Below are 57,533 nucleotides of genomic sequence, written 5' to 3'. Positions count from 1 at the left end.
CCAAAATTTCCAGAAGAAGCTCAGCATAATCACCACAATTGCTGGTGGGTAGATTGCACTTAAGACAGGTACTGAAATAGCAATCAGTTTAGTTAGGCCAAGATTCGAAATAATGAAAGAGAAACCAACTAAAATAAATACTAAAAGCTTATATGGTAATTTCGTTAACTGAGCAAAGTACTCACCACACGCACAAGTTAAGCCAATTGCTGTAACCATACATGCTAAAAAGATTAGTCCAGTTAAGAATAATGAACCCATATTTCCAAAAGCATGTTGTACATATGCATGTAAAATTACTGCGCCATTTGCTGCATTTGGTGCTACTTCATGGCTACCTAAACCTAATTTGAATAAGCTTAAATAAACTAAAGTAAGGCCAACACCTGAAATGAGACTGGCAATAATTGCATATTTGGTGACTAATTTTTTATCGGTAACGCCGCGAGAGTAAATCGCTTGAATAATAACGATACCAAATACTAGTGCACCTAACGTATCCATAGTGAGATAACCGTTTACGAAGCCCTCTGAAACCGGAGATGTGACGTAATGGTTGATCGGAGCTGGTACGTAACCCGCAGGAATCATCACTGCTGCAATACCTAAAATTGCTAAAGCAATAATTTTTAGTGGAGCAAGTACATGTCCTACAGTATCCAATAACTTGTTTGGATAAAGTGAAACTACAGTTACAAATGAAAAATAAATTGCGCTATAGATTAAAAGACTACTACTTGAGGTTCCAAAATAAGAGGAAAAACCAATTTCATAAGAAACAGTAGCTGTACGTGGGGTAGCAAATAGAGGGCCGACTGATAAATAACAAACAACAGTTAAAATCAGACTTGCTACTCGACCTAAAGGAGAGCTAATAATTTCAATGGAACCCTGCATACGAGAGAGTGCCATGATGGTAATTACAGGTAAGCCGACAGCCGTAATTAAAAAGCCTAGTGCAGCTAACCATACATGCTCACCAGCTTGTTGAGCAACGATGGGAGGAAAGATAATATTGCCAGCCCCAATAAAAAGGGCAAAGGTCATAAAACCTAAGGCAATAATATCTCCGGTACGAAGATGTTGCATAAATTAAAGTTAATAAAAAAAGAAGGAATTTTAGAGCAAAAGTAATCATGATCAAGCGCTAATTTATGGGAAAAAGCTTTTTTTCAGGTGGTTAAAACCATATATAGTGTTATAAGCGTTTGTTTGGTTAAAGTATGTACTTGAAAAGCCATAAAAAGGAGAAAAGAACTTCTTTTTAAGTTCTGACTTTTTATAAAAAATATGTAAGAATAAAAACATAAATTTTTATTGTGAATGCCGAATATTTAAGCATTTTAGGCTTTTGGTCTGACTTATATTCATCCTAAAATATTTTGAATTACCTTAGGTTTTTGTAGGGAAGGGCATGTTTCTTGTCTGCGAGGATAGAATTGAATGAGAGCTTCTACTGTTACCATTAAAACTGAACAAGATCTGGAAAAGTTAAGAGTTTCTGGGCGCTTGGCTGCACAAGTTTTAGAAATGATAGAGGCCTATATTAAACCGGGCGTATCTACTGAGTATTTAGATAACCTCTGTAATGACTATATTGTAAATAATTTAAAAGTTATTCCTGCTAATGTGGGATATCACGGTTTTACAAAAACGATATGTACTTCAGTCAATGAAGTTGTTTGCCATGGCATACCATCGCCGAATAAAATTTTAAAAGATGGCGATATTATTAATATTGATGTCGCAATTATTAAAGATGGTTATTTTGGTGATACGAGCCGCATGTATTTTGTGGGTAATGTAAATCCACAAGCAAAAAAATTAGTTGATACAACTTATGAGGCCATGGTTGCAGGTATTCACACTGTTAAGCCAGGAGCTACATTAGGTGATATTGGTTATGCTATTCAGTCGGTTGCTCATCGAGAAGGCTATAGTATTGTTCGAGAATATTGTGGACATGGGATTGGTAAGGTCTATCATGAACAACCTAATGTTTTGCATTATGGGCAGCGTGGGCAAGGTTTGGTCTTAAAGAAAGGAATGGTTTTTACCATTGAGCCAATGGTAAATGCAGGTAGACCGCAAGTGAAAGAGTTAAATGATGGGTGGACCGTCATTACTCAAGATCATTCATTATCTGCTCAATGGGAACATATGGTTGCAGTAACAGATACTGGTTTTGAACTATTAACCCCATGGCCTGAAGGTGTGGGAAGCTATCCTGCAATTTGAAAAATATAAAAAAAAGTTCGATAAATTATCGAACTTTTTTATTTTAACGCTCAGAAAGATTTTCTACTAAATAATCAATAAATACTCGAACAGCAGGTAGCAATCCTCGGCGTGATGGATATACGGCATGGAATATACCGTGAGCTGCTTTCCAATCTGGCAAGATTTGTACAAGCTGCCCCGATTTCACAAAATCTTCAGCCGCTGTGTCAGGTAACAAAGCAATACCACAATTTTGACTCGCAAGTTGGGCGAGCATATAGATATTTGTTCCCATTACTGTTGGGCTAACTTTCACTTTTTTCTGTTGATTGTCAGGTCCATGCAGGATGAATTGTTGATCGAGATGCTCTTCAGACAAACTTAAAATACGGTGTTCACTGAGTTGTTCAGGATTTTTTATATCCCCAAACTCATTTAAATAGGCCTGACTTGCGAATAGGCTTTGTTCTATAAGCGCAAACTGTCTAAGAACTAAACTTGGATCGTCATCTAGTTTTGAGCGAACTCGTAACGCGATATCAATCCCTTCATTAATCACATCTACTCGGCGGTTACTGACCATCAGTTGCAAACGAATTTCTGGATATTTTTTTAAGAAAGTAGGTAGGATTTTTGGAAGTTGATTTTGAGCAATATCAACAGGAACGCTAACCTTCACTACACCTCTAGGTTGAATACTTAAGTGATCAACCAAATCATGGGCAGCTTGAGCGGCATTCATCATGACTTGAGCATGTCTGTAAATATCCATCCCAATATCTGTAACAGCAAAATGACGAGAACTACGTTGGATTAAGCGAACCCCCAAGTTTTCCTCTAAGCTGTAAACGCGGCGACTTAATTTTGATTTTGGTATATCCGTTACACGCTCAGCAGCACTAAAGCCACCATGCTCAACAACAAGAGCAAAACAATAAAAATCATCAAGATCGGTGAGCATTAAAATATCCTATTTCTGCAACAACCATGATTTTACATTATTATTTTTGCAACGATAATTCTTAAACTAAATTTTTTGTAAGTGGGGGATAAATTCATTACTCATTGCTAGGAATGGCTTTTTGAAATTATATTGTAATTACGTTGTAATTTTAATGTATACATTTCCAGTAGCTTTAGACATTGTCTATAGAAGTGTTCATCATTTTCTTCTACACTATATTTTTCTCTACTTTTCAAATCTAATGCCTTATCAACTGATAGAACTTAACGATGCCTCTGCAAATATTGAGTGTCCATTTTGCAAACAAGCGATAATTGACTGGGCACAAGAACAGTATGTTCAGCCATGCGAACATACTTTATTTATTGCGATGGATTTGGGCTTTGAATTTGTTGCAGATCGATTTGAAGAGTGCATGAGCCAGAGCGTGGATGAGTTGCACGAAGATCCAAATATGAACATTTTTGAAGCTTTGACTACAACAGCTTATGAAAATTTGATTGTTTTAAAATCTGATTTAGGTGTGGAAGGTTTGTTTCGCTATGTTGGGGTAAGCGATCTTTAAAATTAAGAACATAAAAAAGCCAATCTATTGATTGGCTTTTTTATTATTTACGCTTCTGGTGCAGCGCTATATTGTTCAACTAATGGTTTTAATTCACCATTTTGGAACATTTCTAGCATAATATCGCTACCGCCAATAAGTTCGCCATTTACCCAAAGTTGCGGGAATGTAGGCCAATTCGCAATTGCTGGTAACATTGCACGAATATCAGGATTTTCCAGAATATTTACATATGCAAATGGACGACCAATTTGACTGAGCGCCTCTACAGCACGTGCAGAGAAACCACATTGTGGAAACTGTGGAGTGCCTTTCATGTAAAGTAAAACGGGATGCTTCGCAATTTGATCGCGGATTAACGCTTCAGTATCACGTGCTTGTTCAGTCATAAATAGATCCTCAACTAATCTAGCAGCATTATAGGGGGTGTTTATGTTGCTTTGCAAACCACCTTAATGCTTAAAGTTGCATTGAATATTCAATATTTTATTGTATAAACCGAAGTGATAGCGAAAAGCAGACGAAATTTTAGATAAATGATTGATGAGACTTTTCATCAGAGCCAGTTTTTGTTTATATAAACCCTTCTAAAAACCTCATACAGACAGAGTTCGTTATGACTGATATTACCCTAGCTCCAATACAACCTGATCAACCATCACACTTAATGGCTACTTATGGTCGCCAAGCGATCAGTTTTGTACGAGGCCGAGGGGCATATCTATATACTGAGGATGGTACGGAATATCTAGATGCTTTAACGGGTATTGCTGTATGTGGTTTAGGTCATGCTCACCCAGTTATTGCAGAAGCAATTGCTGAACAAGCTGCAACACTTGTGCACACAAGTAATCTATTTGAAATTCCTTGGCAAACTGCTGCTGCTCAGAAGCTTGCAGAGGTTTCTGGTATGGAAGAAATCTTCTTTTCAAATAGTGGTGCTGAATCAAATGAAGGTGCGATTAAGATTGCTCGTAAATTTGGTACTCAACAAGGTGTACGTTTGCCAAAGATTATTGTGGCAGAACAATCTTTTCATGGTCGTACTTTAGCAACACTTTCAGCAACTGGTAATAAGAAAGTACAAGATGGCTTTGCTCCTTTAACCAATGATTTTATTCGTGTGCCATTTGGTGATGTAGAAGCAATTCAAGAAGCGGCATTGCAGCATCCTGATATTGTTGCGATTTTGATTGAACCAATTCAAGGTGAAGGTGGTATTAATACTGCTCCTCAAGGCTTTAGCTATCTTGAAGAAGTTCGCAATATTTGTAATCAGCACAACTGGCTAATGATGTTAGATGAAATTCAAACAGGTAATGGCCGTACAGGTAAATATTTTGCATATCAGCATACCAACATTGTGCCTGATGTCTTGACGACTGCGAAAGGACTTGGAAATGGTTTTCCAGTAGGAGCAGTAATGACACAAGGTAAAGCTGTTGGTTTATTAGGACCTGGTAGTCATGGTTCTACCTATGGCGGTACTGTATTAGGTTCTCGTGTGGTTTATACAGTAATCGATACAATTCAAAAAGAGAATGCTGTAGAAAATGCGGCGGTAGTAGGACGCTATATTGTGGATCAACTTCGCACACAGTTAGCTGACAAGAATGTTCAGGTGCGTGGTTTTGGTATGATGATTGGTATTCAATTACCTAAAGACTGTGCTGAACTCGTTGCGATTGCTCGTGATCAGCACAAGCTTATTATCAACGTTACAGCAGGTTCGGTAGTTCGTCTTTTACCGCCAATTAATATGACTCAAGCACAAGCTGATGACTTATTAGAACGTTTAGTTGCTTTGATTAACAATTATCTTTAAGTTTCAGTATTAAAAATGGGCATCTATATGCCCATTTTTTATTTCGAATAATTAACCAGAGATATACTGCTTTAACTGTTCAATTAAATTTTTCTGGTCTTCCATTGCTGCTTTTACCAAGTCACCAATAGAGATAAAACCAACTAATTTTTCATTGTCTAATACAGGTAAGTGACGTAAGTGGCGATCTGTCATAAGCTGTAAACACTCTTCAACTGTGTTGTTTAGACTTACTGTAAGCACCTTAGATGTCATAATTTCAGCAACTGTAGTGCTGTATGAAGAACGTTCCATCAGTGTCACTTTTCGCGTGTAGTCACGTTCAGATAAAATTCCGACAACTTTTTCACCTTCGGCTACCACTAACGCACCAATTCCTTTATCAGCCATGATCTTAATTGCTTCAAGGACAGTGGCTTCAGGAGAAATTGTAAAAATATCTTGCTCTGATTTGTTTTTGATTACTTGTGCAACGATTGTCATTTCTTCTGTCCTGTGTTTTATCATTTTGTTTTAAATTAGCTTGATTTTATAAAAATGCAAATACTTCATAGTCATTCAAATACAAGTTTTACACTCAAGCGTTCAAAAAGCATTCTAATAGAGATTAAGAACCTAAAGAAAACTTTAGGCTCCTTGCCAGTGCGGATGTTTAAAAAAGAAATGTTGCATTTGTTGTGTGGATAATTTCAACTTGCGATGAGATGAATTAAACAAAGCTGGTGTAACGTTGAGTCGAGTTAAAGTTGGTAATAAAGACTCGTGAAAATCTTTAGGAGTAATTCTTCTAGGTTTGTAATGTGGCCAATGTTCTTTAGCGTAGCGGTGAGCTTGCAATCCATTGAGCCAGAAGGGAAAAATAAAGTCTTCTTGATCTGATTTAATTGCCCAACCCTGATGAAATAATCCCCAGAGGACTCCGCAATACATCATAGTTCTTAAAATATAAATTTTAATCATCAAGTCTTTTGAAACTGGTTGCAGATTGCTTAAACTATTCATTGTCAATTTAATGGTTCTTAACTTATCTTGCTTATTATAGAAAAATCAGATGACATTTCAGTTTAAACAGGTATCAAATCGTAAACAAATATTCCCAGCTATAAAAATGCCACTTAAAAACGTCAAAAAGATTAGGACTTTGACATTAGCGTTGGACAAAAGAAAAGAAGTGCGTAGCAAATTATATTTATAGAATGTTTTTACGGATATAAAAAAACGCCACCTGAGCCATGACTGAAGTGGCGAAGTAAGGCTTTAGATAAATTGATAAATTTGGGTCTTTACGGGTACAAAAAACGCCACCTGAGCAAAACAAAGCGATTAAAGCTTTGGTGAAGCGCAAGAAGAGATAAGGGATGAATTGGTTTATATCAAATTTTTACGGACATAAAAAAACGCCACCTAGGTGACGTCTCTTTATGCTTGCATTGTGGCTAACTTTTGCCAATATTGTGCTTTAAGTGAGTCACGTTCAACACGGAAACCTTGATAATACAATTCTGCTAAGAATAGAGCGGCTTTACCATGCCCAGCGCGAGCAACTTCTTCTAACTGTGCAACCGCATCTTGGAAATTCATTTGAGAGTGAATTGTGTTTACTGCAGTTGCATATACATGTTCTAAATCATGATGAGAGATACGTTGAATCATAGAAAACTCCTTATTGTAATTATGATTACTTTTTTCTAAAGGCTAGTGCCTTTAAATTAATTTAACTTAGAATTATTAAACTAATATTACAAATTGATGGATTTGTCAACTATTTGTCATTTCGTTTAGTTCACTATTAGGATACATGATTAAACATTATTCACAAATAATTTTGATTAAAATCAATATGAGAATAAAAGACAAGGAGAATAAAATATGACAAATACAATCGATGGCTTTGTTTTTGACACGCCTCCTAAAGAGGAACAAATCATAGAACTGGCCCATTATCACCGTAAATTATTAGATGAAGCTATTTTTCATGAGGAAATCCATTTAGGGGATTACTGTCTAGCACAGCGTAAAAGGGTGTTTGATTTTGCTGGTCATTTGGAACCGGCCCAAAAAAACTGGTTTTATCAAGTTTATGATGGGGAGCTTCGAAAAATTGCTGATGAAGATGAATTGCATCCAGCAGATGCAGAAGAAGGTTTAAGTATTTTTGCTATGTTTTTAGTCTTGGTGATTATTGCGGCGATTTTATACTTTTCCGTCATTCGTTCACTAATAAGTTAAGCATACTCATACTATCCAGTAAGGTATGATTATTAACCTTACTGGATGTTTGATCTTGTACTTATGAGTATTGAACCCTACACTACACTAATTCGAGGTAGGTCATGCTCATATTCAAACAAAATTTTCTTAAATTAAAGTCTGAGTTAAAAGTTGATCAATGTTTTAACCTGTTTGTGGTTATTGTCATTGGCTGTATTTTTGTGCTGTCATATTTAGCATTATTTCGGCCTATTAGTCCGGATCAATATCAACGAATTATACAACTTTCTCATCAGGCTACTTATCCAAGAACTCAAGACATGGCTGAGTTGCTTATAGCTCAGTCAGAAATTCATCGGGCAGATTATTTAAAGTTAATGCATGCTTACCAATTTGAGGGTGCTCATATTAAGCAATATCCAGCACTCGCTCAGGAAGATACTCAGTAAATGGGTTAATCAGGCTAAATCTTGGTTTCCAAAGCTTTTTGAGCACTATTGTGGCAGGCAAAATTTTGAATTTATGCTAAACTTTATCTTTTTAAACGCGCTGCTTTTCAAGGAATCCGCATGGAGCAACAATCGAATATGCAAAATAAATTCTTGATAGATGCTGAGATCGGTGATGACGATGTCACATTACCTAATTTACCTGCTATCGATGTTCCCATCGTTGAATCTCCTGTTAAATCGCAAGAAAATATTGAAGCAGCCAAAGTTGAATTAGCTTCTACAGAAGCTGCGGTTGAACAACCAAAAACCGGTTTTTTTGGCCGAATGAAAGAGGGTTTAACCAAAACTCGTCGTAATTTCGCTGATGGTATGGTCAATATCTTGATTGGCGGAAAAGAAATTGACGATGAGTTACTCGAAGAAGTCGAAGAGCAATTATTAGTTGCAGATATTGGTGTTGAAGCTACTAAAACGATTATTACCAATTTAACAGAGCGTACAGCTCGTGGTGATTTGATCTATTCCCACTCTCTATATAAAGCGTTGCAAGAAGAGTTGGTTGCTTTGTTGGCCCCACGTGTTAAACCTTTGCATATTGATCCTAACAAATCACCTTATGTGATTTTAATGGTTGGGGTAAATGGTGTTGGTAAAACTACAACGATTGGTAAATTAGCGAAACGTTTGCAAGGCGAAGGTAAAAAAGTGATGTTGGCTGCTGGGGATACTTTCCGTGCTGCAGCGACAGAACAATTACAGATCTGGGGTGAACGTAATGATATCTCTGTGGTAGCTCAAGGTCACGGAGCTGATAGTGCTTCTGTTATTTTTGATGCTTTTGAAAGTGCTCGTGCTAAAGGAATTGACGTATTAATCGCAGATACAGCAGGTCGTTTACATAATAAAAGCAACTTAATGGAAGAACTTAAAAAAGTTAAACGGGTTATGCAAAAAATTGATGCAACTGCGCCTCATGAAATTATGTTGGTAGTAGATGCGGGTACAGGGCAAAACGCGATTAACCAAGTGCAAGAGTTTGACCAAGCTGTGGGTTTAACTGGTATTACCATTACCAAACTGGATGGGACTGCGAAAGGTGGCGTGCTCTTTAATATTGCAAGTCGTACCCATGTGCCAATTCGTTTTATTGGTGTTGGTGAAAAAATTGATGATTTAAGACCATTCTCGGCTAAATCATTTGTTGCGGCGCTGTTTGAAACTGATAAGTAAAACGGTTGTTAGCATTCAAAAGCTTCACTAAAACGTGAAGCTTTTTTTATATGTATATCTTTTTTTATTGTTGCGAAAATAAAACGAACTGTCATATTTTTAATGCTGATTATGAAAAATGACTTTAATACACTGTATTCATTCCCAAACAACGGCCCTTGGTCAATCAATAGGTAGGAAATAACAAAATGTCTACTTTCTTAGATAAAATTAAAAATCGTCGTACTATTTATGCAATTGGTAAAAATGTTGCATTAGATCGCACTAAAATCGAAGAAACTATTCGTGAAGCGGTTAAACATAGTCCTTCAGCTTTTAACTCGCAGTCTTCACGTGTGGTGACACTATATGGTGAATCACATGCTAAATTCTGGAATTTGGTTCGTGAAGCATTACGTAAAATTGTTCCTGCTGAAGCTTTTGCTGGTACAAACACAAAAATTGATAGCTTTGTAGCTGGCGTTGGTACGGTTTTATTTTATGAAGACCAAGCCGTTGTTAAAAGCTTACAAGAGCAATTCGAATTATATGCAGATAACTTCCCAGTATGGTCTGAACATTCAAGTGCAATTGCTCAATTTGCAACTTGGACTGCGCTTTCAGAGCTTGGTTTAGGTGCATCTTTACAGCACTATAACCCGATTGTTGATGCTGAAGCTGCTGAAGCTTTTGATGTTCCTGCAACTTGGAAACTACGTGCTCAATTAGTATTTGGTTCAGTTGAAGCACCAGCAGGCGAAAAAGCATTTATTAATGATGCTGATCGTTTCAAAACTTTCAACTAATTGAAAGTTAAAAAGAGTACCTAAATAGGTACTCTTTTTTTATGTGCTTTTTGAATTAATAAAAAGGTTAAAGCAACACAAATTGATAAAATTCAAATGTATATTTAATAATAATAAATCGAAAAATTAATGGATCGCTGCACTGTCATAAAATAGTCACAATCATATTGCATATTGCTCATGATTTCATAGCTTATCAAATATAGAGAAAGAGACAGATGACTTTAAGATTAGGTGTTGCTGCAATTGGTTTGTTACTCAGTAGTTCGGTATTTTCAGCAGTTACAATTACAGCGCCAGAGGAAATTGTAATCCTTGCTGTGAATGGTCAAGAAGTCAATTCTGGGTTATTTCGTTCATCTAAAAATAATTATAAAGTTGATGCGGGTGAAACTAGCTTAAGCGTGCGCTATCAAGAATATTTTGAACATTTAAATGGTGAGCATGACATTGTTAAATCTGGTGTAGTCACAATTCAAACTCCTGCATTGCAAGATGGGAAAACTTATAAGCTTTCGATGGTAGATGTACCTAAAGATTATGAAAATGCGAAAAAATATGCTGAACAACCAACAGTTGCTTTATACAGTGCAAATAATGAATTAATTGTGAAACAAACGGGCGCAAACAATGAAGCTAAGCCATGGTTTGCAACTGGCTTGTTGGGTAAAGTAACTGACTTTACAACTAAATCATCTAAGCCACAGCCTGAAGCAGTGTATGCATCGGCTAAACCTACTTCCGCTCAAGTTGTTGTGCCAACTGCAACGTCTATGGCAGCAACAGGTGGAGCACAAACGAATGATCAACGTTTAGTTGAAACTTGGCAGAAAGCATCTAAAGCTGAGCGTCAAAAATTCATGGCATGGTTAGCTGAACAATCAAATTAATTAATTGCTATTTAAAATAAAGCCGATTTAATATCGGCTTTATTGTTAGAATTTTTATAAATAGCCTAAGTGTACTTTATGAATAATTTAAATTTCCGTTTATCTTCATTTGCGGATATTCCACAGCTTGTAGATTTAATTAATAAGTCTTATCGAGAACAGCAGGGTCGAAGTTGGACAACAGAGCTCGAGTGGGTAAAAGGACTACGTATCACAGAGCATCAATTAGAAGAACAACTACAACTTGAGAATTCAACATTATTGGTAGCGGAAACTGAATTTTCTAAAATTATTGCGTGTGTTGGGCTCACATTTGAAAATAGTCAGGTTGAGATTGGAACATTCTGTACGGAACCTCAAGTTCAAAATATGCGAGTGGGTCGGTCTGTTTTAGAATATGCAGAGCAATACGCATTGAAAGAAGATCCACATCTGACGAAGGCTGTAATGCATGTACTTGATGTCCGTTCTGAATTGATAGCTTATTATGAAAGACGTGGATATGTGAAAACGGGTAATGAACAGCCATATCCAGTTGATGCAAATGTAGGTGTGCCAAGGGTGCCTATTAAGTTGGTTGAAATGAAAAAAGACCTCATTTGAGGTCTTTTTGATTTAGGTTAGAAACCAGATGTAATAGCCTAAAAGCATGAGAGGCCAAGCCACCCATGGGCTAAATAGCCATTTCCATAGCCAGAAGTTGGGTACGAAACCCACTCCATAAATAAAGCCACCAGAAATACCAATCATTACCAGCATAAGCTGGCTATGATTGTAGTGTCCGTTAGCATCTAGCATGAGTGAAGGATAAACCAACAAAATTGCAGCAAGAGGCAATGCCAACAGAAAAGAAAGGGCCATTGCAAATGCTTGAGCTTTTCGATGATTTGATGCTGTCATTGCTTTTGCCATCATTTATTCCTCATCTAAATTTTGATGATGTTCGATATAAAGTGCACTGAGTACACCCGCAAAACATGCCATCAAAATGCCTAGGATCCATGCGAAATACCACATTGTGTTCTCCTTAATACAAGCTATGCGAGTTTGACTCGATGTGTTTGTTGGTAATGACTCCCCACATTTTGTAATAAGACCAACTGGTATAGATCAAAATAAGAGGAACAAAAATGCAGGCTGCGACAGTCATAACGCCTAAAGTAAGGTGACTTGATACAGCATCCCACATCGTCAAACTAGAATTAGGGTTGATACTAGATGGAAGCAGGAACGGAAATAAGGCAAAGCCAGCAGTTAAAATTGCTCCAACAATCATTAAACTTGTACCAGTAAAACTTAAGCCTGCTTTTGCTTTTGAGGATGCAAAAATTGCAATGATGGCGCCTAATATTGCAAGAATTGGAGCAACTTTAGTCACTGGATAGGTGCTGTAATTATTCATCCAACCCGGATTGCTATTAGTCACCACTTCTTTAGCTAAAGGGTTGAGTGCAGCATTTGGATCTATGGCAACAGCATAGCTATAACCTGGCACTTGCCCGAAATAGAGCCATGCTCCAATCACAAGGAAACAAATTAAAAATATAATTGCCATAATTTGAGTAGCTTTGGCAGAGCGTTGTTTTAAAGCTTCATCTGTGCGCAACATGAGCCATGCACCACCATGTGCACAAAGCATAGATAAACTCACAACACCACAAACTAGGGCAAATGGGTTAAGAAGAGCAAAAAAACTACCAGTATATTCAGAGCGTAAAGTGTCGTCTAACCCGAATGGTAGTCCTAGAAATAAGTTGCCGAATGCTACACCAAATACAAGGGCTGGAACGGCGCCACCAATGCACAGGCCCCAATCCCAAGAATTACGCCACTTGGTATTATCTAGTTTAGAGCGATAATCGAAGCCGACTGGTCTTAAGAAGAGGGCGAATAAAACTAATAACAGTGCCCAGTACATGCCAGAAAAGGCAACTGAATAGACCATTGGCCAAGCAGCAAATAGTGCGCCGCCCGCCGTAATAAACCAGACCTGATTACCATCCCAGTGTGGTGCAATCGTGTTGATTGCAGCACGGCGTTCGCTATCAGTTTTTCCAACGAAAGGCATGAGAGCCATAGAACCCATATCGAAGCCATCAGTCAGAGCGAAGCCGATCAGAAGTACGCCAACTAACACCCACCAAATGATTTTTAATAATTCATATTCAATCATGATAAGGCCTCCCCATTAACAGCTGTCTTCGGTTCTTGCTTTTCAAAATGATATTTGCCAGTGTGCAGAGAACTTGGCCCTAAACGAGCAAACTTGATCATTAAATACATTTCAATAATTAAAAGAGCTGTATAGAACGCTGCTAAGGCAAGAATCGAACCCCATACGTCACCAGTACTTAAACTAGAAGTAGATAGGTGGGTTGGTAAGATTTCACCAATTGACCATGGTTGACGACCGCCTTCAGCTACATACCAACCAGTTTGTGCAGCAATCCAAGGAAGCGGCAGAGCAAACAATGCATATTTAAGTAACCAAGGTTTGTTTTCAGCATTTCTTTTTGCTACCGCCCAAGTCGCTAAAATGAAAAGTAATAGCATTAAGAAGCCAGAGGCAACCATGGCGCGGAAAGAGAAAAATAGCGCTGTAACATTTGGAACAGTATCTTTTACAGCAGCTTTAATATTTTGCTCGCTTGCATCAACTACATTCGGTGCATATTTCTTAAGAAGTAGGCCATAACCTAGATCTTTTTGATTTTTCTCAAAAGAAGCCAATAACTCTGGTGAGCGATCTCCTGCACGTAATTTTTCAAGTTCAGCATAGGCAAGCATACCGTTACGAATACGAACTTCATGTTGTTGCATGAGGTCTTTAAGACCAGTAACTTCTTTGGTTGTTGAGCGAGTTGCAATTAAACCTAATGCATATGGAATTTTAACTGCATAATCTGTGCGCATTTCTTCATGATTGGGTACGCCAAACAAGGTAAATGGAGCCGGAGCAGGGTGAGTATCCCATTCGGCTTCAATCGCAGCGAGTTTAGTTTTTTGAACATCACCTAGCTCATAGCCAGATTCATCGCCTAACAAAATCACTGAAAGTGTAGATGCAAGACCGAAAATTGCAGCAATTGCAAATGAACGACGTGCAAAAGGTAGATCACGTTTTTTAAGCAAGTAGTAGCTTGAGATAGCAAGTACAAAAATTGCACCAGTTACATATCCCGCAGATACAGTGTGTACAAATTTAACCTGAGCTACAGGGTTAAAGATAAGCGCGCCGAAATCAACTAGTTCCATACGCATCGTTTCAAAGTTAAATGCAGCACCTACAGGGTTTTGCATCCAACCATTTGCCACTAAAATCCAGAGCGCTGACATGTTGGAACCTAGAGCGACTAACCATGTTACGCCTAGATGCTGAACCTTAGTTAACCGGTCCCATCCAAAGAAAAATAGACCTATAAATGTCGACTCTAGGAAGAATGCCATAAGGCCTTCAATTGCTAATGGTGCACCGAAAATATCACCTACATAGTGTGAGTAATAAGCCCAGTTTGTTCCAAACTGGAACTCCATTGTTAAGCCAGTCGTAACCCCTAAAGCAAAGTTAATACCAAATAATTTTCCCCAAAATTTAGTCATATCTTTGTAAATTTCTTTACCAGAAATGACATAAGTGGTTTCCATGATGGCAAGGATAAATGCCAAACCTAAAGTTAAAGGGACGAAAAGAAAGTGATACATTGCGGTCATTGCAAATTGAAACCGCGAAAGATCAACCACGCTTTCAGAAATCATCAACGTGTCTCCTTAATGTTGGAAATGTTATCGCCAGCAATATGCTCAGCGACCTGATTGTCGAAATTTTTGGGGATGGTGGGAGCATCAAACCAAATATGTTTAATCGTTAAAAGAAGCACTATTTTTATTATTAGAATAATAGTGATTTCTTTAATTAAACGACTATTAAGATTTTTAAAATAAAGGCTCATATATTAAACCTCATTTGATAATAATTTTATTATTAATCAAAACATAATAAAAATAAACATTAAATATATTTAAAATGAATATTTAAATAATTTGTTTATATAAAACAGTTGTTTATTATTTTAAAATAAATATCATACTAAAATAGTTTGAATTAATTATTAATTCCTACTAAAACACTTGTAAATAAAAATATAAAGTTTATTAAAATAGTTTGTTTTTATTTAATACCAACTAAAATGGTTGTATATAATATTTATTAACTTTATTTCCAACTAAGGTGCTCGGGATAATAAATATTAATTAAGAAAGAAAATAACAAAATGCAGGCGTAATGAAGCCTGCAAAAAGTGATAGGAAACTACAAAAATAATTAAGAGTTAATCGGGTGCAAAAAGATCGTTAGATACAGAAATTTTCTTAGCTACATAATGACTTTTATGAACTCTGACAAGAATAACTTGAGAGTACAATTCGAGTTCGCCGTACTCTGGTTCTACTTGAACGTAGTGTAGCTGACCAAATTCATCACGCACGCGGGCTTGGGCAGAAAATCCAGGTCTGGCATTACCACTGGAAATAGTTGCTAATCGCCCTAAAAGGTTATAGTTGGTATGAGTGAGCTTGGGCTTAATCACTTGGTCAAGGCAGTGAATCATGAACACAGTAAAAAAGATTGCGATCACAAGAGCTGGGACGATTAAATAAAAGGGGGAAATAAAATAATGCTGTATTGCGAAGAAAGAGAGTTGTAAAAAGTAACCTGCATAACTGAAATTGATAAGTAAAAAAACGAAAATTAGAGCTTTAGAAAATTTAACATTAAGTAGCGGTGAGTTAGAAAGCCAATCGGGTGCAATTTTTTTGAGTAACTGACTTGGACGGAGTCCAATATACATACCAATGGTTTCTACCACGCTGAGCAATATCAAAGCCACTACACTTAAGTGAAATGGCATAAGATAATAATTGAAAAAGAAATCAGCCATGGCAGAAACTCTAATGTTTATAGCTTCAGTCTACGATATAGATACCGCCATCTGAATGTACTTTAAGCTCAACTTTATTTAAAAAATCGCCTAAACATGGTCCAGAAATACATTCACCTGTTTCCACGGTAAATAAAGCACCATGAGTAGAGCATTGGATGTACTCTTGATCTTGGTCAAGAAATTGATTTTCTAAATACTCAAGCTCAGTTTGCAAATGAGGGCATAAATTCTGATAAGCATAGAATGCGCCGTCACGTTGCGTAACGAAAATAGTCGTTCCTTGTAAAGTGTCAAAAGCTCTAGCTTCACGCTCAGGAACTTCTTCCGTCATACAGATCCTTTCCATTTCAAGCACATTCCTTCTGAAAATTTTCAAGAAGTTTAGCATAATCATTAATTGCTAAACGTGGACCAAATTGAGAAACAACTTCACTCGAAATTAAGACAGCTAACTGTGCAGCAGCATTTAAATCTTGATGATGGTTGAGGGCATAAAGGAATGCGCCTGCAAATGCATCACCTGCACCATTTGTATCAACGGCTTCTACATGACGGCCTGCCACATGGAAATGTTGGGTAGGGTTAGAAACTAAAGCACCTTTAGCACTTTGTGTAATAACTACTGTATGATTTTTAAAACGTAATTGAGCAAGAGCATCTTCTACAGATGTTGTATTGGTATACATTAAGGCTTCTTGTTCATTACAAAATAGTAAATCTACGCCATCATCCATAAGTTCTTCCAAGCCTTCGCGAGCGTATTGCACCATCGCAGGATCTGAAAGAGACAGGGCAATTTTAACACCATTTGCTTTTGCAATTTCTCTCGCTTGTTTTACAGCTTTACGCGCTGTTTCACTTGTAGAAAGATAGCCTTCAATATAAAGCCATTTTGCTGTTTTTAATGGTTCAAAATCAATTTGATCTTGAGAGAGTTCAGCAGTGATACCTAAATAGGTGTGCATTGTGCGTTCAGAGTCAGGGCTAATAAGTACCATACAAGTACCTGTCACACCTTCACTGATCGATTTTGAAGTAGTCTTAATGCCAGCTTCATTTAGACCTTGCAGATAGATTGAACCTAAATCATCGTTACCAACACGGCAACCATAGAAAGCAGTTCCACCTAATGCACTAAAAGCCACGGTCGTGTTTGCTGCCGAACCGCCACTCGCTTGACCTTTGTAGTCTTGGTGCTGTTTTAACTCTGCATAAAGAGTAGATTGAGTGTCACCATCGGACAACTGCATTGTGCCTTTTTGCAAGCCTTGTTGATTCAGAAAATCATCAGACACTTTAAATTCTTGGTCGATTAATGCATTACCAATTGCAAAAAGATCTACAGTTGCCATATGTGTTGTCACAAATAAAAAAATCAGGTTGCTAAGTTTACACCATTGCTTGGATTTGCTGTAGTTTGTTGAATAAAATTCAGTTAATTCAGCGATTAATGGGAAATTATTGTTTGACTAAGCTATTGAAATGCTACTTTTAATAAATATTATCAATTAATAATGATTCTTGCTAATATTTACAAATACAGTGTATTTCATTGAAACTTCGCATGAAATTTTTCCTAGCGAACTTACATGAAGCGTTCAATTTTATTTATTTCATCAGTTGGGGTTATGACAAGCCATGTATATGCCGTCGAGGCAGAGCAACAGGCTGTAACCAACCTTCCAACAATTTCAGTAAAAGCTGAAAAGGAACAAAGCTTAAAACAAGAAGTGGGACAAGCATCAACTGCAACTAAAGGACTTATGCAATTAAAAGATGTTCCTCAAATCGTAAATGTGGTGCCTAAACAAGTTTTAAGAGAACAAACTGTAACCTCGATGCAAGGCGCCTTGCAAAACGTTGCTGGTCTGAGCTTTAGTGTGGGTGATGGGCAACGTGATCAGGTCATGATTCGTGGTTTCTCTGCAATCACAGATAACTATGTAGATGGTATTCGTGACGATGCATTGTATTTTCGCGACATGTCGAATGTTGAGCGTATTGAAGTATTAAAAGGGCCTGCTTCTGTATTATATGGACGTGGTTCTGCGGGTGGATTAGTCAATAAAATTAATAAAAAACCAATGGACGAATCTTTGCATGAAGTCAGTCTTATTGGTGGTACAACAGGGCAACGCCGTGCAGAAGTCGATGTGAATGAAAAAGTAGCAGAGAATGTTAAGGTTCGTTTAACTGGCGCAGTTGAAGATTCAGATGGTTATCGTGATCAGGCTTTTTTAAAACGCCAAGCGGTTGCTCCATCTTTACAATGGGATATTTCAGACAAGACGAAGCTTTTAATTCAGGCTGATTATTTGCATGATGACCGTTTAGCAGATCAAGGTTTTCCGACAGATCCAATTACAGGTAAACCAGTTAAAACAAACCCTAAAACTTTTTATGGTGCGTTAAACGGTAAAGAGGTGGGTGATGTTGATACTGAAATTTCAAGCCAAACCATAAGCTTAGATCATGAGTTTAACAATAATCTAAAATATCATGGCGCAGTTCGTCACTATAACTATTCATTAGACCGCCAATATAGTGTTGATTCACATCCCGCTGATAAGTCACAAATTACTTTGACTCAAAATAAGCGTTTACGTAATGAAGATGGCGTCTATGTTCAGCAAGAATTAAGTAGTTTATTTAATACTGGTTTCTTAAAGCACAATACCTTAATTGGTGCGGAATATAGTAAGCAGCACAAAGATGAAATACTTTGGCAAGGTGCTAAAACCACAACTGATTTGTATAACCCTAAATTAGAATACTGGGCTCCGATTAATACAGGCTCAACAACTGCACGTAATAATAATAGTAATACCTTTGAAAACTACGGTATCTATTTACAAGACTTAATGACAGTTACAGATCAGCTGAAAGTTTTAGTTGGTCTGCGCTATGATAATTTGTCACAAGATCGCAATGATAAAGTGAAATCTCAAATATTAAATAGAACTGATAACACCTATTCTCCAAGAATCGGGGTGGTTTATCAGCCAGTAAGCAATATTTCACTCTATACTTCTTATAATCGGTCTTTCCAGCCTTTGGCTGATTCATTTGTTTTATATAAAAACAGTGATGATTTGAGCCCAACAAAAACCGAAAATATTGAGGTCGGTGCGAAGTGGGATGTGAATGATCAATTGAATGTGACGTTGGCTTTATTTGAAATGAGCCAAACAAATATTCAAAATCAAGACCCTACAGATTCAACACTAGCAGTATTGGCAGGTGAGCAAAAAACCAAGGGTGTTGAGCTTTCATTAACAGGTCAATTAACTGATCAATTATCGGTATTGGCAGGCTATTCGTATATGGATGGTAAGATTGAAAAATCTACTATTGGACTGACAGGCAATCGTTCTGCGCTTACGCCAAATAACACCGCTAACTTATGGGTAAAATATCAAATGAATGATCATTGGTATGCGGCTGTAGGTGGTCGTGGTGAATCATCACGTTTTAGTGCGCCAGATAACAAGAATGTTTTATCAGGTTATGCTGTCGTAAATGCAGCGCTAGGTTATCAAAGTGAACTTTACGATGTGAACTTCAACTTAAATAACTTGTTTGATCGCGATTACTTTGTTTCCGGACATAGCGGAGCCAATGATTCAAACATGATGGGCGACCCACTGAATGCTCAAATTGCACTTCGTTATCGTTTTTAAGTAAAAGTTTTTCTAAAAGCTCATCAACTTGATGGGCTTTTTTATTTATTGGTTAATATATAAATAGAATTAAAAGCTTTTGTTCTGGTAGGATAAAACGTTCATGGCTATGTGCTTGATATCAAAGCCGTGCCAATGAAAACTAATACTCAACAAAAACATAGTATTTTACTTGGCTTTTGTTCGCCAATCTCAAGCTGACTCAGGCTATAATGAGACTTATTCACTTATCCGATATGTTAGGAGATCACATGACTGTAGATGTCACTGAAACCATTTCTCAAACTGTTCACCCTGCGTTTCAGTTGCTACGTCAGCACCATGTAGAAGCATTAGATATTTTAGTGTCTGAATATAAGCATAAAGTCACAGGTGCGGTGCATTATCACTTGGCAACTGACTATGATGAAAATGTATTTCTTGTTGCTTTTAGAACACAACCTATGGACTCTAAAGGCACGGCACATATTTTAGAACATACCGCTTTATGTGGATCTGAAAAGTTTCCGGTACGTGATCCGTTCTTTTTAATGATTCGCCGTTCTTTAAATACGTTCATGAACGCTTTTACAGCAGCAGATTGGACTGCGTATCCATTTGCTACTCAAAACAAAAAAGATTTCCAAAACTTACTCTCTGTTTATCTTGATGCGGCATTTGCTGCTAATTTGAATCCGCTTGATTTTGCTCAAGAAGGTATTCGTATTGAACTAGAAAATGGGCAACCTGTTTATAAAGGTGTTGTTTTCAATGAAATGAAAGGTGCCATGAGTGCACCGTCTGACCAACTTTATCATCAGTTGGCTCATCATTTATTTCCTGAAACGACCTATCATTACAACTCAGGCGGTGACCCGAAAGATATTCCTGATTTAACCTATGAGCAGTTAGTCGATTTTTATAAAGTACATTACCATCCAAGTAATGCTGTATTCATGACCTTTGGTAATCAAACAGCATATGAACTACAAGAGCAATTTGAAAAACTAGCTCTACATAAGTTTTCTGCTGGAACAACTCTATATTCTAAGCCCGAAAAACGTTTAGCAGCGCCAATTGAAGTAACAGAAAACTATGGTGTTGATAGTGATGAGTTAAAAGATAAAACTTATCATGTTCTATCTTGGTTATTACCAGAAGCAAATGATGTGAAATTGCGTTTGGGAATGCGTTTGGTTGAAGGGATTTTGTTAGAAAATTCAGCTTCGCCACTGCGTCATTACTTAGAAACTTGCGGTTATGCTCAATCAACAGGTCCATTAATGGGCGTAGACGACAGTAATTTTGAAATGACTTTCTACTGCGGTGTTCAAGGTTCAAACCCAGAACATGCACAAAGCTTTAGAGAGGGTGTTTTAAATATTCTGCGTGATGTTGCTGCAAAACCAATTGACAGTAATTTAGTCGATGCAATCTTGCATCAGATTGAGTTGCATCAGCGTGAAATTAATGGTGACGGTACACCTTATGGCTTAAGTTTAATTTTAAATGGCTTAAGTGGTGCGATTCACCATAATGACCCAATTCAAATTTGGGATGTTGATAGTGCAATTGCACAAGTTAAAGAAGAGTTGAAAGACCCAATGTGGTTATCAAATCTGATTCAAACGCATTTGCTAGACAACCCACATCGCGTACAGATGACTCTAGTTCCAGACCCAACAAAATCTGTAAAAGAGCAAGAGGCTGAAAAAGCACGTTTAGCTGCTATTGGTGAAAAACTAACAGATGCTGATAAGGCTGAAATTATTGCTAATACCAAGGCTTTAGAGGAACGTCAGGATACTCCAGATAACCTTGAACTATTGCCAAAAGTAGGCTTGGAAGATGTACCTGCTGACTTGCATATTGTGCAGGGTCAATTGCGCGAGATTCTTTGCAATCGCATGGATACGCCGTTGAATTTGTATCATGCTGGTACGAATGGCATTTACTATCAGCAAGTCCTCATTCAAATTCCTGAAGATATTGTAATGTCACCTTATTTCAATTTGCTTTCTATCTTGATGGGCGAAGTGGGCGCAGGTGAATATGATTATCTTGAGCTGCAAAACTTACAAACAGCTGTAAGTGGTGGTTTAGGAATGGGCGCTTCTTTACGTAGCAAAGTCGACGATAAAGATAAAATTAGTGCTTGGTTAACGTTAACGACTAAATCGTTGACTCAAAAAAATGATGCAATTCATTTATTAAAGTTAGCATTTGAACAGCTTCGTTTTGATGAGAAAGAACGCATTATTGAGTTATTGCAACAGCGTAAAACACGTTGGCAATCTCGTTTGTCTGGAGCAGGTCATAGTTATGCAATGCAAATTGCATCACGTAATATGAGTGCCTTGGCTCAACGTGATTATCAAAACACTGGTTTAGGTGCATTAAACTGGTTGGGTGAGCTTGTTGCTAAAATTACCCAAGATGATGCAGCTTATGATGACCTGATTGCAGAATTAAAACGTATTCATCGTAAATTATTGCAAGCGCCTAAACAGTTCTTGCTTGTATGTGAAGAACATCAGTCTGAGCGTTTGGTTGAAGAAATCCAAAATGTTTGGGATAAACTAAACGTTGATGCAACTGCAACAGCGTTAACTCACGTAGAACAGGCAAATGACAATAATCATGAAGCATGGTTAATTCAGGCAAATGTTCAGTTCTGTGCTTCTGCTTATCAGGCAGTCGATGTATCGCATCCAGATGCGGCTCCCTTAATGGTATTGGCAGCTTATTTGCGTAATGGGTTCTTACACAGTGCCATTCGTGAGAAAGGCGGTGCGTATGGTGGCGGAGCAAGTTATGATGGGAATGCATGTTCATTCCGTTTTTATAGTTACCGTGACCCACGTTTAGCAGAAACTTTTAAAGACTTTGAAGCAAGTGTGCAATGGTTATTAAATGCGGAACAACAGCCTCATCAGCTTGAAGAAGCGATTCTTGGACTTGTTGCAAGTATGGATAAACCAGGTTCACCAGCAGGTGAGGCGATTACAGCATGTTATGCATTGTTGCATGCAAGAACACCAACTTTCCGCCGTACCTTACGTGAACGCTTGCTGCATGTAACATTAGAGGATTTACAACGTGTTGCTCGTCAATATTTGGTTGAGCAAACTCCTGTAAAAGCTGTAGTTGCGCCATTTGCAAAACGCGATGAATTGCAGCAATTAGGTTTTACTATTCAACAAGTTAATTAAAATAAAAATTGGAGATGAACATGGCGTTCAGACAATTTGAACGCACATCTTTACAGCTAAGCATTGGAATCGTGCTTAGCTGTTTGTGTGCGTCTGTGACATATGCTGACACCTTGGCACCTGTAACCCCTGCGACAGTAGATGCATGTGTTGCTCTTGCTTCGAATGCCGATCGTCTGGCTTGTTATGACTCTGTATTTAAACCAGCAGCTTTACCTGTTATTCAAGCTGCGGCTGTACCAGAGCCTGTTAAAAAAATTGATGCACCTGCTGTTCCACCTGAAACCTTTAAAGAGAAGGTGGTAGATACAGTGAGTAATATCAAAATAATTGGTAAAGCACCAAAACTTGAACCTACTACTTCTTTACTAGATCAACGTTGGGAGTTGTCTGAAAAAAGTAAACTAGGGGTTTGGAATATTCGTGCTTATCAACCGGTCTATTTGTTACCTGTATTCTGGACCAGTGATAAAAATGAGTTGCCACATAGCCCGAACCCAAACAATACGGTGACAGAAGATCAAAATCTGAAATCAACAGAAAGTAAATTTCAGATTTCTTTAAAGACCAAAGCTTGGGAAAATATTTTTGGCAACAATGGTGATTTGTGGTTAGGTTATACCCAATCTTCACGTTGGCAGACATTTAATGCTGAAGAGTCTCGTCCTTTCCGTGAAACGAATTATGAGCCTGAAGCAAGTTTAATGTTTAGAACCAACTATGAATTGCTTGGTCTAGATGGTCGTTTGCTTGGAGTCACTTTAAATCACCAATCAAATGGTCGTTCAGATCCATTATCTCGTAGCTGGAATCGAGTAATCTTTAATGTGGGATTAGAGCGCGGTAACTTTGCTTTAATGCTTCGTCCATGGGTGCGCATTGAGGAAGACAGCAAAGACGATAATAACCCTGATATGGAAAATTACATCGGTCGTGGTGATTTAACAGCATTTTATAAGTGGAAGGAAAATGACTTCTCTTTAATGCTGCGTCATTCATTGAAAGGCGGTGATGATTCTCATGGCGCAGTTCAATTTGATTGGGCTTTTCCAATCAGTGGCAAACTGCGTGGACACTTCCAGTTGTTTAATGGTTACGGTGAAAGCTTAATTGACTATAATCACCGAGCAACCTACGCGGGCTTGGGTGTTTCACTCATGAACTGGTACTAAGTTTTTACTTGTAAAAAAGCCGCTTTAAAAGCGGCTTTTTTATTATCCAATTTGAATGTTAGCTTGGGGATGTTTGAGCCGACTTTTTTTCGGTGTAGCAATTAAATAAGCCAGTGTTAATGGACCGAGTCGGCCAGCAAACATGAGTAAGCTTAAAATGAATAAACTACCATTATGCAGCTCTGGCGTGATTCCACGAGAAAGCCCCACTGTACAAGCTGCGGAAACAACCTCAAAAAGCAAGTTCATAAAGTCTGCTTTAGGCTCTAAAAGCAAAATAATAAAGAATCCCATGAAAATGAGTATGCTTGTAATTGCAGTTACAGCTAAAGCTTTATAAGTCGTTTCGTGTGCGACTGAATGATTAAATATTCGGATTTCATCTGTGCGACGTAAAAATGAAATCACGCTGAGTACTAAAATGACGAAGGTTCCAACTTTAATTCCACCAGCTGTACTAAGTGAACCACCACCAATAAACATAAGCAACATCATGAGTAACGAGCTGCTGTTGGTCATTGCGCCTGTATCAATGGTATTAAATCCTGATGAGCGCGGAACAGTGGCTTGAAACCAAGCATTTAATGCTTGATCACCTACACTGAGCATTCCTAGGGTATGAGGATTTTGAGCTTCTAAAGCCCAAATTAAAATAAAGGCAATCAGGTTAATCACTGTAATCGTTGTAAGAATCAGCTTGCTATTCGGAGTGAGTTTTTTCCATTTTTTATTTTGCTTAATGTCCATGAGAACTAAAAAGCCAAGGCCACCTAAGGTGTAAAGTATGCTAACAGTTATACAAATCATATAATTGCTTTGAAAACTGATTAAGCTGTTAGAAAATAATGAAAAACCAGCATTGTTGAATGACGAAATGCTGTAAAAAACTGCATAGTACAATCCACGTGCAAAGCCATAAGTCGGTGTAAAAGCAGTAGTGAGAATAATTGTACCAATAAGCTCAAAAATAAGAGTGTAAGTGACAACTCCTTTAGCAACAAACGTCACCTTTGATAGGCTCGTTTGACCTAGACTATCTTGTGCCATCATTTGTTGTTTAAGGCCAACTTTGGGTGACAAACTTAATGCAGCCAATATGGCAAAAGTCATAAAACCCAAACCACCCGATTGAATTAACAATAGAATAATGGTTTGTCCGAACAGGGTAAAAGACTCATGAATATTTAAAACAGATAAACCAGTAATTGTGACCGCTGAGGTGGCTGTAAAGAGTGCATCCATCCAGCTCACATGACCTGTATTGGCAAATGGCAGTTTTAATAATAAAGTGCCAAAAATAATAAAGCCCAAAAAACCCAGTGCCAAGAGTGAAGGCGGGCTTAAATTTAATGTTTTATTGGGCTTGGGATATATAGACATATTCTAGATTTCGCCTCTTATGTGAAGCAATGAGAAAGTTTCTTTAATTGCGGTAAATGACCTTCTAAAATAAGAATATCATGCGTCTGCAAGGTGAAATTTTCTTCAGTCTCAAACAAAATTTGCTGCTGTCTTTTTACGAGCAATGTTTTTACCTGTGGTGCTTGCTGCATAATGCCATATAAGTTAATGCCATTAAGCTTTTCAGGAATTTCAATTTTTATAATGTAGTGATCGTCTTCTAAAGACATATAGCGACTAACCATTGGATAGTTCAGTGCTTGGGCAACTCGTACCCCCATATCTTCTTCAGGATGAATAATTTTATTAATATTGAGGTGAGACAAAATGGTGTGATGTGCTTTGGTTTTTGCCTTTACCCAAATCTTATCTATACCTAAATTTTTTAAATTGAGTACACACAAGATACTTGCTTCAATATCCTCACCAATTGCGACCACAACTGCATCACAGTTTTGAATATTAAGTTCATCAAGTACGTGTTCGTCAGTCGCATCGGCAATGACGGCATGAGTTAAAACGTCGGCAAGATTTTCAACATTCTTTTTTACCGTATCAATGCCAATAACATCATGATTTAATTTTGTGAGCTCTTGAGCAACAGTTGCTCCAAAACTTCCTAAGCCAATGACTGCAAACTGTGCCATATTGATCCTTGTTTCCTGATTAGACGTTTATTTTTAAGGATATTTTCTTTGAGATAAAGAGAGGCAATGTAAATATGAGGGGAATATTAAAAGAATTATATGAATAAGCCGACAAATTTGTCGGCTTATTCATCAAAATTGAAGATTATTTCAAGAAACGTTTGTAGCCAACATTATTCGTAATTTCAGCATACGGATAACTAATCTGCTCAAGAGTTTCAATTAGACCATCAGGGTTCTGTTTCGCATCGGTTGCTTGTAAACCTACTAAAACACGTCCTTCTGCTGCGCCATGGTTACGGTAATGGAACAACGTAATATTATGGGTTGGGCCTAAACGAGTTAAGAAGGTTAAAAGGGCACCTGGACGTTCCGGGAACTCAACACGGAACAATCTTTCATCATCTATATTTGCGTGACCACCAATTAAATAACGAATATGTAGTTTGGCAACCTCATCATCAGAGAGGTCATCTACTACATAATTTTGTTGCTTTAATTGCTCTAAAATTTCATGACGCTCTGCATCACCACCTTTTAAGCTAATACCGACGAATACTTGTGCTTCATCTGTATTGTTTGCTCGGTAGTTAAACTCGGTAATATTACGACCTTGTAAAGCACGGCAGAAGCCTAAGAATGCGCCTTTTTCTTCAGATAAGGTTACCGCATAGATCGCTTCGCGTTGCTCACCTAACTCAGTACGTTCAGCAATATAACGTAGGCGGTCAAAGTTCATATTGGCACCGCATACAATCGATACCATATTTTTATTGCTGATTTTATGTTCGGTAATATATTTCTTGATACCAGCAAGGGCCATTGCACCAGATGGTTCAACAATACTGCGGTTTTCGTCAAATGTATCTTTAATGGCAGCACAGATTTCATCAGTATTTACCGTCACAATATCTGGATCAACAATTGGGCCTGAGTTATCAGATTTGCGCAGACGAATAATATCAAATGGTAAAGCGCCAATTTGTGCAACAGCTGTACCATCTGCGAACAAGCCTACATGTGGCAAGATTACTCGCTCATTGGCTTCTAATGCTGCTTTTAAACATGCAGACTCTTCATATTCAACGCCAATAATTTTCACATGGGGTGCAACTTCACCAAGGTAAGCTGCTACACCTGAAATTAGGCCACCACCACCTACAGCAACAAACACATATTCTACATCACGCCATTGACGTAAGATTTCATTTGCAATTGTGCCTTGGCCAGCAATAACAAGTTCATCGTCGTAGGGTGGAATGAATACAAGGCCTTCAACTTCTGCACGTTGCTGTGCATATTTATTTGCTACATCAAAACTATCACCATGTAACACAACTTGACCACCCAAGCGTTTAACTGCTTGAACTTTAATGTCAGGAGTTGTACTTGGCATAACAATAATTGCTGGAATTCCTAAGCGTTGACCTGATAATGCTACACCTTGAGCATGGTTGCCAGCAGAGGCACAAATTACCCCACGTTCGAGTTGTTCTTTAGGTAACTGGCTAATACGGTTATAGGCACCACGTAATTTAAAAGAAAAAACAGGCTGTAAATCTTCGCGCTTAAAACGAATTGTATTATTTAATTTTTGACTAATTCGTGGAGCTGCTTCGAGAGGCGTTTCAATTGCAACATCATAAACCGTTGCTTGTAAAATTTGTCGTACCACACGAGACAGCATGTTCATCTTCCCTATAACAGTTTAAAATAGGAAATTATTGTAGCAAACCCTTGTGCATTTGCGCCGATTATTGGTGCATAAATGTCAAAAAATAGTTGAGTGATGTCATGAGTCTATATGCAACCCAAGATGAAAAGAAACAAGCTGCTGCGAAAGCTGCTTTAAAACACTTGCCCAAAGGCGGCATTTTGGGGGTTGGGACTGGAAGTACCGTAAATTTTCTAATTGATTTATTGCCTGAATTACAATTAGAAGCAGCTGTGGCAAGTTCACAAGCAACTGCTGATCGCCTAAAAAAATTAGGCATTGAAGTTGTAGATATGAACCATGTAGGTGGTTTAGATGCCTATGTTGATGGTGCAGATGAAATTGACCGTCATATGCATATGATTAAAGGTGGCGGTGCTGCATTAACACGTGAAAAAATTGTAGCTTCAATTGCTAAGAAATTTGTTTGTATTGTTGACGATTCAAAATGGGTTGATCAACTTGGACGTGATTTTCCACTTCCAGTAGAAGTTATTCCAATGGCTCGTTCTGCTGTAGCTCGTAAGTTGGTAAGTTTAGGCGGTGACCCAGTTTATCGTGAAGGTGTAGTAACAGATAACGGTAATGTGATTTTAGATGTATTTAATCTTAATATTTTAAATGCACTTGATTTAGAAAAAACCATTAACAATATTCCAGGTGTTGTGACTAATGGTATTTTCGCTTTAAACCCAGCAACGATTGCAATTGTTGCAACAAATAATGGTATTGAAGAGCGTACTGCACAGTAATGGCTGTGGAAATGCCAGAAATTAAAATCGTTCGACACGTAAGAGCAAGAAAATTGCGCTTACGTGTTGAGCCTGCTTCAATCCGTCTCACGGTTCCTTTGTTTTGTAGTAAGAAACAAATTCAGCATTTTTTGGCTCAGTCTGAACAATGGTTGAACGAGACGTGGAATAAGCAACAAAATGTTCAATCGGCATCGATTGATATTCCTTCCGAGATTTATTTTTTTAATAAAGAGCAACCATTTCAGGTCATTCTTCAAAAGCAGCATCGAGTTTTTCAATTCGATTGGGAAAGCGATTGTTTATTTCTTAAAGACACGCAGCCATATTTGGCATTACAAAGTGCAGTGATTGCGTTTGCAAAACAAGAGTTACCCGAGCTTTTAAAAGAGCTAAGTGAATACACTCATTTGGCTTATCGGGAGTGCACAATTCGCCGTCCGAAAACTCGTTGGGGAAGTTGTAGTAGTCAGCATAATATTATGCTACATGCAGGATTAGTATTGATGCCACACGAGATTGCTCGTTATGTGGCTATTCATGAATTAGCTCATACTAAACATTTTGACCATAGCCCAGCTTTTTGGGCAGAAGTTGAAAAATACGATCCATATTTTCAAAAACACCGCAGACAACTTAAATCAAATCCGTTGCCTGCGTGGTGGTATGTCTCAAACTAATTAAAACTACATTCTAGTTGTGGTGTTTGTAAGTTATCTGGTGCTTTTCGGCTGTCTAAACCTGCTTTAGCACTCACGATTTTATTTGCTTTAATTGATAATTGTATAAAGTTGTATTGCTGCGTTGAGTTATTTGGTTCAGCGGAACTTGAGTTGAGTAAATAACTTGAGCTTGCAGCATCTGTTTGCAATAAATTATCCGTACTATCCGCACTTAACGCAGAGCGATAAGTTTGTGATCCTTTAATAAGGTTGATTTGACCATTCGCACGGAAATTAAGCTGGCAACCTGTTGCGGTGTCTTCGTAATGACCCACTAGATAGTCTGTAGCAGGTAGTTTTGGGTCGGAAAGATTAATGCTGGTCAAACCTTGTTTGCATGGATATGCAGAACCATTACAGGTCGCTGTAATACCGCTAAAACCTACAGCGCGACGATAATCACCAGCACCATCTATACGGAAAAAGTCAGTCGTATTTCCGACAGGTACGACCCCTGAATATTGTTTCTTTTGCAGAAGGTCATAACCATTCTGATCTAAAAGCTGTTGTGAATTAGCCTTGGCTAATTCTAAAGTAGATGCCCTTAAATTGGATGCAAAATTATCGCGTGTAGCTTTTTGATTAGCTGCGATATCTAACAGTGTATTTTTAACTGGATCAATATTATCTGGAGCAGATGCGAAAATAGGGGTAAATATTGTTTGATCACCTTGAAGTTTTTTCCCATCTAAAAAACCATCTTTTAAATCAGTTGCCAAACTTTTAATGAGCTCTTGGTATGTGGTTGTTCCACCATGAAAAGTTGACCAATATTGTAAGTAGCCCAAGCTAAGATAAGTATCCACGTATGTACTAGGTTTTATAGAGGAGTACTGCATGAGGGAGTTGGCTGGACTTAAACTTGGAATGTCGGCATCTTTGAACGCATTAAGAAGAGATCTATAAACATCTTGTGAAGCTAAATCTACATGCAATTGCTCAATACGGGTTGGGTCAATCGTTTCTTGAGGGAGTTGTCCTGAGCGTATCACAGCCCGTTGGTAAACCGCTTCACTGCTTGGGCTGATGAATAGGGTTCTGCCACTTATACTATTTGGTGTAATAAATGCATGATAAACACCAGAAAAATTTTGGTATGTTGAAGTAATTGGATCAAATACTTGAGATGAATTTTGGGTCGTAATTTCTATGCGATATAAACGACTTAATTTAGCAGTAGGAATCTTGACATTAAAACTGTTTAAACTCGCAATTGAAGTATCTACTAAAACAGAATTGGTGGTGTTGTCATATACTTTGAATTGGATATTACGAATTTCTACAGGGGATTTAACAGTAACATCCGTTGTTGCCTCAGGAGTAGGATCAACAGGTGCTGGAGTGCTTGGTGAACTACCGCTACTACTGCCTCCACCTCCGCAACCAACAAGAGCAGCACTTAAAATTAATGTGCTTAAACCAAGGTAAGTGCGTAATTTTGTTTCTTTTGATTGATGAAGCATCCTAGCTCTCCAAAATTAAATCTGATATTTATTTGCTGATATTTGTTTAGTTCTGACAGTTGAATAAGTGCTATCTAATTGTCGCTAAAATTAAAAAAATTAAAATTACCAAGCATGAAATGGTTTTGTAAGCTTGGACATCCTGTCATACTACTGCACAAGTATAGATTCAAAAATTGAGGTAATGCACGTGATTTCTGTCGGAATTGTTGGTGGAACGGGTTATACAGGCGTTGAACTATTACGTATTTTATTACGACATCCTAAAGCGCAGGTTCGAGTTCTTACTTCACGTACAGAAGCGGGCAAACCAGTTGCAGATATGTTCCCTAATTTACGTGGGCATACTGATCTTCAGTTTTCTGATTTAAATATCGATGATTTAAAAAAGTGTGATGTTGTATTTTTTGCTACACCTCATGGTGTTGCGATGCAGCATGCAAAAGAATTGATTGCAGCTGGCACTAAAGTGATTGATTTGGCAGCTGATTTTCGTTTGCAAAATCTTGAGCAGTTTGAAAAATGGTATGGCATGGAACATGCGTGCCCAGACGTTTTAGAAAACTCAGTATATGGTTTGGCTGAATTAAACCGCGAAAAAATTAAACAGGCGCAAGTTATTGGTAACCCTGGTTGCTACCCGACTACCGTTCAATTAGGTTTGGCGCCACTTTTGAAATCAGCGCAAGCATTGATTGAAACAAAAAATATTATTATTGATGCGAAGTCAGGTGTTTCAGGAGCTGGACGTAAAGCAAGCTTAGGCATGATCTATAGTGAAAATGCTGATAACTTCAAGGCCTATGGGGTTGCGGGTCACCGTCATCATCCGGAAATTGTTGAAGCATTGGAAAATATTTCTGGGCGAAAGGGTGGCTTTGAAGGGCTCTTATTTGTTCCTCATTTAGTTCCAATGATTCGCGGTATGCTCAGCACAATTTATGTCGATTTGACAGAAACTGGAAAACAAACTGATATTCAGGCATTGTATGAGCAATTTTACGCAAATGAAAAATTTGTTGATGTGATGCCTGCTAACAGTTCGCCTGAAACACGTAGTGTGCGCGGTGCGAATGAGCTTCGTATTGCTTTATATAAGCCGCAGCCGAATAAACTTATTATTCTTGCGGTACAAGATAACCTTGTGAAGGGTGCATCTGGTCAAGCTGTACAAAATATGAACCTTATGTTCGGCTTTGATGAAGATGAAGGCTTACAAGGGATTGGTTTATTACCATAAAAAACTCTTTTTTGCTTCACACACATTTAAATTTCGATTTAAATGTGTGTCTTGACTCTGATCTTAAACACTGAGATGACGATGCAAAACTCTGGACAGACGACTTCAGCAGAAAGTTCGTTGCAAAAGAAAAATTTTTTAAATACTAATAAACCTTTGTTTATTGGTGCGGCTATTTTAATGAGTGGTTGTCTTGCGCTCGGCTATACAATTGGACACCGTCAAGGTTTAACTGTTGTAGGTTACGATGCAGATGCAGAGCAATTGGTTGAAGTGGTGCAAAAGCAGAAAACAGCTTTAGATGCGGTTAATAAAAGCCTGAACGCTGCGGTACAAGAGCGTGATGTTGCTGTAACAAATGCAAATGATCTGTTTGAAGCTCTTAATCAGGCCAACGCTGATAAAACCCAGCAAGAAGGTATGAGTAATATCTACCGAGATATCTTGAGGCAGCGTGGTGGTTTAAGCTTGACCATTCAGAATTTGGCAATCAAACCTCTGCCTGAAAATGCTTATGAATATCAGTTGGATCTAGTACAGGTAAGCCCAAGTAAGCGCCGTGCTTCAGGATCAATTGAGATAAGACTCATTAAAGATACAGAAGTTTTAGTTGTACCACTTGAAGCTAAAAGCTTTAACTTTAGTGACTTCGAGCGCTTAACAGGTCGTTGGACGATGCCTAAAGGTTTTACACCTCAATTTATTGAGGTACGTTTAACAGGCGGCTCTGATACACCAGTTATTAAACGTTTTAGTTGGCAGCGCGGTAAACCTGTCGAAACATCTTCTGCTTTCGTGGCAGAAATTCCTCAAGCTGAAGCAAATTCACAATAGTAACATCCTATGCGAACAAATAAGCGTCAAACAAACTTAAAAGATATTAAGGCTTCTTTTCAGCAGTCTGGTTATGTCGATTGGCACTTCCATCCACGCTTAAGTGATTCGCAAAACGAAGATCATGATGGAGAGGTTGTTGTACAAACAGCACCTCCTGAACTCAAGCGTCCACCATTGTATGCAGTCGTATTAATGAATGACGATTACACGCCAATGGACTTTGTAATTGAAATTTTACAACAATACTTTGCAATGAATCTTGACCAAGCAACTCAAGTAATGCTAACAGTACACTATGAAGGTAAAGGTATTGCTGGGGTATATCCAAGAGACATCGCGGAGACCAAAGCAAACCTTGTTAATAATTACGCTCGATCGCAAGGTCATCCATTACTTTGCCAGATTGAGCCTAAAGCATAAGGGGGTTACATGCTCAGTCGTCAATTAGAAGTATCATTACGTTTGGCTGTTAGCATGGCTCGTCAAAAGAGACATGAGTTTCTTACAGTTGAACATTTATTATTAGCACTACTCGACAACGATTCAGCCGTGAATGCTTTAAAAGCATGTGGGGCTGATATAGTTTCTTTACGTAAAGAATTAGAAGAATATGTAGAACAACATACTCCTAAGCTTGGCGAAAATAGCGAGCAAGCGCCTCATCCAACAGAAAGTTTTGACCGCATTTTGCAACGTGCTATTTTCCACGTGCAATCAAGTGGCGGTGATCGTACGGTTGAAGGCGCAGATGTTTTGGTCGCAATGTATTCAGAGCGTGATTCTTTTGCTGTGTATTTGCTTAAACGTCATCAAATCAATCGATTGACATTAACTCAATACTTGTCTCATGGGACACGTAAAGATGAAGTGCAAGTTGAAGAAGAAGTTGAAGATATTGAGGGTGAAACTAGCGCGGGCAATGCAGGACCATTAGAACTTTATACGCTGAACTTAAATGTTGAAGCGCAAAAAGGCAAAACTGATCCACTTATTGGCCGTGAAAAAGAAATTGAGCGTACAGCACAAATTCTGTGCCGCCGTCGCAAAAATAACCCATTACTTGTTGGTGATCCGGGCGTTGGTAAAACCTCGATTGCTGAAGGTTTAGCATGGTTAATTGTGAATGGTAAGGCGCCTAAACCTTTAAGTCAGGCTGAAGTCTATAGCTTAGATATTGGAGCATTAGTTGCTGGGACCAAATATCGCGGTGACTTTGAAAAACGTTTAAAGCAATTGCTTAATGCTTTGAAGAAAAATCCAAATGCGATTTTATTCATTGATGAAATTCATATGATCATTGGCGCAGGCTCAAGTATGGGCAGCACAATGGATGCTTCGAATTTGATCAAACCGGCTTTGGCTAATGGTACTTTACGTTGTATCGGTTCAACGACGTTCCAAGAATATCGTCAGGTTTTTGAAAAAGACCATGCGTTATCACGTCGTTTCCAGAAAATTGACGTCAATGAGCCAAGTATTGCTGAAACAATTGATATTTTGCGTGGCTTGAAATCTAAATTTGAAGATTTCCACCACGTACAATATGACGATAAGGCATTGGTATCAGCTGTAGAGCTTTCTGCTAAATTCATTAATGATCGTTTCTTGCCAGATAAGGCAATTGATGTGATTGACGAAGCTGGTGCTCAGCGTCGTTTGAAAGCTGAAAGCGATGATAGTTTGATTACGGTAGAGAATATCGAAGACATCGTTTCTAAGATTGCTCGTATTCCGCCAAAAACTGTCTCTAAAGATGATAAGTCAGTACTTGAAAATCTTGAGCGTGATTTAAAACGCGTTGTGTTTGGTCAAGACGAAGCGATTACCGCGTTAGGCTCAGCGATCAAGTTATCTCGTGCTGGGTTGAAATCACCAGATAAGCCAGTAGGTAGTTTTGTTTTTGCTGGACCAACAGGTGTCGGTAAAACCGAAGTGACTAAGCAACTTGCGAAGCTGTTAGGTGTTGAGCTTGTGCGTTTCGATATGTCTGAATATATGGAACGTCATGCAGTTTCACGTTTGATTGGTGCACCTCCGGGTTATGTGGGTTATGACCAAGGTGGGCTATTAACTGATGCTATTCATAAGAATCCACACTGTGTTTTATTGCTAGATGAAATTGAGAAAGCACATCCAGATGTGTTTAATCTGTTGCTACAAATCATGGATCATGGTGCTTTAACGGATAACAACGGACGTAAGTCTGACTTTAGAAACGTTATTATTGTCCTGACTACGAATATTGGAGCAGAAAGTATTTCTCGTGCGAGTATTGGTTTTACTGAACAAGATCATAGTTCTGATAACCAAGAAGCAATGAAACGTGCTTTCTCACCAGAGTTCCGTAACCGTCTAGATAGTGTTATTCAATTCAAGTCATTACCAACAACTGTGATTGAGTCTGTGGTTGATAAATTCTTAACAGAATTACAAGCACAACTAGATGACAAACAAGTTGTACTTGATGTGGATCAAAGTGCTCGTGATTGGTTGGCAACAAATGGTTATGACCGCTTGATGGGTGCACGTCCAATGCAACGCCTCATTCAAGAACACTTGAAGAAACCACTAGCTGAAATGATTCTGTTTGGCGAACTTGCAGATCATGGTGGTAATGTGGCTGTATCAGTGAAAAATGAAGATGGCAAAGCTGTAGGCTTAAAACTTGAAGTTTTTGAAGATCATCATACGGCAGAACCAGCGTAACTTATGTTGATTGATAGTCTTGCTATAACCCGAATACTGAGTGTATTCGGGTTATTTATTATCACAGCAATTGCTGAAATTCTTGGTTGTTATTTCCCTTATCTGATTTTAAGAGAAGGCAAGTCTGCTTGGCTGTGGCTACCTACAGCTTTAAGTCTGGCTGTCTTTGTATGGCTGCTGACTTTACATCCAGCGGCTTCTGGGCGCATTTATGCTGCATATGGCGGTATTTATATTTTTACTGCTCTCATGTGGTTGCGTTTTGTGGATCAGGTCGGATTAACAAGATGGGATATATTGGGTGGTCTAATCGTGCTTTGTGGAGCTGGCTTAATTATTTTACAACCTCAAGGGCTGATTCGTTAATACAATGAGTGAATCAAATCTTAAGCGTGAAAATAAGAAGTTTTTTCTAAAAAAGACTTGTCAAAGCTCTCAACAATGCGTATTTTAGATTTAAGGAACATTTTTAATATTTGAGATAAAGATGTTAAATCTATCTGTGAACACTAACGCTTACTATTACTTTTGGCAATTTAGATAGTTGCCTGAGCGTATTCGGGCATGAGAAAGTTGCCCATCACAGTTAATACCTGATCGGCAACCCCGATCAGGTTTTTTTATGCTTTATCTTTTTGAATCGAGGAACTTAAAATGAACAACATGACTTATTCGTATTTTAGCAACTTTTATTGGTTTTACTTTTGCTTACCTTTACCAACGAATAGATCCAAAACGCTCAAATAAATGATCGGACTGAATAGATTGCAGTCCCAAGGAAAAACCAATGAATGCCCTAAATACTTTATTGACACAAAGCAATACAAAAGAAACACCAGTTAGTTTACCTGTCCAGTTAAAGGCAAAATATCTGCTTGCACACTCTTTCGTGCGTCAAATTGCCGAACATCGCCAAACTATTCAAAATATTCTTAACGGCAACGATCCTCGGTTAATGGTAATTACAGGGCCTTGTTCAATTCATGATCCGGTTGCAGTACTTGAATACGCTGAAAGATTGCAAAAATTACAAGAAAAAGTAAAAGATCAGATTTTTATCGTGATGCGTGCATACATTGAAAAACCTCGTACAACTGTGGGTTGGAAAGGTTTCATGTACGATCCAAATTTAGATGGTTCATCAAATTTACAACTTGGTTTAGAAAAGTCTCGCGAACTTTACCTGCAAATTATTGAAAAGGGTTTGCCCATTGCGAGTGAAATTTTAAGCCCAATGGCAACTGGTTATTTTGATGATTTATTGGCTTGGGGCGCAATTGGTGCTCGTACCAGCGAGTCTCAGATTCACCGTGAAATCTCAAGCCACATGCCATACAGCATTGGTTTCAAGAATGGTACAGATGGTTCAATTCAGATTGCATTAGATGCAATTCAGTCAGCACAAAATGAGCATCAATTTTTAGGAATGAATCAACAAGGTTTGCCTTCAGTGATTCAGAGCGCTGGTAATCCATTACCACATTTGATTTTGCGCGGAGCAAATCATGGGCCAAATTACGATTTAGCTTCCATTCAGGCAATACGAGAAAAACATAAACAAAATCTTCCTGCATTAGTTATTGACTGTAGTCATGGTAACAGCAGTAAAGATCCGTTGCGTCAGCCAGAAGTTTTACAGCAAATCGTTGCTGAACGTTTAAAAACCCAAGTAAAGGGTGTCATGATTGAAAGTCATTTGGTTGATGGTAGCCAAAAGATTTCTTGTGATATGACTTATGGGCAGTCAGTAACTGATGGTTGTTTAGGTTGGGAAAAAACTGAGCAACTTTTGTTAAGTGTTTCTGAGCAATTAAAAGTGAAAGAGTTAGCTCATTCTGCTTAATCATTTGTCGACTTAAAAAGGGATCTACGAATAGATCCCTTTATTTTTTAAGAAGCATGTTTTAGTTCTGATAAGAATGTAGTGATTTCATGACCAAATTTTTTCGGCTCGGTTAATAAGGGGGTATGGCCTGAGCGTTCAAAATATATTGCTTTTGCGTGTTCAACACTATGAGCAATAAGAGTCTGTCCAGTTTCTGGATAAAGCGTCGAGTTGCGACCAATAAAGAAGGTTGTTGGGCACTGTAATTGTTGAATGGCTTCACGATAATCTTCATTGTGATAAAGATAATTTTCAACATACCAAAATAAATAATCTAGACGCTGAATTGGTAATAAGTATTTTTGTAAAAAAGGCTGTTTGAGTGCTGTTTTAAAAACTAAAGGGCTAAATGGATTGCTACTTTGTAACTCAATAAAATCTACCCAAAGACGAACCAGTTCTTGTCGATCTGGAAGCGATAATTCATAAAGATATTTAGCATTTTTGTGCTTTGATAATAATTGATAGATATCATTTAATAATTGTTTGAACTGGGGATGTAGAGGACCAAATAGACCATATTCCCATGTTGAATCCACAGATATTTTTGGTGTTTGATCGATATGTAAATAGGCTTTTAATTGCTGCGCCAGATGAGCATGCTTCATGCCATGCATGGCCGTTGTAGCACCCATTGAATAACCCATCAAGATAAAGTTATCGAGTTTTAATTGTTCTATTAAATGGGCGACATCTTGCCAGTGGCTAGAAATTGCATCTTGTTCAGGGATTGCACAGTTCTTTGACCCGCCAAAACCCCGCCAATCTGGAATGATAAACTCATAATCTTTACGGTTTGCATAAATAAAAGGAAGCCATTGCCAGCTTTGCATGCCAAGACCAGATAAAACCAAAACGGGTTCACCACGACCAACACGACGAACAAATAAATTTTCCCGATCGGGCATGGTGTAATATGGCATGATTATTCTCCGGCTACGCTATTTTGGGCAAAGCGTTTTAATTGAGGGATGACTTGTTCCAACCATTTGATCCATTCACTTTCCATCGTAATCCCAAGTTCTAAGATCATTTTGTGAATGTATAACACACGGTTATCTAGATCATCGTTATCTTTAAAATCCTTATCATAAATACTTTGATAAAGTTTTAGTTTCTCTTGATGTAAACCAAGATGCCTTAACAGCTCAGGTAATATCTGATTATTGCTCAATTGTGCTTCAGCACGCAATCTAACCATTAAATCATCACGAAGCTGCGCGGGTTCACTTTGTTGTGTCATCCATGAAGCTAGTTCAATACGCCCCAATTGTTCAACTTGATAGGTTTTTTTTCGACTATTTTCCATTTCATTTTCTAACGTTGAAACCCAACCTTTTTTTAGCATGTGGTTGAGTTCACGATAAATTTGCTGATGGGTAGCATTCCAGAAAAAACCAATTGAACGATCAAACCGGCGGGCAAGTTCGAACCCTGTACTTGGTCGTTCAAGTAAACTGGTTAATAAAACATGAGGAAGTGACATAGCAATCCGGTTTGTAAGCAAAAGTAAAGTGTGACTGATGAGATTATGCAACATGTTGCATAAAAGTCAAAATTTGATTATAAATTAATGCAACAAGTTGCATTAGCAAGCTTATTGCTAGCCAAAGGAGAAAATATGTCAGCTTATCCGCATTTATTGAAGCCACTTGATTTAGGCTTTACTACTTTAAAAAACCGTGTGCTTATGGGGTCTATGCATATTGGTTTAGAAGAAGCACCACAGGGATATGAACGCATGGCTGCGTTTTATGCTGAGCGTGCAAAAGGTGATGTGGGTTTAATTGTAACTGGCGGTGTTTCTCCGAATGATGATGGTGTTGTATTTAGCCATGGTACGAAGTTGGATACAGTTGAAGAAGCTGAAAAACATAAAGTGATTACCCAAGCTGTTCATGAAGCTGGCGGTAAAATTGCTATGCAGATTTTACATACGGGACGTTATTCTTATCAGCCAAATAACGTTGCTCCTTCAGCAATTCAAGCACCGATTAACCCAATTAAGCCAAAAGCTTTAAGTTCTGCCGAAGTGCAGCAGACAATTGATGACTTTGCAAACTGCGCCAAACTTGCTCAGTATGCGGGTTATGATGGCGTGGAAATCATGGGTTCTGAAGGTTATTTAATTAATGAGTTCATTGCTGCGCGTACGAATCATCGTGATGACGAATGGGGCGGTAGCTATGAAAACCGTATTCGTTTTCCTATTGAAATCGTAAAACGTACACGTGCTTTAGTGGGTGAAAACTTTATCATTATTTATCGTCTATCGATGCTTGATTTAGTTGAAGGTGGTTCAAGTATTGAAGAAGTAATTCAGCTTGCAAAAGAAATTGAAAAAGCAGGTGCAACTATTATTAATACAGGGATTGGCTGGCATGAAGCTCGTATCCCAACAATTGCGACCAAAGTTCCTCGTGCTGCGTTTACGTGGGTTACTGAAAAACTTAAAGGTGAAGTCTCTATTCCTTTAGTTACTTCTAACCGAATTAATACACCAGAAATGGCTGAGCATGTATTGGCATCCGGTCATGCTGATATGGTGTCTATGGCACGCCCAATGCTCGCTGATGCTGAGTTTGTCTTAAAGGCAAGTGAAGGCCGTAGTGATGAAATTAATACATGTATTGGGTGTAACCAAGCTTGTTTAGATCACATTTTCTCAATGAAAATTGCAACTTGTTTAGTGAACCCGCGTGCATGTTATGAAACTGAACTTATTTTTAAAGATGCACAAGTTCAAAAGAATATTGCTGTTATTGGTGCAGGACCTGCGGGTTTAAGTTTTGCTGTATATGCAGCTGACCGTGGACATCAAGTTAAAATTTTTGAGGCTAGTCATCAAATTGGTGGCCAATTTAATATTGCAAAGACTGTTCCTGGAAAAGAAGAGTTCTATGAAACCTTACGCTACTTTGCTCGCCAAATTGAGTTACGACCAAACATTGAGTTGATTTTGAACCATAAAGCAACTTATGAAGAATTAAGCCAAGCAAATTTTGATGAAATTGTGGTTGCAACTGGTGTAACGCCTCGTCAATTACAATTTGAAGGTATTGATCATCCTAAAGTTCTCAGCTATTTACAAGTTTTAAAAGAACGTGTGCCAGTGGGACAACGTGTAGCCATTATTGGGGCAGGTGGTATTGGTTTTGATACGGCTGAATATCTCACTCACGAAGGTGAAAGTGGCAGTTTAAACCCAGAAAAGTTTTATGAAGAATGGGGAATTGACACTCAATATGAGCATGTAGGTGGCTTAAAACAGCCAAAAGTTGAGACTTCTGAACGAGAAATCTATTTACTGCAACGTAAGACTGCTGTTGTCGGTGCAGGTTTAGGTAAAACTACAGGATGGATTCATCGTGCAGGCCTTAAAAATCGCCAAGTTAAAATGCTTGCAGGCGTTCAATACAACAAAGTAGATGATCAGGGCTTACATATCACTATAGATGGGCAACCGAGTGTGCTTGAAGTTGATCATGTTGTGATTTGTGCGGGTCAAGAATCTTTCACTGCAATGTATGACCAATTAAAAACAGAAGGTAAAAATGTTCATTTAATTGGTGGTGCTAAAGAGGCAGGAGAGCTAGATGCAAAGCGTGCAATACGTCAAGGTGCTGAATTAGCAGCAGTACTATAAATATTGTGGGGCATTTCTTTATACCGAAATGCCCCTAACGTTATTGGTTAAATTACAGGATAAAATAACAATGACACTTGAAACTACAAAACAGTCTTTAGAAAAATGGCATCACATGATTCAGGCAGGTAACTTGTCTGATCTAAATGATTTACTGGCAGATGACGTAGTTTTTCGTTCACCAGTTGCCTATAAACCTTATGAAGGAAAGCAGGTCGTTTTCTTTATTCTTACCAATGTCATCCAAGTGTTCGAAAACTTCACTTATCATCGTGAGTTTTATACAGAAGATGGCGAGAATGTAGTGCTTGAGTTCAGTGCTAATGTCAGTGGTAAATCATTAAAAGGTATTGATATGATTCGTTTTAATGAACAAGGCAAAATTGTTGATTTTGAAGTAATGATTCGTCCAATGAGTGGCTTAGCTGCGCTGGCTGAACAAATGGGTATAAGAATTGCCAAGTTTCAACCACAATAATTTTAATAAATAGCCTAAGTGAGATAGAGATTAATAGAATGTGGTTAAAACTTTCAACTTTAGCATTGTTACCTGTAATTTTTGTGCAGGGAACAAAGGTTCGTAAGAATACACCACGCTTGCTAGAAGCCAGTGGTGAAAGAGAAGGCATGGTTGGTAAGGGCAGACCATTGTCTCTGCTTATTTTAGGAGACTCTGCCGCAGCGGGAGTTGGCGTTGAAACACAACAAGATGCTTTATCTGGCGCAATTATTTCTGAGTTACAAAATCAATATTTGATAAATTGGAAACTTCATGCAAAAACAGGTGATACTACTAAGCAGGTTTTTCAAGCTTTACAGTATTTAGAGCCGCAAAATTATGATGTTGTTGTTACATCTATTGGCGTTAATGATGTGACAAAATTAACGTCAGCAAATTCATGGATAAAACAACAAAAGCAATTATTTGAATATATACAAGCACGTTTTCAGCCTAAACTCATTATTGTTTCAGGCGTTCCGCCCATGCAACATTTTCCAGCTTTACCCAATCCATTGGCTTGGTTGTTTGGAAAATACGCGGAGCAAATGAATCAAGTGTTATATAACTGGGTAGAAGCACAAAACCAATTTAGATTCATTCAATATGATATTGAAAGTTTTCAAGCTTTGAATCTGCCTATGGCAAGTGATGGCTTTCATCCAAGCAAAGAAATTTATGCAATTTGGGGACAGCAGGTTGCAGCATTAGTGCGGCAATCATTTAACTCATAATCAGAGGTCGTGATTGGATATGGGCATATCTACTTTAAATAAAATTAAAGCTTTCGGTTCAGAATTGTTTGACTCAGTACTCGGTGCTGAACAGCCAAAAATCTATTATGACCCACAAGGGAAAATTAAAGATGTTTTGGATAAGTTGCCCCAACTTAAGCAGAAATATCGTCCTACACCATGGTTAACTAACAATCATGTCCATCTTTTATATTTCGATATTATTAGAAAAAAAACCATCAAGCTTGAATATGACCGTATTGAGCAACTCAGCATGAAAGATGGTGGCGTAACTGCAATTGCATGGTATGGCTATAATCTTCCGAAAGATACTCCCACGGTGGTTATCATGCACACCATTACAGGAACACCTGAAAGTATGCGTGAATTGGTGAGAGATATTCATCAATATACGGGATGGAGAATAGCACTATGCTTACGCCGTGGGCATGCGGGTTTACCTATGCCTGTACCACAGATTTCTCTTTTCGGATCAACAAGTGATCTTAAAGAGCAGCTTACGCATATTCAAAGTTTGTTTCCTGAATCGGATTTGTATGCAGTTGGTTCTTCTGCTGGCACAGGATTGTTAGTTCGTTATTTGGGTGAGCAAGGCACTGACACACCATTTAAAGCTGCTTTTGCAATGTGCCCAGGCTACAACACGGAGATTGGCTTTAAAAATGTTCACCCGTTTTATAGCAAAATGATGACCAAAAAGTTATTTAAATATTTTATTCATCCTTATCAAAGTACTTGGAATCAGATTGCTTCTTTAGAAAAAGTTCTTGCAACGACGAGTCTCGAAGAGTTTGAAAAAGAATACTTTGAAATGGCAGGCTTTCAGGACTATCAAAGTTATTGTCAGGCAATTAATCCAATTTATGTATTTGAAAATGTCAAAATTCCATTAATGATTCTTAATGCTGAAGATGATCCAGTATGCTCTATTAAAAATTTAGAGCCTTATAAAGAAACTATTCAGCAAATGAGTAATATTGCAGTGGTAACCACTAAAAAGGGAAGTCATTGTGGTTTTTACGAAGGTTGGAAAAGTACTTCATGGGCAGCCAAATTAATATCGAATTATTTTATGGTTGATCATAAAAAGTGACGGTATTGCCGTAATTGATTACATAAAGCCCATTCAATAGATGGGCTTTATGGTTTTATTGGATCAGGATAAAAGCAATTTCGGATCTTTCAGTTCAATTTTGATTTTGGTACTAGCAACGAGGTCTTTTTCATCTGTTTGGTTAGGGTGAAAATCAAATCGATAATAGTCAAAAAATTTAGGAATCAATGTTCTGTATTGCTTATTAGCAAAACTAAAGAACTTACGCCAAGATTTAAAATTAAGTAGTTGGCGATCTCGGTTCATAAGAACGAATTGATAGATTGTTGAGAAGCCCGTAATTAAAAATAAACTTAAAGTGAAGACGGTGATACGTGGCAGATATGCGCTTAGCCCATTTCCATATAAGTGTTCATAAAGATCAAAGGCGACAGCTTTATGTTCAGTTTCTTCAATGCTGTGCCATAACCATAAATTACGGATCGTTGAGTCTGTCATGAGTTCATTAACAGACTGCATCATGCTCACTACAAGTACCGCGGTATAGTGCTCTAAGCCAACTGTTACGAGCAAATTCCATTTTTTACTAAAAACTTTTTCAATACTTTTTAAAACGATACCAGTTGCTTTTTCCAAAGATTCGGGATCAAGGCCATGTTGCTGGGCGCTGACATGAAAGGCATGATGCTCTTTTGAATGCATTGCTTCTTGACCAATAAATGCGCTGATTTCGCGATCTAGAATTTCATTTGATTTTGCTTTGGCACGTAAGGCTCGAACTGAACGAACAAAATATGATTCACCCTCGGGGAACAATGTAGATAAACCCGTAAAATAATGTGTAAAAGTGGGTTCGTTATTACACCAATAGCGAGGTACATTTTCAAAATTATAGTCCATACGACGGACTGGAAATGAGGCAGGCACGCGATTTGATACGGTATTCATTTTAAGCTCCAATCTTCTTTTAATTAGAGTTCCAAAAAGGAACTTGATTAAAAATTACATCTCAGAATAGGGAACGTCAATGCTTTTTCAAGTGAAAGAAGTAGGTTGTCCTAAATTGATATCTAGGGAAACTTTAAAGACAAATTGGAATAAAAAAGTGAAACTAATGAGTGAATTGATAATTTTAATAATATTTAAAAAGCCCAAATCAAGTGTTTAATTTGGGCATATTCATACGAGAACTTAGTTTTTAAGCGCTGGCGTAGCAGCAGCAATTGCAGCGGCAACAGCATCATCTTCAGTTTGAGATGGTTCTGCTGGCTTAGCAGGTTTAGACTGAGCTTTCTCAGGCTTAGGTTCTGCTTTTGGCTCAGGTTTAGGTTCTGGCTTCGGCTCTGCTTTAGGTTGTTCAGAAACAGTTGTTTGTGAATTTTGCTCAGAATGGGCAGGACGAGTTTCACGGCGAATTTCAGTTGTAGTATTCGCTGTTTCTTCGTGGTGAACTTCGACTTGCGTTGGTTCCTGAGTTTGAGCTTCTTCAGTTTTAACACTTTCTAAAGACTCAAATTTTGCAGGTTCAGCAGGTTTAGGTTCTGAAACAGCAGTTTCAACCTTTTCTTGCTCTTCTTCTGGTGTTTCTTTTTTGACGCATGCGGTTAACAATAGTCCAGCCGCAATAGCAGCACAGATTAAAAGTTTTTTATTTGCCATTGTCCTAAACAACATTTAATTGAGGAGCTCGCATTATAACAGCAAAAGAGAATGAAAAAATCATGTGAGATTGACCTAATTTTTTATTAAAAATGCTGATAGAATAGCCAGTTGTTTAATGATCTTTGAATTGGTGCGGTTTGACTTTGCTTTATAGGGGCAGAGTACAGTAAAATTGCCCAACATTGTAGGCCGATTTCGGCTTGATTGTACGAGAAACTTAATGACCCATTTTATTTTTGTTACTGGTGGTGTGGTTTCATCGCTAGGTAAAGGTATTTCTGCTGCTTCAGTTGCTGCACTTTTGGAAGCCCGTGGCTTAAAAGTCACAATGGTTAAAATGGATCCTTACATTAATGTCGATCCGGGGACAATGAGTCCTTTCCAACATGGTGAAGTTTTTGTCACAGAGGATGGTGCCGAAACTGATCTAGACTTGGGTTATTACGAACGTTTCTTACGTCGTGCGAAAATGACCAAACTGAATAACTTTACTAGTGGCCGTGTTTATCAAGATGTTTTAAATAAAGAACGTCGTGGTGACTACTTAGGCGGTACGGTTCAAGTTATTCCACATATTACTGACAATATTAAAGAACGCGTACTTCGTGCTGGTGAGGGTTACGACGTTGCAATCGTTGAGATTGGTGGTACGGTTGGTGATATCGAATCACTTCCATTTATGGAGTCAGTTCGTCAGTTAATGGTTGAGCTTGGTCATAAACGTACCATGCTTATGCATTTAACTTTGTTGCCATATATTAAATCGGCAGCAGAGCTTAAGACGAAACCAACTCAGCATTCTGTAAAAGAATTACTTTCAATTGGTATTCAGCCAGATATTTTAATCTGCCGTACTGAATATGATGTAGATGTTGATACTAAACGCAAAATTGCATTGTTCACTAACGTGGAAGCGCGTGCCGTTGTGGTATGTAAAGATGCGAAAACGATTTATCAAATTCCACGTACTTTCTATGAACAAAATGTTGATGACTTGATCTGTGAGCGTTTTGGATTTAATGATCTTCCAGAAGCAAACTTAGAAGATTGGGACAATGTAGTCGAAGCATTACTTAATCCTGAATACACTTTACGTGTAGCTATGGTTGGTAAATATGTTGAATTACCAGATGCTTATAAATCTGTTAATGAAGCATTGTTACATGCAGGCATCAAAAACCGTGTGAAAGTACAGATTGACTATGTCAATGCTGAAGAGCTTGAAAGCCAAGACGTTTCTATTTTGCAAACAGCTGACGCAATCTTAGTCCCAGGTGGCTTTGGTGAGCGTGGTACTGAAGGCAAAATGAAAGCTATTCAATATGCACGTGAAAACAAAGTTCCATTCTTAGGTATTTGTTTAGGCATGCAATTGGCTGTAATCGAATATGCACGTCATGTTGCAGCAATACCAGAAGCATCTTCTACAGAGTTTAACCGTTCTACGAAGTATCCATTGATTGGTTTAATTACTGAATGGTTAGATGAGCGTGGCGAGTTACAACAACGTAGCGTTGAGTCTGATTTAGGCGGAACTATGCGTTTGGGTGCACAAAAATCTGAATTGGTTGAAGGCACTAAAACACGTGAAGTCTATGGTAAAGCAGAAATTACTGAGCGCCATCGTCACCGTTATGAAATGAATAACCGTTTCATTGAGGCGATTGAACAAGCTGGTATGAAGATTTCTGGTTACTCTTCGGCACAACATTTGGTTGAAACTGTAGAAATTCCTGAACATCCTTGGTTTATTGCTGTACAATTCCACCCGGAATTTACAAGTTCACCACGTGATGGACATCCATTATTTGCTAGTTTTATTGACGCTGCGAAAACACAGCATCAAAAAAGTAAATAATGCGATTTTAAATAAACTGGGAAAGTTTAAATGTCACAATTAAAACCACAAGAAGTTGTACGTTTAGGCGATATACAAATGGCAAATCATTTGCCATTTGTATTATTTGGCGGAATGAACGTACTTGAATCAAAAGATTTAGCTTTCGAAATTGCAGAAACTTATGTTGATATCTGCAAACGCTTAGATATTCCTTATGTATTTAAAGCGAGTTTCGATAAAGCAAATCGTTCTAGTCTGCATTCATTCCGTGGTCCTGGACTTGAAAAAGGTATTGAATGGTTAGGCGATATTAAAAAACATTTTAATGTTCCTATCATTACCGATGTTCATGAGCCACACCAAGCTGAAGCAGTTGCAGAAGTAGCTGATATTATTCAGTTACCGGCTTTCTTAAGTCGCCAAACTGATCTTGTTGAAGCGATGGCAAAAACACAGGCTATTATTAACATTAAGAAAGCTCAGTTTTTGGCACCTCATGAAATGCGTCATATTCTGAATAAATGTTTAGAAGCAGGAAACGATAAATTAATTCTTTGTGAGCGCGGTTCAGCATTTGGCTATAACAACCTTGTTGTAGATATGCTTGGCTTTGACATCATGAAAGAAATGAATGTTCCTGTTTTCTTTGATGTAACACATGCGTTGCAAACTCCTGGTGGTCGTGCTGACTCGGCAGGTGGTCGTCGTGCTCAAATTACAACTTTAGCACGAGCTGGAATGGCAACAGGCTTGGCTGGATTGTTCTTGGAAGGTCATCCAGACCCAGAACATGCAAAATGCGATGGACCTTGTGCATTACGCATGTCGCAGCTTGAGCCATTCTTGGCACAAATAAAAGAATTGGATACTTTGGTTAAAGGATTCAAAAAGTTAGACACCCATTGAGTTTTTACTCATTTACGCTGCTTTAATCGCAGCTCATATTCATTCAACAGAGGAATTGTTCATGAGCCAAATCGTTGACATCCGTGCACGTGAAATTTTGGACTCTCGTGGTAACCCAACCATCGAAGCAGACGTAATTTTAGAATCTGGGGTTGTTGGTCGTGCATGTGCACCATCTGGTGCTTCAACTGGTTCTCGTGAAGCTTTAGAACTACGTGACGGTGATAAATCACGTTACTTAGGTAAAGGCGTTAAAACTGCGGTTAACAACGTAAACACGATTATCCGTGACGCTTTAGTGGGCAAATCAGTATTCGAACAAAAAGACATCGATAATACGATGATCGAACTTGATGGTACTGAAAACAAAGAAAAATTGGGTGCAAATGCAACTTTGGCTGTGTCACTAGCTGTTGCGCGCGCTGCTGCTGATGAAAAGAAAATTCCTCTTTTCCAATACATCGCTGACTTACGTGGTCAAAAGATTTTGACTATGCCTGTACCAATGATGAACATCATCAATGGTGGTTCACATGCTGACAACAACGTTGATATTCAAGAGTTTATGATTGAGCCAGTAGGCTTCACTTCATTTGCTGAAGCATTACGCGCTGGTGCTGAAATCTTCCATTCACTAAAATCAGTTTTAAACAAAAAGGGTTTAAACACTGCTGTAGGTGATGAAGGTGGTTTTGCTCCAAACTTGCGTTCAAACGAAGAAGCAATCACTGTTATTCTTGAAGCTATCGGTCAAACTGGTTACAAAGCTGGTTCTGATATTATGTTGGCGCTTGACTGTGCATCTTCAGAATTCTACAAAAATGGTCAATATGTTCTTGCGGGTGAAGGCAATAAAGCATTCACAAGCAACCAGTTCTCTGACTATTTAGCAGGCCTTGTAAACCAATATCCAATTATCTCAATTGAAGATGGTTTAGATGAATCAGATTGGGAAGGTTGGTCTTACTTGACATCTATCCTTGGTGACAAAATCCAATTGGTTGGTGATGACCTGTTCGTTACAAACCCTAAGATTTTACAACGTGGTATTAATGAGAAAGTAGGTAACTCTATTTTAATCAAATACAACCAAATTGGTACGTTGACTGAAACTCTTGATGCAATTTACCTTGCTAAAGAAAATGGTTATACAACTGTAATTTCTCACCGTTCTGGCGAAACTGAAGATTCAACTATTGCTGACTTAGCAGTAGGTACAGCAGCTGGTCAAATTAAGACTGGTTCACTTTGCCGTTCTGACCGTGTTTCTAAGTACAACCAATTACTTCGTATTGAAGAATTGACTAAAGCTGCTTACCGCGGTAAAGCAGAGTTTAAAGGTTTAAACTAATCTTTAAATAAAAAGTTAAAATTAGTTTTTTAACATTTTAAGGTGCTATTTTTAATAAAAAATAGCACCTTTTTTATTATCCTAGACGACGGGTTTTTAACGACTTAGCCCAACTATGGTGTTTGCAACGAGAACATTCTTGATCGAGTGTATTTAGAATTTTAGTTTCACCACATTTCATGCATGAATAAAAAGTATTGATTTTAAGTACGTCAGCTTTGCAATAAGCATCTGGGAATAGGGGGAGTCCCCATTTTACCTCTTCATCTTCATAGTAAAGTAAACTCAAAATACCATCGGATTCAAGCAGTGCTGTTCTTACTTGACCTAAATGTTCAACATTTTGTTGGCGCATCTCTGAGAAAAACTCATCATGTGAATATGATTGTTTCTGGAAATCTTTGTAAACCAAAAGTCCATCTTTGACTACACAGAGAGCTCTTCCTTCCAATAAGTCTTCAATTTTTTTATGTTTCACCATCGCCCAAGTTACAAGACGATAGAGAAAAAGAATAACGATAAATACGACAAAAGCATGAGAAATAGGTAACTCCTTGGTAAACATTGGATCACCAGCAGCCGAGCCTAAACATAAAATAATTGCGAGTTCAAAAAGGGAGAGTTGGCGAACACCACGTTTACCTGATAGTCTTAAAAAACTAATAATAATGATAAACATAAGAAAGCATCGAACCAAGATTTCTAAAATAAAGGTCCAAGTCGTGTCACCTATGAAAATATTAAAAAAATCCATTTTTTCTCCTTTTTAATAGGTATATGAAGTCTTTATAAAATTCTTAGCAAATTAAAAATAGAAAAAATATACTTTTTAAGTAGTTGTTAGTTAAAAATTCGAACTTTATGTGATTTTGTATAAATTCTACTATTAAAAATATTCATTAAAATAAACATTTAGTTGAAGCTTCAATCGTAGAAATAACACTAAGAAAAAATGATTTTAAAGTTATCAAATAAGATAAAAATTTTGATCTGTATGGACTAAATTTAGTCTGTCAATTTTTAAAATGTTTGGTCTTAATATGTATATGATATATTTTAATATTATTGTATTTTAAGCGAATTTTATATGATGAGAAAGCAATATCATTTTAGAAAAGTTGAAAATGATACTTATATTTGGGATGTAGATAATTTAGTAGCATTAACTAGAAATTTTAAAGTAAAAGAAATTTTGCTATCAGAAATAAAAGAATTAAATGAACCCTACTGGTATCCAGATTCTCATCCCACTACTCAAGATATCATTGATCATATGATATTAATTCAAGAAGCAGATTTGGCTTATCCAATAATAATATGCTCACAAGGGAGAATAATGGATGGTATGCATAGGGTAGGGAAGGCGAAAATTTTAGGTGAGGTTAAAATACGTGCTGTACAATTTGATAAAGACCCTCAACCAGATTATATCAATGTTGATGAGGATGATCTGAACTATGATGATTAATTAGCAATAATGGCGAATATGACTCAGTGGCAATCAGGACTGTAGGGAATAGCATCTAAACGTTTTTGAAAAGCACTTGGATTCAGTATATTTTCATACATTTGTTGATATGTTTGTTTATGATCTTCAATGTGATGATAATCAACGATTTCTTGAAGTTTATCTTTATATTCTATATGTCCCGCATGAAACATCGCTGCATAATGGCCCCATAGTGCATATTGATATCGTATGGCTGCCTTTGGAATTAAATTTATTTCGTTTAAATAGCTATGAGCCGTTTTTTCATAACATGCTTTTATTTCATGAGCATCTTTTTTCATTTTTCTTAAGAAAATACATGCATCTCTTGTAGTTGTGAACTATCTGTTTTATTTAAAATTTTTTCGGTAACTATATATGCGTCTTTAAGACAACCTAAGTGAATAAGTACCTTGCGTTTGGTTTTTAAAATATCTAAATTATTATCATTAGAGGGAATTTTTTTTAATAAGTTTTTAAATTTTATATGGGAGGTATCTTGGGGCTGTTCAGCTTTTAGACTGTAAACAATATCATTATATTCAAATATATAAGGGTTAGCAGGTGTATATTGTTTATGATTGCTCTCCATATTAATTATTTTTGAAGGGCTATCATCAGTAGGGTGATCACAAGCGCTTAAACCTAAGCTTACTAAAGAAAACGCTAAAATTTTGTGCACTACAGTTTATACCTTTATTCTCTTTCATGAGATTTATGAAGAATAATAAAATATAAAAGAAAATACTGTGTAGTTTTTTATTTCTCATGTCCATCAGCAGTTCAACAGTCAATTTGAATTTGAAAATTGGTTTATATATTTTTGAATCAATAATATAAAGCCATGGTTTCAGCACCATGATTGAGCAAGATCAATATTTAATCTGTTAGAAATCCAAATTTTGCTGTGTGGATAGCGATTCTTTAATGCAATGATGGATTGGTAATTTAAATTAAACAAATAAGAATAATTATTAACTTAAAGTTGATAACAATTATCATTCGTGTTAATTTTTGTGCCGAACTTTTACTACTGTGTAACAAGGAACAAGGTAGTGGAAGGCTAAAAATATGGTTCAGCACATTAGTTATTATGGAATTTTCTTATGTACAATCCGCCTTTTAGAAAAGCATTTAGAGTTCACCCTTTAGCACTTTCTATGGCTTTAACGGTACCTTCATTTGTTTATGCAGAACAAACCGAAACAACCACTTTAGCAACGATAAAAGTACAAGCAGAACAAGAAAATCCGGCCGTTACTGAAGGTTCTGGGAGCTATACTGTAAAAAGCACAAATACTTCTACAAAATTAAATTTATCTCTTCGTGAAACTCCTCAATCGGTCAAAGTTTTAACCCGTGAATATTTAGATGATCGAAAAATCGATTCCTTTCAAGATTTAATGAATAATATTACGGGTGTTTCAACCTCACGTACCGATGAACGTCAAAGAGTTTATGCACGTGGTTTTGAGGTGGATTATTACTTATTAGATGGAATGCCTAGCACAACCAACTTAAGTATAGGCGATCTTGATCTAGATATTTATGATCGTGTCGAAGTCGTAAAGGGTGCAAGTGGCCTAACCACAGGTGCGGGAAACCCAGCGATGGCGCTGAACATGATTCGGAAACATGCAAATTCAAAAGAACTCACTGGTAATGTCAGCACATCTTTAGGCTCATGGAACTCTTGGAGTAGCTCAGCAGATGTTTCCACGCCACTTAATGCAGATGGATCATTGCGTGGTCGCATGTTTGTAAAACATTCTGATGAAAAATCATTTATGGATTTCTATGAGAAAGAACGCAATGTATTTTATGGTGCGGTTGATTATGATTTGAGTGATAAAACAAGCATGTCGCTTGGTGCAACTTATCAAGAGTTACATCGTGATGGTATTCGTTGGGGCGGTACACCTGCTTTTTATACTGATGGGACTCGTACCAATTTTTCCAGAGGCTTAACAGTAAGTGCACCTTGGACTTATTGGGATGTAAATACAACGGCAGTATTTGCGAACTTAAAGCAGAATTTATTTAATGATGTTAATTTAAATATTGCTTATACCTTCCGTAAAGAAGATACAGCTTCTATGTTGCTATATACAGCTGGAAAAGTAGACAAGGCAACCAATACAAGTCCATTAAAAAATGAAGAGGGCAAGGATAATGTCTCAGTATATGGTGCAAAAGCTGCAAATGAAGAAAACAATATTGATGTTTTTATCAATGCTCCATTTACGATTTTTAATCGTCCACAAGAAATCATTATTGGTGGATCGTGGAATAAGAATGAAAAGACAAAAGATATTTTTGGTGGATCTAACACAAACCAAGACATTGAAAAGTATTTAGGTGGACCACTTAATTATAATGATATGGCTCAAGAGTTGCTTCAGCCTGTTGTTTTAAATGGTAAAAATGCGCTGAATGAAACCACACAAACTGCTGCTTATGTTGCTGGTAAATTTCAAATTTTGGATCCTTTGAAAATTATTGCTGGTGCACGTTTATCTAATTGGGAATATAAGTCTGAAAATGATAAAGGTAACCGTGAATTTAACAATGAATTAGCACCATATGTTGGCGCTATTTATGATTTTGCCCAAGATCATTCTGTGTATGCGAGTTATACAGAAATTTTTAAACCTCAAGAACGTAAAGATATAAATGATCAATATATAGATCCGATTACAGGTAAGAGTTATGAGGTTGGCTTAAAGAGCGAATGGTTTGGAGGGCGTTTAAATACAGCATTGTCAGTATTCCGCATAGAACAATCTAATTTTGCTGAATCGATACCGGGAGTATTTATTGTCCGTAATGGTACACAAACTACAGAGCAGGCCTATCGCGCTGTAGATGGGGTTAAAAGTAAAGGTTTTGAATTTGAAGCTGATGGCGAGATTAATGACAATTGGGGTATTAACTTTGGTATTGCTAATTTTGAAGCAAAAGATGCACAAGGCACAAAGGTTAATACGACAAACTCTCGAACAACCTCGAATCTATTTGTTAAGTACAAACTTGATCAATGGAGTGCAGGGCTTGGTTTAAATTATAAGAGTAAATACTATACGGGAAGTGGAAGCTCTCGTATTGAGCAAGATGCGTATGTTTTAGCAAGTGCGATGCTTGGCTATCAAGTGGATAAAAATATCAAACTTCAATTGAATATCGATAATATTTTTGATGAAAAATATTATGAAGGTATTGGTGCTAACTCAATGAATTGGGGCACACCACGAAATGCAACGTTGAGTGTTCGTTATAATTTCTGATTTAAACTCACATAAGAAAATGATTTATAAAGTCCTTGAAAGAGGGCTTTTATTCTTTTTTAAGCTCGTTTTAAAAGAGAAGAAAATCTTGACTTCTTTTTTACAAATATGGTTGTATTGTACAACTATATGTTTTTTACAAATATGGTTGTATTGTACAACTATATGTTGAGTGTGCAGTGATGATTGACCAAAAAATTATTGATGAAATCCGTAGTTCATCTCGAATCATGGTTCGTGAATTAGGTTTTATGAGTTCAACTCTTGCTGCTACTGATTATTCTCCGTCAGCTGTTCATTCTTTACTTGAGCTTGAAAATAGAGGTTCTTTAACCGCTGTACAATTAGGACAGCTTTTAGGTCTAGAGAAATCGAGTGTGAGTAGAATGTTGCTTAAACTCATTAAGGCTGGTGAGATTAAAGAGGAACAAGATAAGAATGATGCCAGACTAAAAGTGATTAAACTTACACCGAAAGGAGTGGATACTGTAAGAAAAATTAATAATTATGGAGAAATGCGAGTTATTCAAGCCATTGAAAAGTTAAACTCTTCTGAACAACTTATTATTGCTCAAGGTTTGACAGCCTATGCTGAATCTTTAGTAGACTGTCGAGGTAATAAAGATCTTATAGATAACAATACTATTGAAATTGTGAGTGGCTACCGCGCAGGTATGATTGGCAGAATCGCAGAAATGCATGGTACTTATTATTATGAAAATTATAATTTTGGACCTTTTTTTGAAGGAAAAGTGGCTACCAATTTAGCTGAGTTCTCTAACCGTCTTTATAAAGACTCTAATAATATTTGGTTGGCAATAAAAAATAATAAGATTGTGGGTTCTGTTGCGATTGATGGTGAAGATTTAGGAAATAACGAGGCTCATCTTCGGTGGTTTATTTTAAGTGACGATTGTCGAGGACAGGGAATCGGCAAAAAGCTATTAAAAGAAGCAATAAACTTTTGTGATCAAAAGCAATTCTCTGCTGTTCAATTATGGACGTTTAGTGGCCTTAGCGCCGCAAGAAAACTTTATGAAACTTTTGGTTTTAAGCTGACGAATGAATGGGAAGGAGACCAATGGGGCAACACCATGTTAGAGCAACAATTTACACGGGTAAATAATGGAAATTAACCATAAGCTTTTCTCGACATAAATTTCTTATACTTAGAATGATTTTTTGTGGGTAGATTGATTTATAAACAGTTGTACTTATAAATATTATTTCCCTTTCAAATTCTATTCATTTTTGACAAAATGAAACATGTCACAATGGTCAATTAAAGTAATATGCCCATTAATAATTTTGCTTAAATTTTTGCAGGAATTGCGCATGCTACTTGTTAATTACTATACAATACAATCTCTTAACGAAAGTTTTTAATTAAAAATCTTAATGATATGTTAGAAGTATTTCGATCCACTTCAAGCAAACTGATATTGCTACTTGTTATTGTTTTAGTAGCTATTCTGCAATATCAATTTTGGTTAGGTGAGGGTGGCTATATCCCTCATCAAGCTCTTATGCAACAAATTCAGCAACAAGCTGAGGTAAATGAAGAGCTTAAAGAACGAAACCGTATTTTGGCAGCAGAGGTTTTTGACCTGAAAAATGGTACAGAAGCAATAGAAGAACATGCTCGCCTTGATCTTGGTTTGGTTAAACCTCACGAGACATTTGTTCAAATGAGTACGATCAGTACCCATTACAAACCTATTTATATTGACCCGAACGCTAAAGTTGATTTGGAAACGAATGAGACACCTGCATCCCCAGATATCCCAGACTAAATTGTGGGCAGTAATTCCAGCTGCAGGATCAGGAAGTCGTTTTTCTAAAACTGAATTGAAGCAGTATCAATATATTCAGGATAGGACTGTTTTAGAACATACGATTGGCCGTATAAGCCAACTTCCATTAAATGGTTATGTTTTGGCAATTGGTGGACAAGATACCTTTGCTCAGACTCTAGCATTTCAAAATATAGATAAGGCGCATTTTTGCATTGGTGGAGCTGAGCGAGTTCATTCAGTTTTAAATGCGTTAAATCATCTTTTAAATTTTGCTGATGAAAATGATTGGGTCCTTGTGCATGATGCGGCTCGCCCTTGTGTAACCCTTGATTGTTTAAATGCACTTGTTGCAAATGCAATTGAATCAAATGAGAGCGCTATTTTAGCAATTCCTGTTCGTGATACTTTAAAGCAGGTTAAGTCAGGCAATCAAATTGATAAAACAGTTAGCCGAGATTTATTATGGCAAGCTCAAACTCCTCAAATTACTAAAATCGGTAAACTAAAAAAAGCAATTGAACACGCTTTAGAAAATAACGTCACTATTACCGATGAGGCAAGTGCACTCGAGTATATGGGTGAAACTGTACAGGTTGTAATGGGGCGTTCGGATAATATAAAAATTACCTATCCCGATGATTTAGAACTTGCACGTTTGATTCTGCAATCTCAGTCATAATTCTATTATTTTTAACTTGCTTAGATGATTTGCCCATCTAAGTAAGTTTTCTACATATCTATTTATAATCACTCATATTCTTTTACATTGATAAGTTTTATGATTTATCAAAATCGTACAACTATACTAGATAATGTTCGATCATCGAACAAAAAATATTTATACCGAACAAAACCATGGTTTGATAACTAGATCAAATTACAAAAATTATCAAGAATGTTTAAAAGGAAATCTAAGGGAAACACTCGGGATTGAGTGAAATATCTATCTGTTCATTCTGCCTCTGTGTGCCTAAATCTCTTATCTATTCCTTCCTGAATGAGCACAATGGAGTTGTCTAATGATTGACAAAAGTAAGTCCTCTCTAAGCGAGGTACTATCGCAGATTAAAGATGGCGCGACCATCCTGATTGGTGGTTTTGGTACCGCAGGACAACCCGCTGAACTCATTGATGGTCTTATTGAACTCGGTGTTAAAGATTTAACGATTGTTAGTAATAACGCCGGTAATGGCGATTATGGTCTGGCTAAACTGCTTAAGGCTGGTTCAGTTAAAAAAGTGATCTGTTCTTTCCCACGTCAATCAGACTCTTATGTTTTTGATGAATTGTATCGTGCCGGAAAAGTCGAGCTTGAAGTAGTTCCGCAAGGTAATCTGGCTTGCCGTATTCAGGCAGCAGGTATGGGACTTGGTGCTGTGTTTACCCCAACAGGTTTTGGAACACTTTTAGCTGAAGGCAAAGAAACCCGTGAAATTGATGGTAAAGATTACGTACTCGAATATCCGATTAAAGCTGATTTTGCCCTGATTAAAGCTTACAAAGGCGATCGCTGGGGCAATCTGGTTTACCGTAAATCTGCCCGTAACTTTGGCCCAATTATGGCCATGGCTGCTGATGTGACCATTGTTCAGGTTTCTGAGGTTGTTGAGCTAGGTGGATTAGATCCAGAGCACATCATCACACCAGGTATCTTTGTACAGCACGTTGTACAAGTAGCGCCCGCACAGTAAGCAATAAGGAGAAATAACATGAGCTACCAGAAACTCAGCCGTGACCAGATTGCAAAACGTGTGGCACA

56 protein-coding genes and 1 pseudogene (1 of these 57 running past the window's edge) are annotated in these 57,533 nt (G+C 37.6%); 33 read left to right on the top strand and 24 right to left on the bottom strand.

Annotated features, from left to right (window positions below):
* Positions 1-1,089, bottom strand: the 5' portion of a protein-coding gene (brnQ, locus tag AC1PJP_RS00980; protein WP_049836864.1) for a branched-chain amino acid transport system II carrier protein. 213 nt of this gene lie to the left of the window's left edge; only the first 1,089 of its 1,302 coding nucleotides appear in the window; it begins with the start codon at positions 1,087-1,089; the stop codon falls past the left edge of the window.
* Positions 1,090-1,443: 354 nt separating this feature from the next.
* Here brnQ and map point away from each other — a divergent pair, with 354 nt between their 5' ends.
* Positions 1,444-2,238 (top strand): type I methionyl aminopeptidase, encoded by a 795-nt coding sequence (gene map / locus AC1PJP_RS00975; protein WP_005306198.1) that lies wholly within the window; start codon positions 1,444-1,446, stop codon positions 2,236-2,238.
* A gap of 43 nt (positions 2,239-2,281) precedes the next feature.
* Here map and AC1PJP_RS00970 read toward each other — a convergent pair whose 3' ends face one another.
* The gene (locus AC1PJP_RS00970) at positions 2,282-3,181 is read right to left on the bottom strand and encodes a LysR family transcriptional regulator (protein WP_416663199.1); all 900 of its coding nucleotides are present in this window, start codon (positions 3,179-3,181) and stop codon (positions 2,282-2,284) included.
* A 244-nt stretch (positions 3,182-3,425) separates the two neighbouring features.
* Between AC1PJP_RS00970 and AC1PJP_RS00965 the strand changes: the two genes are divergently transcribed.
* A complete protein-coding gene (locus AC1PJP_RS00965; RefSeq protein ID WP_013197636.1) occupies positions 3,426-3,749 on the top strand; it encodes a hypothetical protein in 324 nt (107 codons plus the stop codon).
* 47 nt (positions 3,750-3,796) lie between these two features.
* On the opposite strand, the gene grxD is transcribed toward AC1PJP_RS00965, so the two are convergent.
* Positions 3,797-4,138, bottom strand: a complete 342-nt coding sequence (grxD, locus tag AC1PJP_RS00960) for a Grx4 family monothiol glutaredoxin (protein WP_004791933.1) — start codon at positions 4,136-4,138, stop codon at positions 3,797-3,799.
* 227 nt (positions 4,139-4,365) lie between these two features.
* Between grxD and AC1PJP_RS00955 the strand changes: the two genes are divergently transcribed.
* Positions 4,366-5,574, top strand: coding sequence for an aspartate aminotransferase family protein (locus tag AC1PJP_RS00955; RefSeq protein WP_004791935.1), 1,209 nt, complete (start codon positions 4,366-4,368; stop codon positions 5,572-5,574).
* A 51-nt stretch (positions 5,575-5,625) separates the two neighbouring features.
* Here the strand turns inward: AC1PJP_RS00955 and AC1PJP_RS00950 are convergent, their stop codons facing one another.
* The 3 genes from AC1PJP_RS00950 to AC1PJP_RS00940 form a co-directional block, all read right to left on the bottom strand.
* The gene (locus tag AC1PJP_RS00950) at positions 5,626-6,057 is read right to left on the bottom strand and encodes a CBS domain-containing protein (RefSeq protein ID WP_004791938.1); all 432 of its coding nucleotides are present in this window, start codon (positions 6,055-6,057) and stop codon (positions 5,626-5,628) included.
* A 144-nt stretch (positions 6,058-6,201) separates the two neighbouring features.
* Positions 6,202-6,576 (bottom strand): DUF2750 domain-containing protein, encoded by a 375-nt coding sequence (locus AC1PJP_RS00945; protein WP_004791939.1) that lies wholly within the window; start codon positions 6,574-6,576, stop codon positions 6,202-6,204.
* A gap of 417 nt (positions 6,577-6,993) precedes the next feature.
* Positions 6,994-7,227: an SEL1-like repeat protein gene (locus AC1PJP_RS00940; RefSeq protein ID WP_002121063.1), complete on the bottom strand. Its 234-nt coding sequence runs from the start codon at positions 7,225-7,227 to the stop codon at positions 6,994-6,996.
* A 216-nt stretch (positions 7,228-7,443) separates the two neighbouring features.
* On the opposite strand from AC1PJP_RS00940, the gene AC1PJP_RS00935 reads away from it, so the two are divergent.
* The 6 genes from AC1PJP_RS00935 to AC1PJP_RS00910 all read left to right on the top strand — a co-directional run bounded on the left by AC1PJP_RS00935 (position 7,444) and on the right by AC1PJP_RS00910 (position 11,745).
* Positions 7,444-7,803, top strand: coding sequence for a hypothetical protein (locus AC1PJP_RS00935; RefSeq protein WP_004791942.1), 360 nt, complete (start codon positions 7,444-7,446; stop codon positions 7,801-7,803).
* 104 nt (positions 7,804-7,907) lie between these two features.
* Positions 7,908-8,234 carry a hypothetical protein gene (locus AC1PJP_RS00930; RefSeq protein WP_479766377.1) on the top strand — a complete coding sequence of 109 codons (327 nt, stop codon included), beginning with the start codon at positions 7,908-7,910 and terminating at the stop codon, positions 8,232-8,234.
* Between the two features lie 120 nt (positions 8,235-8,354).
* Positions 8,355-9,467 carry a signal recognition particle-docking protein FtsY gene (gene ftsY, locus AC1PJP_RS00925; protein WP_013197637.1) on the top strand — a complete coding sequence of 371 codons (1,113 nt, stop codon included), beginning with the start codon at positions 8,355-8,357 and terminating at the stop codon, positions 9,465-9,467.
* Positions 9,468-9,655: 188 nt separating this feature from the next.
* Positions 9,656-10,252 (top strand): nitroreductase family protein, encoded by a 597-nt coding sequence (locus AC1PJP_RS00920; protein ID WP_009392698.1) that lies wholly within the window; start codon positions 9,656-9,658, stop codon positions 10,250-10,252.
* A gap of 218 nt (positions 10,253-10,470) precedes the next feature.
* Complete coding sequence (locus AC1PJP_RS00915) at positions 10,471-11,142, top strand: YccT family protein (RefSeq protein ID WP_111854108.1); 672 nt, start codon at positions 10,471-10,473, stop codon at positions 11,140-11,142.
* A 78-nt stretch (positions 11,143-11,220) separates the two neighbouring features.
* Positions 11,221-11,745, top strand: a complete 525-nt coding sequence (locus tag AC1PJP_RS00910; RefSeq protein WP_479766376.1) for a GNAT family N-acetyltransferase — start codon at positions 11,221-11,223, stop codon at positions 11,743-11,745.
* Positions 11,746-11,757: 12 nt separating this feature from the next.
* Here AC1PJP_RS00910 and AC1PJP_RS00905 read toward each other — a convergent pair whose 3' ends face one another.
* From AC1PJP_RS00905 to AC1PJP_RS00870, 8 genes are all read right to left on the bottom strand, one after another.
* Positions 11,758-12,057 (bottom strand): cyd operon YbgE family protein, encoded by a 300-nt coding sequence (locus AC1PJP_RS00905; protein WP_004791954.1) that lies wholly within the window; start codon positions 12,055-12,057, stop codon positions 11,758-11,760.
* Positions 12,058-12,159, bottom strand: coding sequence for a cytochrome bd-I oxidase subunit CydX (gene cydX, locus AC1PJP_RS00900; protein WP_000270276.1), 102 nt, complete (start codon positions 12,157-12,159; stop codon positions 12,058-12,060). It abuts the gene before it with no gap.
* A gap of 10 nt (positions 12,160-12,169) precedes the next feature.
* Positions 12,170-13,315, bottom strand: a complete 1,146-nt coding sequence (gene cydB / locus AC1PJP_RS00895; protein ID WP_199987650.1) for a cytochrome d ubiquinol oxidase subunit II — start codon at positions 13,313-13,315, stop codon at positions 12,170-12,172.
* Positions 13,312-14,898: a cytochrome ubiquinol oxidase subunit I gene (locus AC1PJP_RS00890; protein ID WP_005306160.1), complete on the bottom strand. Its 1,587-nt coding sequence runs from the start codon at positions 14,896-14,898 to the stop codon at positions 13,312-13,314. Before AC1PJP_RS00890 ends, cydB begins: the two co-directional genes overlap by 4 nt.
* Positions 14,898-15,092, bottom strand: a complete 195-nt coding sequence (gene cydP / locus AC1PJP_RS00885) for a cytochrome oxidase putative small subunit CydP (RefSeq protein ID WP_005306157.1) — start codon at positions 15,090-15,092, stop codon at positions 14,898-14,900. Before cydP ends, AC1PJP_RS00890 begins: the two co-directional genes overlap by 1 nt.
* A gap of 378 nt (positions 15,093-15,470) precedes the next feature.
* The gene (locus tag AC1PJP_RS00880; RefSeq protein ID WP_005306154.1) at positions 15,471-16,079 is read right to left on the bottom strand and encodes an OB-fold-containig protein; all 609 of its coding nucleotides are present in this window, start codon (positions 16,077-16,079) and stop codon (positions 15,471-15,473) included.
* Between the two features lie 25 nt (positions 16,080-16,104).
* Positions 16,105-16,413: a Rieske (2Fe-2S) protein gene (locus AC1PJP_RS00875; protein ID WP_003652095.1), complete on the bottom strand. Its 309-nt coding sequence runs from the start codon at positions 16,411-16,413 to the stop codon at positions 16,105-16,107.
* Between the two features lie 16 nt (positions 16,414-16,429).
* Positions 16,430-17,434 (bottom strand): adenosine kinase, encoded by a 1,005-nt coding sequence (locus tag AC1PJP_RS00870; RefSeq protein WP_416700504.1) that lies wholly within the window; start codon positions 17,432-17,434, stop codon positions 16,430-16,432.
* Positions 17,435-17,671: 237 nt separating this feature from the next.
* Here AC1PJP_RS00870 and AC1PJP_RS00865 point away from each other — a divergent pair, with 237 nt between their 5' ends.
* The 3 genes from AC1PJP_RS00865 to AC1PJP_RS00855 all read left to right on the top strand — a co-directional run bounded on the left by AC1PJP_RS00865 (position 17,672) and on the right by AC1PJP_RS00855 (position 24,125).
* The gene (locus AC1PJP_RS00865; RefSeq protein ID WP_479766375.1) at positions 17,672-19,762 is read left to right on the top strand and encodes a TonB-dependent receptor; all 2,091 of its coding nucleotides are present in this window, start codon (positions 17,672-17,674) and stop codon (positions 19,760-19,762) included.
* Positions 19,763-20,013: 251 nt separating this feature from the next.
* Positions 20,014-22,953 carry an insulinase family protein gene (locus AC1PJP_RS00860; RefSeq protein WP_479766374.1) on the top strand — a complete coding sequence of 980 codons (2,940 nt, stop codon included), beginning with the start codon at positions 20,014-20,016 and terminating at the stop codon, positions 22,951-22,953.
* A gap of 20 nt (positions 22,954-22,973) precedes the next feature.
* Positions 22,974-24,125, top strand: coding sequence for a phospholipase A (locus AC1PJP_RS00855; RefSeq protein ID WP_151743663.1), 1,152 nt, complete (start codon positions 22,974-22,976; stop codon positions 24,123-24,125).
* Between the two features lie 42 nt (positions 24,126-24,167).
* Here AC1PJP_RS00855 and AC1PJP_RS00850 read toward each other — a convergent pair whose 3' ends face one another.
* From AC1PJP_RS00850 to ilvA, 3 genes are all read right to left on the bottom strand, one after another.
* Positions 24,168-25,505 carry a TrkH family potassium uptake protein gene (locus AC1PJP_RS00850; RefSeq protein WP_005306138.1) on the bottom strand — a complete coding sequence of 446 codons (1,338 nt, stop codon included), beginning with the start codon at positions 25,503-25,505 and terminating at the stop codon, positions 24,168-24,170.
* A 17-nt stretch (positions 25,506-25,522) separates the two neighbouring features.
* Positions 25,523-26,173 carry a potassium channel family protein gene (locus AC1PJP_RS00845; RefSeq protein ID WP_174743130.1) on the bottom strand — a complete coding sequence of 217 codons (651 nt, stop codon included), beginning with the start codon at positions 26,171-26,173 and terminating at the stop codon, positions 25,523-25,525.
* A 145-nt stretch (positions 26,174-26,318) separates the two neighbouring features.
* On the bottom strand, positions 26,319-27,866 hold the full coding sequence (gene ilvA / locus AC1PJP_RS00840; protein WP_171056849.1) for a threonine ammonia-lyase, biosynthetic: 1,548 nt from the start codon (positions 27,864-27,866) through the stop codon (positions 26,319-26,321).
* A gap of 101 nt (positions 27,867-27,967) precedes the next feature.
* Between ilvA and rpiA the strand changes: the two genes are divergently transcribed.
* Positions 27,968-28,639, top strand: coding sequence for a ribose-5-phosphate isomerase RpiA (gene rpiA, locus AC1PJP_RS00835; RefSeq protein WP_049836852.1), 672 nt, complete (start codon positions 27,968-27,970; stop codon positions 28,637-28,639).
* A complete protein-coding gene (locus AC1PJP_RS00830; protein ID WP_479766372.1) occupies positions 28,639-29,319 on the top strand; it encodes a YgjP family zinc-dependent metalloprotease in 681 nt (226 codons plus the stop codon). Before rpiA ends, AC1PJP_RS00830 begins: the two co-directional genes overlap by 1 nt.
* Here the strand turns inward: AC1PJP_RS00830 and AC1PJP_RS00825 are convergent.
* On the bottom strand, positions 29,316-30,824 hold the full coding sequence (locus AC1PJP_RS00825) for a hypothetical protein (protein ID WP_479766371.1): 1,509 nt from the start codon (positions 30,822-30,824) through the stop codon (positions 29,316-29,318). The genes AC1PJP_RS00830 and AC1PJP_RS00825 overlap by 4 nt on opposite strands.
* A gap of 184 nt (positions 30,825-31,008) precedes the next feature.
* On the opposite strand from AC1PJP_RS00825, the gene argC reads away from it, so the two are divergent.
* From argC to AC1PJP_RS00795, 6 genes are all read left to right on the top strand, one after another.
* Positions 31,009-32,064: an N-acetyl-gamma-glutamyl-phosphate reductase gene (gene argC, locus AC1PJP_RS00820; protein WP_479766370.1), complete on the top strand. Its 1,056-nt coding sequence runs from the start codon at positions 31,009-31,011 to the stop codon at positions 32,062-32,064.
* Positions 32,065-32,139: 75 nt separating this feature from the next.
* Positions 32,140-32,898: a DUF6776 family protein gene (locus AC1PJP_RS00815; protein WP_128825192.1), complete on the top strand. Its 759-nt coding sequence runs from the start codon at positions 32,140-32,142 to the stop codon at positions 32,896-32,898.
* 9 nt (positions 32,899-32,907) lie between these two features.
* Entirely contained in the window at positions 32,908-33,321 is a 414-nt protein-coding gene (clpS, locus tag AC1PJP_RS00810; RefSeq protein WP_002121129.1) for an ATP-dependent Clp protease adapter ClpS, read from the top strand.
* Positions 33,322-33,330: 9 nt separating this feature from the next.
* Positions 33,331-35,607, top strand: a complete 2,277-nt coding sequence (clpA, locus tag AC1PJP_RS00805) for an ATP-dependent Clp protease ATP-binding subunit ClpA (protein ID WP_005306114.1) — start codon at positions 33,331-33,333, stop codon at positions 35,605-35,607.
* A gap of 3 nt (positions 35,608-35,610) precedes the next feature.
* Complete coding sequence (locus AC1PJP_RS00800) at positions 35,611-35,973, top strand: YnfA family protein (protein WP_005306112.1); 363 nt, start codon at positions 35,611-35,613, stop codon at positions 35,971-35,973.
* A gap of 421 nt (positions 35,974-36,394) precedes the next feature.
* Positions 36,395-37,450 (top strand): 3-deoxy-7-phosphoheptulonate synthase, encoded by a 1,056-nt coding sequence (locus AC1PJP_RS00795; RefSeq protein WP_192453942.1) that lies wholly within the window; start codon positions 36,395-36,397, stop codon positions 37,448-37,450.
* A gap of 47 nt (positions 37,451-37,497) precedes the next feature.
* Here AC1PJP_RS00795 and AC1PJP_RS00790 read toward each other — a convergent pair whose 3' ends face one another.
* Together AC1PJP_RS00790 and AC1PJP_RS00785 are read right to left on the bottom strand one after the other, a co-directional pair.
* The gene (locus tag AC1PJP_RS00790; protein WP_005306106.1) at positions 37,498-38,415 is read right to left on the bottom strand and encodes an alpha/beta fold hydrolase; all 918 of its coding nucleotides are present in this window, start codon (positions 38,413-38,415) and stop codon (positions 37,498-37,500) included.
* Between the two features lie 2 nt (positions 38,416-38,417).
* Positions 38,418-38,978 carry a PadR family transcriptional regulator gene (locus AC1PJP_RS00785; protein WP_192835690.1) on the bottom strand — a complete coding sequence of 187 codons (561 nt, stop codon included), beginning with the start codon at positions 38,976-38,978 and terminating at the stop codon, positions 38,418-38,420.
* A 135-nt stretch (positions 38,979-39,113) separates the two neighbouring features.
* Between AC1PJP_RS00785 and AC1PJP_RS00780 the strand changes: the two genes are divergently transcribed.
* The 4 genes from AC1PJP_RS00780 to AC1PJP_RS00765 all read left to right on the top strand — a co-directional run bounded on the left by AC1PJP_RS00780 (position 39,114) and on the right by AC1PJP_RS00765 (position 43,485).
* A complete protein-coding gene (locus AC1PJP_RS00780; protein ID WP_252059353.1) occupies positions 39,114-41,138 on the top strand; it encodes an NADPH-dependent 2,4-dienoyl-CoA reductase in 2,025 nt (674 codons plus the stop codon).
* Between the two features lie 70 nt (positions 41,139-41,208).
* Positions 41,209-41,616: a nuclear transport factor 2 family protein gene (locus AC1PJP_RS00775; RefSeq protein WP_013197653.1), complete on the top strand. Its 408-nt coding sequence runs from the start codon at positions 41,209-41,211 to the stop codon at positions 41,614-41,616.
* Between the two features lie 38 nt (positions 41,617-41,654).
* Positions 41,655-42,371 (top strand): SGNH/GDSL hydrolase family protein, encoded by a 717-nt coding sequence (locus tag AC1PJP_RS00770; protein ID WP_199987550.1) that lies wholly within the window; start codon positions 41,655-41,657, stop codon positions 42,369-42,371.
* Positions 42,372-42,390: 19 nt separating this feature from the next.
* A complete protein-coding gene (locus AC1PJP_RS00765; RefSeq protein ID WP_282496542.1) occupies positions 42,391-43,485 on the top strand; it encodes a YheT family hydrolase in 1,095 nt (364 codons plus the stop codon).
* Between the two features lie 63 nt (positions 43,486-43,548).
* Here the strand turns inward: AC1PJP_RS00765 and AC1PJP_RS00760 are convergent, their stop codons facing one another.
* Both AC1PJP_RS00760 and AC1PJP_RS00755 read right to left on the bottom strand, forming a co-directional pair.
* Positions 43,549-44,394 (bottom strand): metal-dependent hydrolase, encoded by an 846-nt coding sequence (locus AC1PJP_RS00760; RefSeq protein WP_479766369.1) that lies wholly within the window; start codon positions 44,392-44,394, stop codon positions 43,549-43,551.
* A gap of 243 nt (positions 44,395-44,637) precedes the next feature.
* Positions 44,638-45,105, bottom strand: coding sequence for an internalin (locus AC1PJP_RS00755; RefSeq protein ID WP_479766368.1), 468 nt, complete (start codon positions 45,103-45,105; stop codon positions 44,638-44,640).
* A gap of 223 nt (positions 45,106-45,328) precedes the next feature.
* Between AC1PJP_RS00755 and AC1PJP_RS00750 the strand changes: the two genes are divergently transcribed.
* From AC1PJP_RS00750 to eno, 3 genes are all read left to right on the top strand, one after another.
* Positions 45,329-46,966 (top strand): CTP synthase, encoded by a 1,638-nt coding sequence (locus AC1PJP_RS00750; RefSeq protein ID WP_479766367.1) that lies wholly within the window; start codon positions 45,329-45,331, stop codon positions 46,964-46,966.
* Positions 46,967-46,996: 30 nt separating this feature from the next.
* Positions 46,997-47,854, top strand: a complete 858-nt coding sequence (gene kdsA / locus AC1PJP_RS00745; RefSeq protein WP_003652054.1) for a 3-deoxy-8-phosphooctulonate synthase — start codon at positions 46,997-46,999, stop codon at positions 47,852-47,854.
* Positions 47,855-47,915: 61 nt separating this feature from the next.
* Complete coding sequence (gene eno / locus AC1PJP_RS00740) at positions 47,916-49,205, top strand: phosphopyruvate hydratase (protein ID WP_107880794.1); 1,290 nt, start codon at positions 47,916-47,918, stop codon at positions 49,203-49,205.
* 76 nt (positions 49,206-49,281) lie between these two features.
* On the opposite strand, the gene AC1PJP_RS00735 is transcribed toward eno, so the two are convergent.
* Positions 49,282-49,959, bottom strand: coding sequence for a DUF421 domain-containing protein (locus AC1PJP_RS00735; RefSeq protein ID WP_479766366.1), 678 nt, complete (start codon positions 49,957-49,959; stop codon positions 49,282-49,284).
* Positions 49,960-50,295: 336 nt separating this feature from the next.
* On the opposite strand from AC1PJP_RS00735, the gene AC1PJP_RS00730 reads away from it, so the two are divergent.
* Positions 50,296-50,673: a hypothetical protein gene (locus AC1PJP_RS00730; protein ID WP_151768725.1), complete on the top strand. Its 378-nt coding sequence runs from the start codon at positions 50,296-50,298 to the stop codon at positions 50,671-50,673.
* A 23-nt stretch (positions 50,674-50,696) separates the two neighbouring features.
* Here AC1PJP_RS00730 and AC1PJP_RS00725 read toward each other — a convergent pair.
* Positions 50,697-51,376, bottom strand: a pseudogene (locus tag AC1PJP_RS00725) (hypothetical protein).
* Between the two features lie 424 nt (positions 51,377-51,800).
* On the opposite strand from AC1PJP_RS00725, the gene AC1PJP_RS00720 reads away from it, so the two are divergent.
* The 5 genes from AC1PJP_RS00720 (at position 51,801) to AC1PJP_RS00700 (ending at position 57,465) form a co-directional block, all read left to right on the top strand.
* Positions 51,801-53,978: a TonB-dependent siderophore receptor gene (locus AC1PJP_RS00720; protein ID WP_479766365.1), complete on the top strand. Its 2,178-nt coding sequence runs from the start codon at positions 51,801-51,803 to the stop codon at positions 53,976-53,978.
* Between the two features lie 182 nt (positions 53,979-54,160).
* Positions 54,161-55,114 carry a bifunctional helix-turn-helix transcriptional regulator/GNAT family N-acetyltransferase gene (locus tag AC1PJP_RS00715; protein ID WP_282496911.1) on the top strand — a complete coding sequence of 318 codons (954 nt, stop codon included), beginning with the start codon at positions 54,161-54,163 and terminating at the stop codon, positions 55,112-55,114.
* Between the two features lie 267 nt (positions 55,115-55,381).
* Positions 55,382-55,771 carry a cell division protein FtsB gene (ftsB, locus tag AC1PJP_RS00710; RefSeq protein ID WP_004643028.1) on the top strand — a complete coding sequence of 130 codons (390 nt, stop codon included), beginning with the start codon at positions 55,382-55,384 and terminating at the stop codon, positions 55,769-55,771.
* Positions 55,737-56,453 carry a 2-C-methyl-D-erythritol 4-phosphate cytidylyltransferase gene (gene ispD, locus AC1PJP_RS00705; protein WP_479766364.1) on the top strand — a complete coding sequence of 239 codons (717 nt, stop codon included), beginning with the start codon at positions 55,737-55,739 and terminating at the stop codon, positions 56,451-56,453. The genes ftsB and ispD overlap by 35 nt, the downstream gene beginning before the upstream one ends.
* A 340-nt stretch (positions 56,454-56,793) precedes the next feature.
* Positions 56,794-57,465, top strand: a complete 672-nt coding sequence (locus tag AC1PJP_RS00700) for a 3-oxoacid CoA-transferase subunit A (RefSeq protein WP_009392076.1) — start codon at positions 56,794-56,796, stop codon at positions 57,463-57,465.
* Positions 57,466-57,533 lie beyond the last annotated feature (68 nt).

It is taken from the genome of Acinetobacter sp. V116_7 (genome assembly GCF_056735735.1).
The sequence above is the reverse complement of the archived record's forward strand: the minus strand, read 5'-3'. Positions and strand labels throughout refer to the sequence as shown.

What these genes read in the sequence shown, in the direction of transcription:
- AC1PJP_RS00855 (WP_151743663.1), top strand. Translation starts at nt 22,974, where the DNA reads ATGGCGTTCAGACAATTTGAACGCACATCTTTACAGCTAAGCATTGGA.
- map (WP_005306198.1), top strand. Translation starts at nt 1,444, where the DNA reads ATGAGAGCTTCTACTGTTACCATTAAAACTGAACAAGATCTGGAAAAG.
- AC1PJP_RS00785 (WP_192835690.1), bottom strand. Translation starts at nt 38,978, where the DNA reads ATGTCACTTCCTCATGTTTTATTAACCAGTTTACTTGAACGACCAAGT.
- ftsY (WP_013197637.1), top strand. Translation starts at nt 8,355, where the DNA reads ATGGAGCAACAATCGAATATGCAAAATAAATTCTTGATAGATGCTGAG.
- AC1PJP_RS00780 (WP_252059353.1), top strand. Translation starts at nt 39,114, where the DNA reads ATGTCAGCTTATCCGCATTTATTGAAGCCACTTGATTTAGGCTTTACT.
- AC1PJP_RS00955 (WP_004791935.1), top strand. Translation starts at nt 4,366, where the DNA reads ATGACTGATATTACCCTAGCTCCAATACAACCTGATCAACCATCACAC.
- AC1PJP_RS00870 (WP_416700504.1), bottom strand. Translation starts at nt 17,434, where the DNA reads ATGGCAACTGTAGATCTTTTTGCAATTGGTAATGCATTAATCGACCAA.
- ftsB (WP_004643028.1), top strand. Translation starts at nt 55,382, where the DNA reads ATGTTAGAAGTATTTCGATCCACTTCAAGCAAACTGATATTGCTACTT.
- AC1PJP_RS00700 (WP_009392076.1), top strand. Translation starts at nt 56,794, where the DNA reads ATGATTGACAAAAGTAAGTCCTCTCTAAGCGAGGTACTATCGCAGATT.
- cydX (WP_000270276.1), bottom strand. Translation starts at nt 12,159, where the DNA reads ATGTGGTATTTCGCATGGATCCTAGGCATTTTGATGGCATGTTTTGCG.
- AC1PJP_RS00720 (WP_479766365.1), top strand. Translation starts at nt 51,801, where the DNA reads ATGTACAATCCGCCTTTTAGAAAAGCATTTAGAGTTCACCCTTTAGCA.
- AC1PJP_RS00860 (WP_479766374.1), top strand. Translation starts at nt 20,014, where the DNA reads ATGACTGTAGATGTCACTGAAACCATTTCTCAAACTGTTCACCCTGCG.
- AC1PJP_RS00825 (WP_479766371.1), bottom strand. Translation starts at nt 30,824, where the DNA reads ATGCTTCATCAATCAAAAGAAACAAAATTACGCACTTACCTTGGTTTA.
- clpS (WP_002121129.1), top strand. Translation starts at nt 32,908, where the DNA reads ATGCGAACAAATAAGCGTCAAACAAACTTAAAAGATATTAAGGCTTCT.
- AC1PJP_RS00755 (WP_479766368.1), bottom strand. Translation starts at nt 45,105, where the DNA reads ATGGCAAATAAAAAACTTTTAATCTGTGCTGCTATTGCGGCTGGACTA.
- AC1PJP_RS00770 (WP_199987550.1), top strand. Translation starts at nt 41,655, where the DNA reads ATGTGGTTAAAACTTTCAACTTTAGCATTGTTACCTGTAATTTTTGTG.
- AC1PJP_RS00865 (WP_479766375.1), top strand. Translation starts at nt 17,672, where the DNA reads ATGAAGCGTTCAATTTTATTTATTTCATCAGTTGGGGTTATGACAAGC.
- AC1PJP_RS00920 (WP_009392698.1), top strand. Translation starts at nt 9,656, where the DNA reads ATGTCTACTTTCTTAGATAAAATTAAAAATCGTCGTACTATTTATGCA.
- kdsA (WP_003652054.1), top strand. Translation starts at nt 46,997, where the DNA reads ATGTCACAATTAAAACCACAAGAAGTTGTACGTTTAGGCGATATACAA.
- AC1PJP_RS00950 (WP_004791938.1), bottom strand. Translation starts at nt 6,057, where the DNA reads ATGACAATCGTTGCACAAGTAATCAAAAACAAATCAGAGCAAGATATT.
- rpiA (WP_049836852.1), top strand. Translation starts at nt 27,968, where the DNA reads ATGAGTCTATATGCAACCCAAGATGAAAAGAAACAAGCTGCTGCGAAA.
- AC1PJP_RS00880 (WP_005306154.1), bottom strand. Translation starts at nt 16,079, where the DNA reads ATGGCTGATTTCTTTTTCAATTATTATCTTATGCCATTTCACTTAAGT.
- AC1PJP_RS00800 (WP_005306112.1), top strand. Translation starts at nt 35,611, where the DNA reads ATGTTGATTGATAGTCTTGCTATAACCCGAATACTGAGTGTATTCGGG.
- AC1PJP_RS00915 (WP_111854108.1), top strand. Translation starts at nt 10,471, where the DNA reads ATGACTTTAAGATTAGGTGTTGCTGCAATTGGTTTGTTACTCAGTAGT.
- AC1PJP_RS00715 (WP_282496911.1), top strand. Translation starts at nt 54,161, where the DNA reads ATGATTGACCAAAAAATTATTGATGAAATCCGTAGTTCATCTCGAATC.
- AC1PJP_RS00775 (WP_013197653.1), top strand. Translation starts at nt 41,209, where the DNA reads ATGACACTTGAAACTACAAAACAGTCTTTAGAAAAATGGCATCACATG.
- AC1PJP_RS00965 (WP_013197636.1), top strand. Translation starts at nt 3,426, where the DNA reads ATGCCTTATCAACTGATAGAACTTAACGATGCCTCTGCAAATATTGAG.
- AC1PJP_RS00850 (WP_005306138.1), bottom strand. Translation starts at nt 25,505, where the DNA reads ATGTCTATATATCCCAAGCCCAATAAAACATTAAATTTAAGCCCGCCT.
- AC1PJP_RS00750 (WP_479766367.1), top strand. Translation starts at nt 45,329, where the DNA reads ATGACCCATTTTATTTTTGTTACTGGTGGTGTGGTTTCATCGCTAGGT.
- grxD (WP_004791933.1), bottom strand. Translation starts at nt 4,138, where the DNA reads ATGACTGAACAAGCACGTGATACTGAAGCGTTAATCCGCGATCAAATT.
- AC1PJP_RS00930 (WP_479766377.1), top strand. Translation starts at nt 7,908, where the DNA reads ATGCTCATATTCAAACAAAATTTTCTTAAATTAAAGTCTGAGTTAAAA.
- AC1PJP_RS00935 (WP_004791942.1), top strand. Translation starts at nt 7,444, where the DNA reads ATGACAAATACAATCGATGGCTTTGTTTTTGACACGCCTCCTAAAGAG.
- eno (WP_107880794.1), top strand. Translation starts at nt 47,916, where the DNA reads ATGAGCCAAATCGTTGACATCCGTGCACGTGAAATTTTGGACTCTCGT.
- AC1PJP_RS00815 (WP_128825192.1), top strand. Translation starts at nt 32,140, where the DNA reads ATGACGATGCAAAACTCTGGACAGACGACTTCAGCAGAAAGTTCGTTG.
- AC1PJP_RS00945 (WP_004791939.1), bottom strand. Translation starts at nt 6,576, where the DNA reads ATGAATAGTTTAAGCAATCTGCAACCAGTTTCAAAAGACTTGATGATT.
- clpA (WP_005306114.1), top strand. Translation starts at nt 33,331, where the DNA reads ATGCTCAGTCGTCAATTAGAAGTATCATTACGTTTGGCTGTTAGCATG.
- ilvA (WP_171056849.1), bottom strand. Translation starts at nt 27,866, where the DNA reads ATGAACATGCTGTCTCGTGTGGTACGACAAATTTTACAAGCAACGGTT.
- AC1PJP_RS00970 (WP_416663199.1), bottom strand. Translation starts at nt 3,181, where the DNA reads ATGCTCACCGATCTTGATGATTTTTATTGTTTTGCTCTTGTTGTTGAG.
- cydP (WP_005306157.1), bottom strand. Translation starts at nt 15,092, where the DNA reads ATGAGCCTTTATTTTAAAAATCTTAATAGTCGTTTAATTAAAGAAATC.
- AC1PJP_RS00760 (WP_479766369.1), bottom strand. Translation starts at nt 44,394, where the DNA reads ATGAATACCGTATCAAATCGCGTGCCTGCCTCATTTCCAGTCCGTCGT.
- AC1PJP_RS00830 (WP_479766372.1), top strand. Translation starts at nt 28,639, where the DNA reads ATGGCTGTGGAAATGCCAGAAATTAAAATCGTTCGACACGTAAGAGCA.
- AC1PJP_RS00735 (WP_479766366.1), bottom strand. Translation starts at nt 49,959, where the DNA reads ATGGATTTTTTTAATATTTTCATAGGTGACACGACTTGGACCTTTATT.
- AC1PJP_RS00905 (WP_004791954.1), bottom strand. Translation starts at nt 12,057, where the DNA reads ATGATGGCAAAAGCAATGACAGCATCAAATCATCGAAAAGCTCAAGCA.
- AC1PJP_RS00940 (WP_002121063.1), bottom strand. Translation starts at nt 7,227, where the DNA reads ATGATTCAACGTATCTCTCATCATGATTTAGAACATGTATATGCAACT.
- AC1PJP_RS00875 (WP_003652095.1), bottom strand. Translation starts at nt 16,413, where the DNA reads ATGACGGAAGAAGTTCCTGAGCGTGAAGCTAGAGCTTTTGACACTTTA.
- AC1PJP_RS00790 (WP_005306106.1), bottom strand. Translation starts at nt 38,415, where the DNA reads ATGCCATATTACACCATGCCCGATCGGGAAAATTTATTTGTTCGTCGT.
- AC1PJP_RS00890 (WP_005306160.1), bottom strand. Translation starts at nt 14,898, where the DNA reads ATGATTTCTGAAAGCGTGGTTGATCTTTCGCGGTTTCAATTTGCAATG.
- argC (WP_479766370.1), top strand. Translation starts at nt 31,009, where the DNA reads ATGCACGTGATTTCTGTCGGAATTGTTGGTGGAACGGGTTATACAGGC.
- cydB (WP_199987650.1), bottom strand. Translation starts at nt 13,315, where the DNA reads ATGATTGAATATGAATTATTAAAAATCATTTGGTGGGTGTTAGTTGGC.
- AC1PJP_RS00910 (WP_479766376.1), top strand. Translation starts at nt 11,221, where the DNA reads ATGAATAATTTAAATTTCCGTTTATCTTCATTTGCGGATATTCCACAG.
- AC1PJP_RS00845 (WP_174743130.1), bottom strand. Translation starts at nt 26,173, where the DNA reads ATGGCACAGTTTGCAGTCATTGGCTTAGGAAGTTTTGGAGCAACTGTT.
- AC1PJP_RS00765 (WP_282496542.1), top strand. Translation starts at nt 42,391, where the DNA reads ATGGGCATATCTACTTTAAATAAAATTAAAGCTTTCGGTTCAGAATTG.
- ispD (WP_479766364.1), top strand. Translation starts at nt 55,737, where the DNA reads ATGAGACACCTGCATCCCCAGATATCCCAGACTAAATTGTGGGCAGTA.
- AC1PJP_RS00730 (WP_151768725.1), top strand. Translation starts at nt 50,296, where the DNA reads ATGAGAAAGCAATATCATTTTAGAAAAGTTGAAAATGATACTTATATT.
- AC1PJP_RS00795 (WP_192453942.1), top strand. Translation starts at nt 36,395, where the DNA reads ATGAATGCCCTAAATACTTTATTGACACAAAGCAATACAAAAGAAACA.